Origin of the sequence: Clostridium oceanicum (assembly GCF_039521385.1) — a bacterium.
Classification (GTDB): Bacteria; Bacillota; Clostridia; order Clostridiales; family Clostridiaceae; genus Clostridium_F; species Clostridium_F oceanicum.
This window is the reverse complement of sequence record NZ_BAAACG010000013.1, coordinates 1-57,671: the sequence shown is the minus strand read 5'-3', so window position 1 is coordinate 57,671 and position 57,671 is coordinate 1. Positions and strand designations below refer to the sequence as shown.

General features: G+C 25.9%; 51 protein-coding genes, 1 tRNA gene, 1 pseudogene and 2 other annotated features (1 of these 55 running past the window's edge). Of the genes and pseudogenes, 8 read left to right on the top strand and 45 right to left on the bottom strand.

Features of this window, described 5'->3' with window-relative positions; genetic code table 11:
• From ABDZ71_RS14245 to ABDZ71_RS14205, 9 genes and pseudogenes are all read right to left on the bottom strand, one after another.
• Window positions 1-151, bottom strand: partial view of a radical SAM protein gene (locus tag ABDZ71_RS14245; protein WP_343762543.1) — the beginning only. It extends 1,235 nt beyond the left edge of the window; only the first 151 of its 1,386 coding nucleotides appear in the window; the start codon lies at window positions 149-151; the stop codon falls past the left edge of the window.
• Between the two features lie 203 nt (window positions 152-354).
• Window positions 355-1,101: a nickel pincer cofactor biosynthesis protein LarB gene (larB, locus tag ABDZ71_RS14240; RefSeq protein ID WP_343762541.1), complete on the bottom strand. Its 747-nt coding sequence runs from the start codon at window positions 1,099-1,101 to the stop codon at window positions 355-357.
• Window positions 1,102-1,141: 40 nt separating this feature from the next.
• Window positions 1,142-1,942, bottom strand: a complete 801-nt coding sequence (larE, locus tag ABDZ71_RS14235; protein WP_343762538.1) for an ATP-dependent sacrificial sulfur transferase LarE — start codon at window positions 1,940-1,942, stop codon at window positions 1,142-1,144.
• Between the two features lie 13 nt (window positions 1,943-1,955).
• Window positions 1,956-3,313, bottom strand: a pseudogene (gene larC / locus ABDZ71_RS14230) (nickel pincer cofactor biosynthesis protein LarC).
• Between the two features lie 211 nt (window positions 3,314-3,524).
• Window positions 3,525-4,592 carry a mannose-1-phosphate guanylyltransferase gene (locus ABDZ71_RS14225; RefSeq protein ID WP_343762536.1) on the bottom strand — a complete coding sequence of 356 codons (1,068 nt, stop codon included), beginning with the start codon at window positions 4,590-4,592 and terminating at the stop codon, window positions 3,525-3,527.
• Window positions 4,593-4,674: 82 nt separating this feature from the next.
• Complete coding sequence (locus ABDZ71_RS14220; protein ID WP_343762534.1) at window positions 4,675-8,748, bottom strand: AAA domain-containing protein; 4,074 nt, start codon at window positions 8,746-8,748, stop codon at window positions 4,675-4,677.
• A 241-nt stretch (window positions 8,749-8,989) separates the two neighbouring features.
• Window positions 8,990-9,991: a LacI family DNA-binding transcriptional regulator gene (locus ABDZ71_RS14215; RefSeq protein ID WP_343762532.1), complete on the bottom strand. Its 1,002-nt coding sequence runs from the start codon at window positions 9,989-9,991 to the stop codon at window positions 8,990-8,992.
• Between the two features lie 326 nt (window positions 9,992-10,317).
• Window positions 10,318-13,431 (bottom strand): isoleucine--tRNA ligase, encoded by a 3,114-nt coding sequence (ileS, locus tag ABDZ71_RS14210; RefSeq protein ID WP_343762530.1) that lies wholly within the window; start codon window positions 13,429-13,431, stop codon window positions 10,318-10,320.
• A 159-nt stretch (window positions 13,432-13,590) separates the two neighbouring features.
• Window positions 13,591-13,747, bottom strand: a binding site (T-box leader).
• A gap of 73 nt (window positions 13,748-13,820) precedes the next feature.
• Window positions 13,821-14,999 (bottom strand): N-acetylmuramoyl-L-alanine amidase, encoded by a 1,179-nt coding sequence (locus tag ABDZ71_RS14205; RefSeq protein WP_343762529.1) that lies wholly within the window; start codon window positions 14,997-14,999, stop codon window positions 13,821-13,823.
• 249 nt (window positions 15,000-15,248) lie between these two features.
• Between ABDZ71_RS14205 and ABDZ71_RS14200 the strand changes: the two genes are divergently transcribed.
• Window positions 15,249-15,887 (top strand): MBL fold metallo-hydrolase, encoded by a 639-nt coding sequence (locus ABDZ71_RS14200; RefSeq protein WP_343762527.1) that lies wholly within the window; start codon window positions 15,249-15,251, stop codon window positions 15,885-15,887.
• A gap of 51 nt (window positions 15,888-15,938) precedes the next feature.
• Here the strand turns inward: ABDZ71_RS14200 and nrdG are convergent, their stop codons facing one another.
• The 3 genes from nrdG to ABDZ71_RS14185 form a co-directional block, all read right to left on the bottom strand.
• Window positions 15,939-16,460 carry an anaerobic ribonucleoside-triphosphate reductase activating protein gene (gene nrdG / locus ABDZ71_RS14195; protein ID WP_343762525.1) on the bottom strand — a complete coding sequence of 174 codons (522 nt, stop codon included), beginning with the start codon at window positions 16,458-16,460 and terminating at the stop codon, window positions 15,939-15,941.
• Window positions 16,461-16,482: 22 nt separating this feature from the next.
• Entirely contained in the window at window positions 16,483-18,624 is a 2,142-nt protein-coding gene (locus tag ABDZ71_RS14190; protein WP_343762523.1) for an anaerobic ribonucleoside triphosphate reductase, read from the bottom strand.
• Between the two features lie 286 nt (window positions 18,625-18,910).
• A complete protein-coding gene (locus tag ABDZ71_RS14185) occupies window positions 18,911-19,615 on the bottom strand; it encodes an MgtC/SapB family protein (protein ID WP_343762521.1) in 705 nt (234 codons plus the stop codon).
• Between the two features lie 151 nt (window positions 19,616-19,766).
• Here ABDZ71_RS14185 and ABDZ71_RS14180 point away from each other — a divergent pair, with 151 nt between their 5' ends.
• Complete coding sequence (locus tag ABDZ71_RS14180; RefSeq protein ID WP_343762519.1) at window positions 19,767-19,943, top strand: hypothetical protein; 177 nt, start codon at window positions 19,767-19,769, stop codon at window positions 19,941-19,943.
• Between the two features lie 108 nt (window positions 19,944-20,051).
• On the opposite strand, the gene ABDZ71_RS14175 is transcribed toward ABDZ71_RS14180, so the two are convergent.
• The 13 genes from ABDZ71_RS14175 to ABDZ71_RS14115 form a co-directional block, all read right to left on the bottom strand.
• A complete protein-coding gene (locus tag ABDZ71_RS14175) occupies window positions 20,052-21,383 on the bottom strand; it encodes a chloride channel protein (protein ID WP_343762517.1) in 1,332 nt (443 codons plus the stop codon).
• Between the two features lie 68 nt (window positions 21,384-21,451).
• On the bottom strand, window positions 21,452-21,643 hold the full coding sequence (locus tag ABDZ71_RS14170) for a ferredoxin (RefSeq protein ID WP_343762515.1): 192 nt from the start codon (window positions 21,641-21,643) through the stop codon (window positions 21,452-21,454).
• Window positions 21,644-21,889: 246 nt separating this feature from the next.
• The gene (locus ABDZ71_RS14165) at window positions 21,890-22,741 is read right to left on the bottom strand and encodes an Mrp/NBP35 family ATP-binding protein (RefSeq protein WP_343762513.1); all 852 of its coding nucleotides are present in this window, start codon (window positions 22,739-22,741) and stop codon (window positions 21,890-21,892) included.
• A 148-nt stretch (window positions 22,742-22,889) separates the two neighbouring features.
• A complete protein-coding gene (locus ABDZ71_RS14160; RefSeq protein WP_425544721.1) occupies window positions 22,890-23,711 on the bottom strand; it encodes a YhfM domain-containing protein in 822 nt (273 codons plus the stop codon).
• Window positions 23,712-23,918: 207 nt separating this feature from the next.
• The gene (locus ABDZ71_RS14155) at window positions 23,919-24,482 is read right to left on the bottom strand and encodes a hypothetical protein (RefSeq protein WP_343762510.1); all 564 of its coding nucleotides are present in this window, start codon (window positions 24,480-24,482) and stop codon (window positions 23,919-23,921) included.
• A gap of 171 nt (window positions 24,483-24,653) precedes the next feature.
• Complete coding sequence (locus ABDZ71_RS14150) at window positions 24,654-25,970, bottom strand: hypothetical protein (RefSeq protein ID WP_343762509.1); 1,317 nt, start codon at window positions 25,968-25,970, stop codon at window positions 24,654-24,656.
• A gap of 84 nt (window positions 25,971-26,054) precedes the next feature.
• A complete protein-coding gene (rsmA, locus tag ABDZ71_RS14145) occupies window positions 26,055-26,891 on the bottom strand; it encodes a 16S rRNA (adenine(1518)-N(6)/adenine(1519)-N(6))-dimethyltransferase RsmA (RefSeq protein WP_343762507.1) in 837 nt (278 codons plus the stop codon).
• On the bottom strand, window positions 26,884-27,435 hold the full coding sequence (gene rnmV, locus ABDZ71_RS14140) for a ribonuclease M5 (protein ID WP_343762506.1): 552 nt from the start codon (window positions 27,433-27,435) through the stop codon (window positions 26,884-26,886). The genes rsmA and rnmV overlap by 8 nt, the downstream gene beginning before the upstream one ends.
• Window positions 27,436-27,496: 61 nt before the next feature.
• The gene (locus ABDZ71_RS14135; protein WP_343762505.1) at window positions 27,497-28,540 is read right to left on the bottom strand and encodes a resuscitation-promoting factor; all 1,044 of its coding nucleotides are present in this window, start codon (window positions 28,538-28,540) and stop codon (window positions 27,497-27,499) included.
• 236 nt (window positions 28,541-28,776) lie between these two features.
• The gene (locus ABDZ71_RS14130) at window positions 28,777-29,559 is read right to left on the bottom strand and encodes a TatD family hydrolase (protein WP_343762503.1); all 783 of its coding nucleotides are present in this window, start codon (window positions 29,557-29,559) and stop codon (window positions 28,777-28,779) included.
• A gap of 114 nt (window positions 29,560-29,673) precedes the next feature.
• Window positions 29,674-31,182, bottom strand: coding sequence for a DUF445 family protein (locus tag ABDZ71_RS14125; protein ID WP_343762502.1), 1,509 nt, complete (start codon window positions 31,180-31,182; stop codon window positions 29,674-29,676).
• Between the two features lie 228 nt (window positions 31,183-31,410).
• A complete protein-coding gene (gene metG / locus ABDZ71_RS14120) occupies window positions 31,411-33,348 on the bottom strand; it encodes a methionine--tRNA ligase (protein ID WP_343762501.1) in 1,938 nt (645 codons plus the stop codon).
• 57 nt (window positions 33,349-33,405) lie between these two features.
• Window positions 33,406-33,643 (bottom strand) — a binding site (T-box leader).
• 109 nt (window positions 33,644-33,752) lie between these two features.
• Window positions 33,753-34,322 (bottom strand): uracil-DNA glycosylase, encoded by a 570-nt coding sequence (locus tag ABDZ71_RS14115; protein WP_343762499.1) that lies wholly within the window; start codon window positions 34,320-34,322, stop codon window positions 33,753-33,755.
• 134 nt (window positions 34,323-34,456) lie between these two features.
• On the opposite strand from ABDZ71_RS14115, the gene ABDZ71_RS14110 reads away from it, so the two are divergent.
• The gene (locus ABDZ71_RS14110; protein ID WP_343762497.1) at window positions 34,457-35,824 is read left to right on the top strand and encodes an MATE family efflux transporter; all 1,368 of its coding nucleotides are present in this window, start codon (window positions 34,457-34,459) and stop codon (window positions 35,822-35,824) included.
• Window positions 35,825-35,902: 78 nt separating this feature from the next.
• Here ABDZ71_RS14110 and ABDZ71_RS14105 read toward each other — a convergent pair whose 3' ends face one another.
• From ABDZ71_RS14105 to ABDZ71_RS14085, 5 genes are all read right to left on the bottom strand, one after another.
• Complete coding sequence (locus tag ABDZ71_RS14105; protein WP_343762495.1) at window positions 35,903-37,555, bottom strand: putative ABC transporter permease subunit; 1,653 nt, start codon at window positions 37,553-37,555, stop codon at window positions 35,903-35,905.
• The gene (locus ABDZ71_RS14100) at window positions 37,548-38,273 is read right to left on the bottom strand and encodes an ABC transporter ATP-binding protein (protein ID WP_343762493.1); all 726 of its coding nucleotides are present in this window, start codon (window positions 38,271-38,273) and stop codon (window positions 37,548-37,550) included. The genes ABDZ71_RS14105 and ABDZ71_RS14100 overlap by 8 nt, the downstream gene beginning before the upstream one ends.
• A gap of 153 nt (window positions 38,274-38,426) precedes the next feature.
• A complete protein-coding gene (locus ABDZ71_RS14095) occupies window positions 38,427-38,945 on the bottom strand; it encodes a spore maturation protein (RefSeq protein ID WP_343762490.1) in 519 nt (172 codons plus the stop codon).
• Window positions 38,946-38,977: 32 nt separating this feature from the next.
• Window positions 38,978-39,553: a nucleoside recognition domain-containing protein gene (locus tag ABDZ71_RS14090; RefSeq protein WP_343762488.1), complete on the bottom strand. Its 576-nt coding sequence runs from the start codon at window positions 39,551-39,553 to the stop codon at window positions 38,978-38,980.
• Between the two features lie 179 nt (window positions 39,554-39,732).
• Window positions 39,733-40,602 (bottom strand): polysaccharide deacetylase family protein, encoded by an 870-nt coding sequence (locus ABDZ71_RS14085; RefSeq protein WP_343762486.1) that lies wholly within the window; start codon window positions 40,600-40,602, stop codon window positions 39,733-39,735.
• 869 nt (window positions 40,603-41,471) lie between these two features.
• Here ABDZ71_RS14085 and ispF point away from each other — a divergent pair.
• The gene (gene ispF, locus ABDZ71_RS14080) at window positions 41,472-41,939 is read left to right on the top strand and encodes a 2-C-methyl-D-erythritol 2,4-cyclodiphosphate synthase (protein WP_343762485.1); all 468 of its coding nucleotides are present in this window, start codon (window positions 41,472-41,474) and stop codon (window positions 41,937-41,939) included.
• Window positions 41,940-42,072: 133 nt separating this feature from the next.
• Here the strand turns inward: ispF and ABDZ71_RS14075 are convergent, their stop codons facing one another.
• Window positions 42,073-42,681 (bottom strand): DUF1836 domain-containing protein, encoded by a 609-nt coding sequence (locus ABDZ71_RS14075; protein ID WP_343762483.1) that lies wholly within the window; start codon window positions 42,679-42,681, stop codon window positions 42,073-42,075.
• A gap of 936 nt (window positions 42,682-43,617) precedes the next feature.
• On the opposite strand from ABDZ71_RS14075, the gene ABDZ71_RS14070 reads away from it, so the two are divergent.
• The gene (locus ABDZ71_RS14070; protein ID WP_343762482.1) at window positions 43,618-43,863 is read left to right on the top strand and encodes an AbrB/MazE/SpoVT family DNA-binding domain-containing protein; all 246 of its coding nucleotides are present in this window, start codon (window positions 43,618-43,620) and stop codon (window positions 43,861-43,863) included.
• Window positions 43,864-43,906: 43 nt separating this feature from the next.
• Here ABDZ71_RS14070 and rsmI read toward each other — a convergent pair whose 3' ends face one another.
• From rsmI to ABDZ71_RS14020, 10 genes are all read right to left on the bottom strand, one after another.
• Window positions 43,907-44,761, bottom strand: coding sequence for a 16S rRNA (cytidine(1402)-2'-O)-methyltransferase (rsmI, locus tag ABDZ71_RS14065; protein ID WP_343762480.1), 855 nt, complete (start codon window positions 44,759-44,761; stop codon window positions 43,907-43,909).
• A 16-nt stretch (window positions 44,762-44,777) separates the two neighbouring features.
• On the bottom strand, window positions 44,778-45,527 hold the full coding sequence (locus ABDZ71_RS14060) for a tRNA1(Val) (adenine(37)-N6)-methyltransferase (RefSeq protein WP_425544717.1): 750 nt from the start codon (window positions 45,525-45,527) through the stop codon (window positions 44,778-44,780).
• 93 nt (window positions 45,528-45,620) lie between these two features.
• Window positions 45,621-45,791 carry a DUF362 domain-containing protein gene (locus ABDZ71_RS14055; RefSeq protein WP_343762478.1) on the bottom strand — a complete coding sequence of 57 codons (171 nt, stop codon included), beginning with the start codon at window positions 45,789-45,791 and terminating at the stop codon, window positions 45,621-45,623.
• A gap of 79 nt (window positions 45,792-45,870) precedes the next feature.
• Complete coding sequence (locus tag ABDZ71_RS14050; RefSeq protein ID WP_343762476.1) at window positions 45,871-46,074, bottom strand: heavy-metal-associated domain-containing protein; 204 nt, start codon at window positions 46,072-46,074, stop codon at window positions 45,871-45,873.
• Window positions 46,075-46,088: 14 nt separating this feature from the next.
• Window positions 46,089-47,000, bottom strand: coding sequence for a PSP1 domain-containing protein (locus ABDZ71_RS14045; RefSeq protein ID WP_343762475.1), 912 nt, complete (start codon window positions 46,998-47,000; stop codon window positions 46,089-46,091).
• Between the two features lies 1 nt (window position 47,001).
• A complete protein-coding gene (locus ABDZ71_RS14040) occupies window positions 47,002-47,952 on the bottom strand; it encodes a DNA polymerase III subunit delta' (protein WP_343762474.1) in 951 nt (316 codons plus the stop codon).
• Between the two features lie 18 nt (window positions 47,953-47,970).
• Complete coding sequence (locus ABDZ71_RS14035; protein ID WP_343762473.1) at window positions 47,971-48,300, bottom strand: cyclic-di-AMP receptor; 330 nt, start codon at window positions 48,298-48,300, stop codon at window positions 47,971-47,973.
• A 112-nt stretch (window positions 48,301-48,412) separates the two neighbouring features.
• Complete coding sequence (locus ABDZ71_RS14030; RefSeq protein WP_343762471.1) at window positions 48,413-49,090, bottom strand: dTMP kinase; 678 nt, start codon at window positions 49,088-49,090, stop codon at window positions 48,413-48,415.
• 19 nt (window positions 49,091-49,109) lie between these two features.
• Window positions 49,110-50,573, bottom strand: a complete 1,464-nt coding sequence (locus tag ABDZ71_RS14025; RefSeq protein ID WP_343762470.1) for an aminotransferase class I/II-fold pyridoxal phosphate-dependent enzyme — start codon at window positions 50,571-50,573, stop codon at window positions 49,110-49,112.
• Window positions 50,552-50,764: a sigma factor G inhibitor Gin gene (locus tag ABDZ71_RS14020; protein ID WP_343762469.1), complete on the bottom strand. Its 213-nt coding sequence runs from the start codon at window positions 50,762-50,764 to the stop codon at window positions 50,552-50,554. Before ABDZ71_RS14020 ends, ABDZ71_RS14025 begins: the two co-directional genes overlap by 22 nt.
• Before the next feature lie 190 nt (window positions 50,765-50,954).
• Here ABDZ71_RS14020 and ABDZ71_RS14015 point away from each other — a divergent pair, with 190 nt between their 5' ends.
• The gene (locus ABDZ71_RS14015; RefSeq protein WP_343762468.1) at window positions 50,955-52,124 is read left to right on the top strand and encodes a zinc-binding metallopeptidase family protein; all 1,170 of its coding nucleotides are present in this window, start codon (window positions 50,955-50,957) and stop codon (window positions 52,122-52,124) included.
• Here ABDZ71_RS14015 and ABDZ71_RS14010 read toward each other — a convergent pair.
• Window positions 52,121-52,630: a hypothetical protein gene (locus ABDZ71_RS14010; protein ID WP_343762466.1), complete on the bottom strand. Its 510-nt coding sequence runs from the start codon at window positions 52,628-52,630 to the stop codon at window positions 52,121-52,123. The two genes, ABDZ71_RS14015 and ABDZ71_RS14010, sit on opposite strands and share 4 nt — an antisense overlap.
• Window positions 52,631-52,906: 276 nt before the next feature.
• On the opposite strand from ABDZ71_RS14010, the gene ABDZ71_RS14005 reads away from it, so the two are divergent.
• Both ABDZ71_RS14005 and ABDZ71_RS14000 read left to right on the top strand, forming a co-directional pair.
• A complete protein-coding gene (locus tag ABDZ71_RS14005; protein WP_343762465.1) occupies window positions 52,907-53,848 on the top strand; it encodes a magnesium transporter CorA family protein in 942 nt (313 codons plus the stop codon).
• Between the two features lie 142 nt (window positions 53,849-53,990).
• Window positions 53,991-54,908, top strand: coding sequence for a S66 peptidase family protein (locus ABDZ71_RS14000; RefSeq protein WP_343762464.1), 918 nt, complete (start codon window positions 53,991-53,993; stop codon window positions 54,906-54,908).
• A gap of 196 nt (window positions 54,909-55,104) precedes the next feature.
• On the opposite strand, the gene ABDZ71_RS13995 is transcribed toward ABDZ71_RS14000, so the two are convergent.
• The 3 genes from ABDZ71_RS13995 to ABDZ71_RS13985 form a co-directional block, all read right to left on the bottom strand.
• A tRNA-Cys gene (locus tag ABDZ71_RS13995) sits at window positions 55,105-55,178 on the bottom strand.
• 100 nt (window positions 55,179-55,278) lie between these two features.
• On the bottom strand, window positions 55,279-56,007 hold the full coding sequence (locus tag ABDZ71_RS13990; protein WP_343762462.1) for an NAD-dependent protein deacylase: 729 nt from the start codon (window positions 56,005-56,007) through the stop codon (window positions 55,279-55,281).
• Between the two features lie 73 nt (window positions 56,008-56,080).
• The gene (locus tag ABDZ71_RS13985; protein ID WP_343762461.1) at window positions 56,081-57,451 is read right to left on the bottom strand and encodes a sodium-dependent transporter; all 1,371 of its coding nucleotides are present in this window, start codon (window positions 57,449-57,451) and stop codon (window positions 56,081-56,083) included.
• Window positions 57,452-57,671 lie beyond the last annotated feature (220 nt).

The following is a 57,671-nucleotide window of genomic DNA, read 5'->3' as shown; positions in this document are numbered from 1 at the left end:
TTGCTACATTTTCTTCATCCTTGCTGATAGTCTTTTTAATCATAGCAAACAATCTATCTATATTCTTTTCGGGGTTTTTATTTAACAAATCAGCTGCACTTTTTACCAATCTGTCTTTAGCAGACTTTTCTAACATTTGTACTACTTTCATTTATAACTCCTCCCGGTAAAATATAATAAATAATATATAATGAACCTTATTTACATTATATTCTTATTAGATTAATTGTCAATATATACCTAATATGGTTTACAAAGTATTTATCTGTATATTAATCTTAAATTTCCCATGATATATGTTTATTAAAAAAATGTTTTTTTATGCTAACAATAACTAAAAAAAACAGGCTTAAATTAAAGCCTGTTTATCATACTCCCTAAATACCCTGCTCCAAATCCATTGTCTATATTTACTACACTAACACCACTTGCACAACTATTAAGCATGGATAAAAGAGCTGAAAGTCCGCTAAAATTAGCTCCATATCCTACACTTGTTGGTACTGCTATAACTGGTTTATCTACAAGTCCCCCTACAACACTAGCAAGGGCGCCTTCCATTCCTGCAACAACAATTATTACTTTAGCACCTCTTATAAGATCTAATTTATCTAACAATCTATGTATTCCTGCAACACCTACATCATAAATTTTTTCTACTTTATTACCAAATATTTCAGCAGTAACTGCTGCTTCTTCTGATACTGGTATATCAGAAGTTCCTGCAGTAACTACAGCTATATATGAATCTTTAGGTTTAAAAGTCTTTTTCTTAACAATAATAGTTTTTGCAAGTTCATTATACTCAGCGTTACTACATATTTTTTTAACTTCTTTAAACATTTCTTTTGAAGCTCTTGTTGCTAATATATTATTTTCTTTAGTATCCATGAATTCTACAATGCCTTTAACTTGATCAATAGTCTTTCCTGCACAATAAATAACTTCTGGAAATCCTACTCTCATTTCTCTATGATTATCAATTTTAGCATATCCTAAATCTTTGAAAGGTAAATCTTCTAACATATTAGTTGCTTTTTCTACAGAAATTTTCTTATCTCTAACTTCATTAAGTAATTCTTTTAAGTTTTCTGTATCCATTCTATCACCTCTTGTCTATATACATATTTAAGCAGTTAAATTATTTTTGTTTTATTTCTTGATTTAAACTTCCCATCTTATACCCTTGTAAATCTAAAGTAACATATTTAAATCCTAATTCTTTTAACTTTAAATATATTTGGTCTAAAATATCTTCATTAAGTAATCTTTTTCTATCTTTTCTTGGAACTTCTATACGAGCTAAGTTTTTATGACTTCTAACTCTTACTGCTCTAAACCCTAAATTCATTAAATATTTTTCTGATTTCTCTATTCTTTCTAAGTCTTCAATATTTATAGTTTGATTATAAGGTATCCTTGATAAAAGACAAGCATATGCTGGTTTATCCCAAGTATTTAAACCTAATTCTTTAGAATATCTTCTAATATCTTCTTTTGTTATAGAATTTTCTAAAAGAGGGCTTTTTATATGGAGTTCTTTTAAAGCCACTAACCCTGGCCTATAATCTTTTATATCATCTGCATTAGTTCCATCTATTACATAATTTATATTTTTTTCTTTAGCAATTTCTTTTATCTTTTTAAATATACCTTTCTTACATAAATAACATCTGTTTTCTGGATTATCTTTTATTTCATCTATTATAGGCACTTCTAAAAAATAACTTTCAATTCCTAACTCTTCTATAAGTTCTTTTGCTTCTTTTACTTCCCATTTAGGTATATAAGGGGATACTACTGTTACGGATATAACATTTTTACCTAAGGCTTCTTTACATGCTTTTAAAAGAAATGTACTATCTACTCCTCCTGAAAAAGCTAAAACTACACTTTTTAAATCTTTTAAACTATTTATGAGATTCAAATATTTTTTTTCCATTTTACTACCTCTCTTATTCATTACTTCTTATATTTTTATAAACTTCATTATAAACTTCATTCATAAATATATTTTTATCTAAAGCAATATTTTTGCAGTCTTCATATTCAGGTTTACTTTTTATAATTTCACCATCATAATAAGCATTTTTAACTCTAACTTCTCCATATTTAGTTTGAATTTTTTGTATTTTCCTCTCTAGCATAACCTTATCAACACTATATTTTCTAATTCCTAATGTGGTAGTTTCTTTTAATATACATTCTTCTATCTTCTTTAATTTTTCACTTGAAGATAAAACTGTTAATTTTATAGCTGGCCTACTTTTTTTCATTATTATAGGAGTAAAATAAACATCTGAAGCTCCTAATTCAAATAATTTATTCATCATGTATCCATATAATTCAGGGTTCATATCATCTATATTGCATTCTAATATTTTAGGTTTTTTATCTTCTTTTAGTTTACTATTTTTTTTTTATCTTCTGCTAAAAATACCCTTAATACATTAGGTACATCACCTATATCTTTTCCACCTACTCCATAACCAGTTTTCAAAATATTAAATTTTTTAATATCTGTAAATTCATTTACCATAGTAGCTAATATTGCAGCTCCTGTTGGAGTAGTAGCCTCAAAAGGAACTGTTCCTGATATTATAGGAATATTATTTAAAATCTCTGTAGTTGCTGGAGCAGGTACTGGCATTGTTCCATGAGCACATTTAACAAATCCTGATCCTAGCTCTACTGTAGAACTTAAAATCTTATCTACATTTAAAAAATCTAAGCATATTGCAGCTCCAACTATATCAACTATAGAATCTGTAGCCCCTACTTCATGAAAATGTACTTCATTTAGAGGTTTATTATGTACTTTTCCTTCTGCTTTAGCCACTTTTAAAAATATATCTTTACTTATTTTCTTTACATTATCATTTAATTCACTGTTATCTATTATATTATTTATGTCTTGTAAGTTTCTATGACTGTGATGGTGACTATGACTATGAGTATTCTCACAGTTATCACTATGTCCATGACAATGCTCATGACAATCTGTGTTATGGTGGTTATCATCATGTACATGAGAATGTTCATGGGTATGTACTTCTTCATTATGATGATCTTCGAAATTATGTTTATGACTGTGATTACACTCTTCAATATTGTTTAATAATACATCTACTTTAGTACCATATATTCCTTTTCTATCATCAGTAGTTACTTTTATATCATATTCATCGCTTACTTTTAACTTTGAAAGTTCTTTTATTAAATAATCCTTATCTACACCTAAATCTATAAGTGCTCCTAAATTCATATCTCCACTTATTCCTGAAAAACATTCGTAATATAAAATTTTACTCATATTATTATCTCCTTTTTAAATCTTTACATATATTATAAAATACAGTTTTTAGCTAAATATTTTCATTTATAAATTATATTTATATTAATTCTAACATATAATGATAAAATTTTTAATAATCAAATAAAGGCATATTGTTGTATGAAAAAATTTATATAACAATATTTTTTTAATTTTAATAAAAAAATATAAGTCTGCATAAACTGCAAACTTATATATATTTTCTAAAATCTTCTTTGTTTTTTAGCTCTGATACTAAATGCTTTATATCTTGATCTTTGTTTTTGTCCATTATAAGTATTACATCTCCACCATCTACTACTACTAAATCTTTTAACCCAAATCCTAATATTAATTTTTCTTTTCCAAATACACAGCAGTTCTCACTATCTTTAAGATAGCTATTTCCTACAACATTATTAGTGTTGTATTCTTTTAAAAATCTAGATAGTGCTGTGAAACTTCCTATATCATCCCATTTAAAATCACATTTAATAACATACCCTTTTCTCGTCTTTTGCATTATTCCAAAATCAACAGATATTCCTTCTATAATATCATATTCTTCTCTTATAATATCTTCTTCTTCTAAGGTTCCTACTTTTTCATATATATTAATCATGCTTTTGTACATTATTGGAAGATATTTTTCCATTTCCCTTAAGAACACATCGGCTCTCCATACAAACATTCCACTGTTCCATAAATAATTACCTTTTAATAATAAATCTCTTGCTACCTCTGCATTAGGTTTTTCTAGAAATCTTTCTATTTTATAGGTGGAAACTTGACTATTTATCTTCCTTCCCATTTTTATATAACCATAACCAGTCTCTGGTCTTGTTGGCTGTACTCCTATAGTTACTAAACCTCTTCTTCTTTGAGCCACCTTTAAAGATTGTTTTAATGTATCTATAAATACTTTTTCATTCTCTATATAATGATCAGAAGGTAATACTATCATAGTAGCATCTTTATCTTTTTTTAATAATTTAACCGCAGATAGTCCTATACATGTAGCAGTATCTTTATTTTGTGGCTCTATAAATATATTATCTTTATTAATTTCTGGTAACTCTTCTTGTATTTTGGGAGCATAATCACTATTAGCAACAATATATATATTCTCTATATTTACTAAAGGTTTAATTCTATCTATAGTCATTCTTAAAAAGCTCTTATTCTTTATAACTTTTAAGAATTGTTTTGGGTTTTCAGATCTTGATAATGGATAAAGTCTTGTTCCTCTTCCACCTGCAAGTATTAAAGCATATAACACAAAATCCTCTCCAAATAAACAATGCTATATTTTTATAGTATGTACAAAATATAGCATTGGTGAGAAATATTTAGTTTTTACTTTAAACTACATGAAGCCCATCTTTTATAGATTGTCTACAATTTAAATTATCTATTCCTATATTATTTAATACGTCACATAACCTTCCTATTTCTTTATCAGGATCTCTATAGAATTCACAACCTCTTATCTTATAAAAATGCCATCCTAATTTACTCATACTTATTTGGAATTTTAATAAATCCTCTAAAGTATTATATTTTAATAAATTTCCATCATCACATATTATTCCTACTCTTGTTCTATCTCCTTCTATTACAAAATCTATTTTATGCTTTCCTATTTTGATTTGAGGTTTTATACAATATCCTAATTTTTTTATCAATCCATATACATCTCTTTGTAATTTAGATTGAGCTACATATTCTATGCTTGGCAAGTTAGTTTTATAGTTTTTATAGTTCTTACAATAATTTAATAATTTATATCTTACACAGTTAGAACTTAAACTTTCTATATCTACAGAATAAAATATAAACATTTGATTTCTTGCCCTACTAGAGGCAACATTAAATCTTCTTATATCAGATTCCTTAGTTAAAGCTGTATATTTAACATTATCTGCTACAACCATAGATAAAAACATAATGTCTCTCTCATCACCTTGGAAAGAATAAGCATCACCACATATTAATCTTCTATTTATAAGCTCTTCCTCTGTAAGTGATTCTCTTAATAAATCCTCTATATATTGACTTTGAGTTTCTCCAAGTAAAGAAATAACTCCCATAGTCATATTATTATATTTTGGATTTTTACAACATTCTATAACTCTATTTGCTATTGCCTCAGCTTCATTTACATTTAATTGTTTGGTCTTATCTCTGTACCCATCAGATACATGTATTAAGTTTATAGCAGGATTAAACATTTCATTTGACCTTACATATCTTAATGGCACAACTATATCAGAATAACATTCTTTATTGCTAAACCCTATTATTTCTGGAACAGATCTAAAATGTTCTTTTAACATTATTCTATTTGGAAATACTCTAAGGGCTGTGTCATATAAGCTTGTCTGTAAATCAAGCCACTGATTATGAGGTATATCCTTTAAATATTTATCTATAAGGTTATTAACTGTTTTTTGATCTACTCCAACATTTTCTGGACTTATTTGCTTATCGTCACCAACAATTATTGCTTTTTTTCCTCTCATTAGTGCACATATAGAAAATATATTGCTTTGACTGCTCTCATCAAATATAACTACATCAAATAAATCTCTTGATACTTTCATATTCTCTATAATTCTATTTAATGGCATAATCCAAACTGGTATAGCAGATTTACATTTTTCTAATTCTTCTTGGGCTAATTTACTATATTGCAAAGTAAATTTACCTCTTCCTTTTCCTATTCTTTTAACAGCTTGTACCCAAGAAAACAAACTTCTTTTCTCTTTTTCTGTAATATTTAATACTAAGTTATACCAAGATTTTTTAGCAACCATTTCTCTTACAAGTAAATTTTCCATATGCATTTGCTCTTTTAACTGTCTTAAAAGTTTTTTCTCATCTAAGTTATCTATAAAATTAAACAAACTATTATATTGAGCCCATTTCCATGATTTAGACCAATTTGTGAATTTACTTATATCCCTACTACTTGTTATATATTTTAAAGTCTTAGGACAACAATTTACTAATTTATCATATATACGATTCATATTTTTTATATGATCTTTAGAATCTTTTATCTTATTTATGTAAGAATATGATTCTTCTATTTTAAGTAAATTTCTTTTATCTATTGCCTCTATTAAATCTTCTAGTTCACTTACATCATCAATTTGTTTTTTCAAAATATCAATATAAGCTTTTAAGTCATTATATTCTTCAACACGCTCTATACATTTAATACTTTTTTCTAAGTAGTCATAAGTACTAGATTTATACCAATCAATATCTGGTGGTATTCTTATTTTTGCTAAAATAGAAATTATTTTATCTCTATAGTTTCTATTCCACCCTGTTATAATACTTATCTTTTTTAATATACTTTCTAATTCAATAGGATTAGTAATTTTTCTATAGTTTTTAACTCCTATATATTTAGATATAACGTTTTCCCATAATGTGTTTATTATTTTGAAAATTCTTTCTTGTTCTATATAGTCTTTCATTATTTTAGCTTCTGATAAATTTTTTATGCTTTTCCCATCTATAGTACATTCTTTAAATATATAATCATATTTATTATTAAATATCTTAAAAAGTTTAGTAATCTTACCTTTTGAACTTATACTATGATACATTTTTCTATAATCTTCTGATAAATTATCTATTTGTACATATCTAGATATTTTAACAACATGACTATCTATATTTTTTCTTATTTCTTTTATCCTTTTTATATAACTATTAAAACTTAAAACTAAGCTATTTATAGCTTCTTTAAATATATCACTGCTGTAATACAAACTTAATATAGATTTAAATACTTCATCCTTCTCTATAGTAACAATTTCTTTTTTACAACCATCTAAAAATTCCACTAAGTTATTATAATTACATCTATTTTCAGCTGGTATGTACCATCCTTTTAATTGATTATTATACTTTTCTATATTAACTTGTAATTTGTCTAATCTTTCTATATTCCTTTTTAATTCTTTAAAATCAGGCAATCTATCTACTATAGAAATTAAATTATTTATGCTTACAATGTAATTTGTATTATTATTTTTAAGTAATGATACAAACTGATTAAATTGCCTATCTGTAACTGGTTGTATATCATCATATCTTATCTCATCTTTTATCCAATCACAGTCTTTTTTATTTTCTTTAAGCATTTTTCCTATTTCTATAAGTTTATAATATTTTCCATTATCATTTATCTTTCTATTTTCTATTTCATCTATTTCTTTTAATTTACTAAGTATTTTTTTCTGTTTATTTTTACATTTAGTCATCTCTATTTCAAGTAAACTTATATCTTCTTTTAATCCTTTAGTTCCTTGACATAAATTTTTTGATATATCTTTTATAGAATTTTCAAAATCTTCTATGGACTTTTTATCGTTATCTAAAAGACTTACACATAAAGATTTAATTTGATTTGGAAGCTTATTAGAAAGAACTCTTAAAGCTTTTCCTCTCTCACTAGTTACTAAAACTCTTTTACCATGGGCTAGAAAATGACATATTAAATTAGCTATGGTTTGACTTTTCCCAGTTCCTGGAGGCCCTTGTACTACAACTCCATAATTTTCAGCTATTCTTTTTGCAACTTCCTTTTGCTCATCATTAGATGGAAGTGGAAATAGAATCTGCCTTTTTGTATTCTCCCACTGCTTGAAGTATTCCTCATCCTGGGTTAATTTCTTTTCTTCTACTATAGCTTTAACTACTTTAGGTACAGGATATCCTTTGTCTAACTCTTCTATCATAGAATTAAGCTCAAAAGTCCATAAACTAGTATTCTTCTTTCTTATTATTATAAGGGGACAATCATAAACTGAAATTTTATCTGTTACATCTATTAAATCTAAAGAGTCTGTTTGTTTGTATTGATATTCTTTTAAACATTCTATTTTGTCCATAACAGCATCTACTATAGATTTAACTTGATTTCTGTCTCTTATGTTAACTTCATGTTTCAATATATACTCTTTTAGTTTTAATAACTCATTAAATTTATCATTAGATAAAAAATCATACATACTTATTTCTAAGTTGCATTTCTTACTTGGAATTATAGAAAAAGTTTTACTACTTATATCAAACTCTACGTTTAAAGTAGTAGTTATCATAGGATGAAGTATATTAGCCTCCTTATTACAAGCTAAAATAGCTTGTCCTAATACTAATTCCCACCTATCTCCTTTTTCTTTTACATCCATATAATATTTTAATAAATCATTATAAACCTCACCTAAATCCTTAGTTATATTAATTACCCATCCTTTATCTTTAACATTACTAATACTACATTGTTTATTTTTTATAATCTCTTTTTCTGTATATACTTTTTCATAGTCTTTTACGTGAGTTATGCGTTTATCATTAATCTTTCTTACTTCTGAAAGATAACGGAATATATTTTTTATCTTTTCAGTATAATCCATATTCATACCTCCGCAAAACCAAAATATTATTATATTACTTTTCTGTTAAATTATACCATTTAATTTTACGGTCTTCAAAATAAATCGTAGAACATATTATCTTAAAAATTGATTACATTATCCTTAATTTTTATAGGTAATAAGTTTTTTGATAAAATAAAAAAAGATGTGCCACGTAACTACACATCTTTTTTTATCTTAACTACACATCTCTTTAATTTTTACCTTTTATTTTTATATTTTATTTTTTACATGAATCTCTTTCAACTATTTCATAGTCAAGAACATAATTTTGTTTTTCTAGTTCTTCTTTATTTATAGATTTTATAAGCATTCTCATACCTACTGAACCCATATCATACATAGGTTGAGCTACTGTAGTTAGTTTAGGATAGAATATGTCTGCTGAATATATATTATTAAATCCCATAACATCAATATCTTCTGGAACTTTTATTCCTTTATCTCTAAGTGCATTTATAGCTCCCATTGCGATTTCATCTGAAGCACAGAATATAGCATCTATATCTTTTTTATTTGACAAGATATTATGTATAGCGTTATATCCATCTTTAGCTTTCATTCCTCCAAAAGAAACTAATCCTTCATCAAGTTCTATATTATTTTCTTCTAAAGCCTTTTTGTATCCTTGATACCTTAATGAAGCAGCATTTGCCATATCTTCATGAGTTCCTATGTATACTATATTTTTATTGTCCTTATTTATTAAATATTGAACTCCTTCTTTGGCAGCTTTTAAGTTATCTATTGTTACACTATGAAGTTTTTTGTCTTTATCTCTTGTTTCTACTAAAACTATAGGGAATCCTAATTTGTCAATAAGTTCTAATATATTAGGCTCTAAAGAATTACTCATATATAAAACTCCATCAGCCATCTTTTCTCTTAATACTCTTAAATATTCCATTTCTTTTTCTGGATCTAAATCTGTATTACATAACATTATATTATAATTGTATATGTTAGCTACATCTTCTGCTCCACGAACTATTTCAGGATAAAACTCATTTGATATATCTGGTATTATTATACCTAATGTTCTAGATCTTTGAGTTTTTAAACTTCTAGCTACAATATTAGGTCTATATCCTAATTTGTCTATTGCATCTAAAACTTTCTTTTTAGTATCCTCATTTACCACATCTATATTATTTAGTACTCTAGACACTGTGGCTATAGATACTTGTGCCTCCTTAGCAACATCTTTAATTGATACTGGCATTATACTATCACTCCCTATTTACTATTATATTAACCATATTTTTTACAAATTAAACAATAAGTATTCCCCTACTTATATCTTAAGACACATTTAAATAAATAACTAGTCATTATAATAGTGTTTTTTGTAAACTACTTTTCCTTAAAAACTACTTATAGAAAAACTTTAGAAAATCTAAGTTACTTTATTTATCAAAATACCACTGTCATCTTTAACTTATTATTTATTTTCATATGCTTAATACAAATTATAATAAGAAATATGCATAGAATAAAGTTTTTTTATCCTATGCATATAAAAATTTTATTTTAAAGACAAAAACTTAGTTATTTAATAACTTCAACAGCAATTTTATATTCTTCTCCATTTATTTTAAATAGATTATATTCTTTATTTTCGTCATAATATACATTTTCTGATAAAGTTTCATGTTTAATATTTTCTTCAAACTTTTTAACTACACTGTTAAGCACTTCACTGCCTGTTACATATAAATTAATTTTATCTGCAACATCAAATCCACTTTCTTTTCTCATATTTTGAACTTTACTTAATATTTCTCTTAAGTATCCTTCTTCTTTTAATTCTTCAGTAATGTTTGTATCTAAAACAACACCTATATGAGCTTCACTTGCAAAAGCAAATCCATCTAATCCATCCATTGTAATAAGAAGATTTTCAGATGTAAGTTTTATTTGATCTTCACATCCATCTACATTTATGAAAATTTCTTTCCCATTTTTTATATTTTGAGCTAATTCCATTTGATCCATTTCATTTATAGCTTTTCTTATAGCTGGTATAAATCTTCCATAAGCTCTTCCAAGTACAGGTAAGTTAGGTTTAACTTGAAAATTAACATAGGAAGAAAGGTCAGCTCCAAATGCAACTTCTTTTACATTAAGCTCTTCTTTAACTATATCTCCATAATATTCTGGTAAAGATTTAGTACTAACACTCATTTTTGATAATGGCTGCCTGTTCTTTATGTTAACAGAGTTTCTAGCACTACGCCCTAATTTAACTATTTTATATGCTAAATCCATTTTTTCTTCTAATTCTGAGTCTATAGTATTTTCATCATATTTAGGCCAAGAGCATAAATGAACACTTTCTGTTGCATCTTTATCTAAATTAACTACTAAGTTTTGATATATTTCTTCTGCTACAAAAGGAACAAAAGGAGATATAACTTTAACTAATCTTGTTAATACTCTATATAATGTTGTATATGCTCCTATTTTATCATCATTAAGTTCTGTAGTCCAGAATCTTGATCTATTACGTCTTACATACCAATTTGAAAGTTCATCTACAAAATCTTGTATCTCAAGGGCTGCTTGAGTAATTTTGTACTGATCTAAATATTGTTCAACATTTTTATTTAAAGTATTAAGTTTAGACATTATCCACTTATCCATAACATGTTCTGATACAAATTCTTTATATTTAAGTGGATTAAATTTATCTATATCTGCATATAAAACATAGAATGAATATACATTCCATAATGTACTTAAGAATTTTCTTTGAGTATCTTTTACATCATCTTCTGAAAATCTTGTTGGTAGCCATGGAGCACTTGAAGTATAAAAATGCCATCTTGTAGCATCTGCACCTTCATTTTCAAGTACGATAAATGGATCAACTACATTTCCTTTAGATTTTGACATTTTAAGTCCATGTTTATCAAGAACATGACCTAAGACTATACAATTTTCATAAGAACTTTTTCCAAATAATGATGTTGATACAGCAAGTAATGTGTAAAACCATCCTCTAGTTTGGTCTACTGCTTCTGATATAAACTGTGCTGGGAAATTATTTTCAAATAGTTCTTTATTCTCAAATGGATAATGATGTTGAGCAAATGGCATTGATCCTGAATCAAACCAACAGTCAATAACTTCTCCTGTTCTTTTCATTTCTTTTCCACAATGAGGACAAGTTAAAGTAACTCTGTCTATATATGGTTTATGAAGTTCTATATCTTCTGGTACATTATTTCCTTTTTGTCTAAGTTCTTCTCTGCTTCCTATGCATTCTTTGTGACCACATTCACATTCCCATATAGGAAGTGGTGTTCCCCAATATCTATCTCTTGAAATACCCCAATCTATAACATTTTCTACAAATTTACCAAATCTTCCAGTTCTTATATTGTCTGGGTACCAATTTATTTTATTGTTATTTTCAACAAGTTTATCTCTAAGAGATGTCATTCTTACAAACCAACTATCTTTTGGATAGTAAAGAAGTGGTGTTTTACATCTCCAACAATGTGGATATGAATGTGTAAACTTCTCTGATTTATAAAGCATTCCATTTTCTTTTAAATATTCAAGAATTTTAGGATCTGCTTTTTTAACAAACATACCTTTCCAAGGCTCTACTGAATCCACAAAATTTCCTTCTGCATCAACTAAATTTATAAGTGGAAGATCATATTTTTTACCAGTTTTACTATCATCATCACCATAAGCTGGTGCTGTGTGTACAATTCCTGTACCATCTGTAAGAGTTACATAGTCTGCATGAACAATATAAAATGCTTTTTTCTCTGGAACTTCAAATTTAAATAATTGTTCATACTCTACTCCTTCTATTTCTGATCCCTTAAACTCTTTAACTATTTCATATTCTCCTTCTATTACTTGATCTAGAAGGTCTTTAGCTAATATTAAGTGTTCTTCATTATTTATAACTTCTACATAAGTATAAGATCTGTTTATAGCTAGTGCTACGTTACTTGGTAATGTCCAAGGAGTTGTTGTCCATGCAAGGAAATATTTATTTTCCCCTTTAATTTTAAACTTACAAAAAGCTGTAGCTTCTTTAACATCTTTATATCCTTGTGCAACTTCATGAGATGATAAAGCTGTTCCACATCTTGGGCAATATGGTGTTACTCTATGACCTTTATATAAAAGTTCTTTATTCCACATTTCTTTTAGTGCCCACCATACTGATTCTATGTAATTATTGTCGTATGTTATATATGGATCATCCATATCAACCCAGAATCCTATTTTCTCAGACATTTTTTTCCAAAGAGAAGTATATTTAAATACACTTTCTTTACATTCTGTAACAAATTTTTCTATTCCGTATTCTTCTATTTGTGGTTTACCTGATATTCCAAGTTTTTTCTCTATTTCAAGTTCTACTGGAAGACCATGAGTATCCCATCCTGCTTTTCTTATAACTTTATACCCTTTCATAACTTTATATCTAGGTATTAAATCTTTCATAACTCTTGTAAGTATATGACCTACATGTGGTTTTCCATTAGCTGTAGGAGGTCCATCATAGAAGGTAAAATACTCACCATCTTGGTTTAAATCAAAACTTTTTTCAATAATACTATTTTCTTTCCATAAATCTAATATATTTTTTTCTCTGTCTACAAAACTTTTAGAAGAATCAATTTTTTTATACATAGCTTTTCCTCCTTACTATACATTACTTACTATATAATTAAAAAAACTTCATCCATAATAGGACGAAGTTTAAAATTCGTTTATACCACCCATAAGGTACTAAAGTTTCAGATACCATAAAAAGTTACTTTAAAATACAACAAGACTAATAACTTTATTATATCCTATTCTTTAACGCAGAATTACGAGAATACTTACTAAAATTTCAGTTTCCAGCTCCTAGGCGATTTTCTTTAAATCTATTCTACAGGATTACACCACTCCCTGCTCTCTTTAAGAAATCAATTTAAATACTCTTCCTAATCACAGCTTTTAAGTTATTATAGTATACTTACTTTTCATTGTCAATTACTTTTATTGTTATTTTTTTTAATTTATACAATCAGAAGCTACATACCTAAAACTTCAAATACACCTTTTGCTATAGCATTAGCATATCTATTTTGATAGCTATCACTCTTAAGCATATTTTCTTCTCTAGGATTACTTATAAATCCAAGCTCTGTAAGAACAGTTGTAGAACTAGTATGTCTTGCAATATATAACCATGAACCATCCTTTATACCTCTATTATAAGTTCCTAAATCCTCTACTATATGTCTTTGTATAGCAGCTGCTAATCTTTGTCCTTCCCTATCACCAGGCTTATAAAAAGTTTCCGTTCCATGAGCACTAGATGCATCAAAAGAATTACAATGTATACTTATCATATATTTTGCATTAGCATTATTAGTTATATCACATCTTTTTTGTAAATCCGCTGTTTCTGTTGGTCCTAATCTTTTGTCTGTAGTTCTAGTATAAACTACATTTATTCCTCTTTGTTTTAATATATTACCTACTTTTAAACCTACTTTTAATGTTATATCTTTTTCTCTAATTCCATTAGGTCCTACAGCTCCTGAGTCACTTCCACCATGACCTGGATCTATACATATAACTGGTTTATTAGTCTTTACATTTAAATTCAGTTTAACTTTACTACTATATCCTAGAACTGTTCCTAAATAAATATGTAATCCTGCTGTAGAAGTATCTGCATTTTTAGGATTCCAACTAACTGGAACTGACTTTACAGATCCATCTTTAAATACAGCTTTTACTGTAGTTGGTAATTTATAAGCTTGTCCTTTATCTACAGTTATGTTTATGTTATTTATTGATTTTATCTCTTTAGATGGATCTTCTTTTACTATAAATCTCATATGTACCTTTTGAGATAAATCCTCACCGCATACACATTTTACATTTTCTACATTAATGTCATAAGCTTCTTTATACTTATAAGGTTTTATTGGACTTATCTTTACAGTTTTCCCATCAGATACTAAGTTTACAGCTACTTCTTTTCCTAAAGAATCTTTAACTTTTATAGTTTTATTATTAACTGTACTTTTTTCTACATTTCTATTAAATCTTACAGTCCAGCTATAATTAGCTGAAACATTAGTTTTTATTCCTAAATCCTTTGTCACAGCTTCTGCATTTACAGTATTATAAGAAAAAATACACATAAATAACATTAAAAATAATACTATAAAACTCTTCTTTTTTATATTATTATTCATAGATAATAATACACCTCCTATTCTAGTTTGCTTCCCTTGTATTATCGAGCATAAAATTTAATATTTTATAAAAGCTGTTTACTTTTTACAACTATATTACAATAAAATAACTATTTAATCTCTCTTAAACTTAGTTATTATAAAAGTTTTTATATATACTATTTTTTTAAACTTAAATGGAGAAATTATAAATATATAATATAAATTTTGCACATATTATATATAAATAAAATTTAAGGATTGATTTAAATGAAACTATCATGGTTAGGTCATTCTTCCTTTTTAATGGAAAGTAGTAATGGTACGAAAATAGTTACAGATCCTTTTCCACCTAATATAGGATATCCTTCAAATAAGATCTCCACAGATTTAGTAACAATAAGTCATCATCATTTTGATCATAATTATAAGAATAAATTAAACAAAAATTGTAATATAATAGATACTGCTGGTGTTTTTAATTATAAAGATATAAAAATATTAGGTATAAAAAGCTATCACGATAAATTAAAGGGTATGAAACGTGGTGAAAACATTATATTTAAATTTAATATAGATGGATATAATATATGCCACTTAGGAGATTTAGGACATATTCTAGATGATAATTATTTAGATATACTAAAAAACATAAATATATTACTTATACCTGTAGGAGGAAATTTCACTTTAAATGGTAAAGAAGCTGCTTTTTTATGTAAAAAAATAAATAGTAATATAATAATACCTATGCATTTTAAAACAGATAATGTAACAATGAAATTAGATGGAATTGAAAAATTTTTATACCATACAAAAAATAACATAAAGGTATCTAAAAATTTTATAAATATAGACAAAAACATTTCAGGTAAAAAAAATCTAGTCTATATCTTAAAATTAAAATAGGTTAAATTAAGACTTACAAAATCTTAATTTAACCTATAATTTTTATAGCTATTAGAAATATTTAAGACAAACTACTTTACCTTTTTCTAAAGTTTCTTTTACATCTATTATTCTTTGATTAGAAGAACCTCTATATTTTAAGCCTTTAATATTATTTTTTTCTTCATACTTTCCATCAATTAAAACATCAATGGATTGAATTAAATCTTTCCATCCTTTTTTATTATGCATGTTATCTTTTATATATTCAAAAGTATATCCGCTATAACACCATAAATCTAAATTTAACTTTTTTAATTTTCCACCTAAAAGAGCTAAATTTTCAGCTTGTTCAAAAGGTTCTCCTCCGCTAAAAGTAACTCCTTTAATTAATGGGAGATTATTTTTTATTCTATTTAATACATCATCAACATTTACTTTGTCACCATAATAAATAGATTGCATTTCTTTATTTTGACAATTTTTACAGTTATGATAACATCCTGATACAAATAAAACAGATCTAAGTCCTTTTCCATTTACCAATGAGTTATCTAAAAATCCTGCAACTTGTAAATAACTATGCCTATTCATAATAAACACTTCCAATTAATTATTATATATTATAAATTCTTTTATGCTTTGAGTTATTAGCTGTTCTATCTTTTCTTTCTGCTACTTTTCCAGCTCCAAATCTTTCATCTAAGCTTAAATAACCAGTTACTCTAGATATACCTTGTATATTAGTACTTCCACAACTACTACATGTATTTTCTTCAACAGCTAAATATGTTCCACATTCTCTACAATATTTTATATGAAAGTTTATTCCCATATATGATATATTAGTATCTGTATAAGCATATTTTACTATGTCTTCAACTACACCTTCATCTGGGTAATCGTCTAATTCTATATAAGTTATATGCCCACCATTACACATTTTATGATATGGAGCTTCTATATCTATTTTTTTCTTAATAGATATATTAAAACCTACAGGTATATGATAACTATTTGTATAGTATTCTTTGTCTGTAACTCCTTTTATTTCTCCAAATCTAGCTTTATCTTGAAGAATAAATTTACCACTTAACCCTTCAGCTGGTGTTGCATAACAACTCCAATTTAATTTATCTATTTCTTTATATTTATCACAAAATCCTCTTATATAAGATATTATCTTCATTCCTAACTCTTTAGATTCCTCTGTTTCACCATGATGATGACCTGTAAGAGCAATCAAAGTCTCAGCTAGACCTATGAATCCTATAGCCCAACTACCTTGTTTTAAAATAGGTTCTATAGAGTCATCCGGCTTTAAGTTTTCAGATCCTTTCATTAGTTTCTCTCCTGCAACAAAAGGTAAATCCTTAACTTTTAGCTTCTTTAAAATATCATATCTATGAAGCAATGCTTCTCTTGAAAGATCCAATTTACTATCAAGTAATTTGAAAAACTTATCTATATTACCTTTAGCAATTATACCAAGGCGAGGTAAATTTATAGTAGTAGGGGCTATGTTTCCTCTACCAGCTGGTCCTTCCTCTCCATTTATATTAGAACACACATAAGTTCTACATCCCATAGTTGCTGGTATTATTCCTTTATCAAAATACATTTTATTAAAATCTGCATCCATATTCATAAATGTAGGATTCATTCTTTTTCCAGCTACTTTACATGCAAGTTTAAATAAATAGTAATAAGGATCCTTGGCTTCTCTATTAACCCCTTCTTTAACTCTAAATATTATATTAGGAAATATTGGTTGTTCTCCTTTTCCTAATCCTTTTTCATATTCTTCTAAGAATACTTGACATACTAAAGCTGCATCTTTGCTTTCTGGTATACCAAGATTTAAAGAACTAAAAGGTACTTGTGAACCAGCTCTACTATGCATAGTGTTTAAATTATAAACAATTCCTTGCATAGCTTGATGTACACGTTCTTTTAATTTTGACTCAACTAATTTATCTACTTGTTCTTTATGTATGCTTTCTTTATCAAATCCTAGGTTATTTAGGTTGTCCAATATTTGGCTTCTTATTTCTTCTCTTGTAGGTTGTACAAATAAAGCCATATCGTTATCAAAGTTCACATGACTTTGTCCACCAAACATATCATTTTGTGTTGATTGAAGTAATATACATGAAAGTTCTGCTGCACTTTCTATTCTTTTTGGTGGTTTTATAGTACCATATCCTGTATTAAAGCCTCTTTTTAATACTTTTCCAGTATCTATGTTTAAACAATTAGTTGTAAGATTATAACTATCTAAGTCATGATAATATATATCGCCATTTTCATGTGCTTTAGCCATTTCTTTAGGCATAACAGCTAGATTATGCCATTTATTTGATTCACTAGCTATTCTTAAAAGTTTAGAACTAAAATTGTTTCCAACATTAGCATTATCTCTATCTGTTTCTACTCCTATTTTTTCAATAGCATTCATTAAATTTGATTTTGTTTCTCTTATGGTAGTTCTTTCTTTTCTATAGTTTGAATAAGCTTTACCAATTTCTTTAAAATCGTTATCCATTAATATTTTTTCTACCAAATTTTGTATTTCTTCTACTGATGTTTTTTCGTTATAATCATTTTCAACTTCTTTTGTAACCTTTTGTGTTAAATCTATATATTCGCTTTCTTTCATATCAAATCCTATTTCTTCTGCTGAACTTTTTATAGCATTAGAAATTTTAATAGGATTAAACGCTACTTTTCTTCCGTCTCTTTTCACAACATATAGCATACACTTTTCCTCCCTACTACAATATATTGTGTAACCACGTTGAACATTATACTATTTAAAATTTTTTTAATCAATTTTATTATTAATTAAATTTAATGATTAACATAAGATACTAACTTATATCTAATTATTATTTAAATTTTTATATATAATTCCTACTTGATATTTATTACTTTTCAATATTAATTAGTAATGTCAATATTTTCATATGCTTTTACCTATAAGTTACTATGTATATAAATTATAGAAATTTATTTCATTAAAAAAGAAGGCATTTATTGCCTTCTCAGTTTTTTAAAATTCTTAACATGCATATATTATCATTACTTTGAATATATTGCAAAATGTAATTTATAGAAATTCCCCTAGGTAATTGCATATAAATATTTATTTTATTAGTATTTCTCTTATTATTGCCATGATAGCATACTTCAAATTTTTTTATTTTTACTTTCATTTTTACTAAATCAAATAAAATTTTCTCTATAAAATTTTCTTTATCAGTATATTCAATTTGTAAAACATATACTTTATATCTATCTATAATCTTCTGCTCTAATTTTTTTAATATAAGCAAAACTATAATTACCATAATAAATGCTACTATACTTAAAAAATAATATCCTAAACCTATAGTCATTCCTATACACGCAACTACCCATATGCTAGCAGCTGTTGTAAGGCCTTTTACTGATCCTTTATCTCTTATTATGGTACCTGCTCCTAAAAATCCTATACCTGTTATAACTTGAGCTGATATTCTAGTTACATCGGTTTTTAATACCTCTTTAATACCAGGATTTAAAATGGCAAGTGCTATAGCCTCACTTGTACAATATTGTTGTATCATAACTGATATACATGCACCTATACAAACTAATATATGTGTTCTAAATCCTGCTGGCCTATTTCTAGCTTCTCTTTCATACCCTATAAGTCCTCCAATTAAAACACATAAAATTAATCTTATAATCACTTGTTTTTCATTCATATGATCACTCCAAGCACAAAAGCGCTATATATGTAACTATATGAAACAAATCAAAACTGGTTACTAAATCTATTATTCTTATTATAAAAAAATTAATTATAACAAGAATAATATCTGTATTAAATGTAAAAATAATACTGAGGTGGTATTCATGATAGGTAAAATATTAGATACAAATTCTAACTATATTTTAGTTAAATTTAATAATGGCATGATAACAAATATAGATAAAAACTCAATACCTTCTAATTGTAAGATTGGAGATAAAATAAATATATCTCCCTGTTCCACAAAAGAAAGCGAAAAAGATTCTATCCAATTTCTATAAAAATATACCCTTTAAAGTAGATATATCATATTTACATAATATCTTTTTATCATATCTGCTTTAAAGGGAATATTTAATTTAATATTAATTTTAATAGATAAAGAATAACTAAAATTTAATAAATTTACTTAACAATTTATTTTTTATGTGTATATCTTTTACATCTGAAATCTCACAATCTGTATTCATATCTAAAGATGGAGTTTTACTAAGAGAAACAACCTGAGTTGGATAAATACTCTTATGTCCTACTATTAAATAACTTATAATACAAGCAATTGATGCATACATCCCTACATCTGCTCCAAATAACTCCATAGATATAACTACTGCTGCTATAGGAGTATTAGCACAGGCTCCTAAAAAAGCTACCATTCCTAAAGCAGAATAAAAAGCTATGCTTCCATTTACTATATTAGCCCAAGCATTTCCTGCTGTAGCCCCTATATAAAACATAGGTGTAAGTATACCGCCGCTTCCACCAGAGCCTAATGTTACACTAGTAGCTATCATTTTATTTAAAAAGGTAAATCCAAATAAATCTTGTCCATTCATAGCACTGTTTATAACATTGTCTCCTATTCCTAAAAACTCAGTACTACCACTTACAAAAACTAAAATTAATATTATTATTCCACCTATTAAGCCTTTTAATGGTTTATATATTTTTAAAGATTTAAATATATTTTCTGTAACTTTTACTAGTTCTATAAATAGAACTGCTAATATACCTATAAATATTCCAAATAAAACCAATTTAAAGAACCTGTCCACTACATTTATTTGTTTCATGTTAATAAAATAATAAATTAAAGGTTTTGTTCCCATAAACCTTCCCACATAATAACTAACAAAACATGATATTAAAGATGGAAACAATGCTAAATATGAAATATTACCTATAAATAATACCTCTGATGAAAAAATAGCCGCTCCTACAGGAGATCCAAAAACGCCTACAAATCCTGCACCTATTCCACAAACAACTAACCTTCTTCCATCTACTTTTTTAAGATTAAACATTCTACAAAAAAAAGAAGCTATTCCTGCACCTATTTGAGTAGCGGGCCCTTCTTCTCCTACAGATCCTCCAAAAATTATAGTTACAAAAGTTGATATAAGTTTTACTGGTATAACCTTCATATCTATATTATTAGGATTTTTATGAACTGCTTGTATAGCTTTTTCTGTTCCATGTCCTTCTGCATCTGGTGCAAGCTTGTATACAACATAGCTACTTAAAAATAATGCTATTGGTAAAAACAAATAATAATTATGTATTGTTCTTACATTATCAGAACCTATTTGTACAGCTTTTATAAATAATGAAGTTATAGCTCCTACACTTAACCCTACTATAGCTGATAAAAAGGTCCATTTAACCAAACTTGCTAAAAGTACATATTCTTCTAGCCAATCCTTTTTAAAGTAGTTTTTCATTTTTTTTAATCACCTCGTATTATATTTTAACAAGTTGGTAACAAAAAATCAAAACATTGTACATTATTTTATATAATTACTTTTATGGCATCTACAGGGCATGCATATTCTGCTTCTTTAGCATATTGCTCTTTAATAGGTGGTATAGGGTTAAAAGCTACTTTAGCTTTACCATCTTCGTCCATAACAAATACATCTTCTGATAACTCTACACATAATTTGCAACCTATACATTTACATTTATCTACTTCTGCTTTCATTTAACTACCTCCTAATAAAATACAGTTAAATATTATTTATTTTTATCCATCTAAACTAAAATTACTATTATAATTATGTTTAGCTTTATTTGTATTTTTATACTAGGTTTTAGGATAAAATGTAGAACTTATAAATTATATTTTTCTACATTTTATTCTAAAAATTTTAGGCATATGAAAATAAATAAAACCCCATGATTGATATTTAAATCAACCATGAGGTTTTATCATATATTATATATACTATTATTTTTTTTCTATAGCTTTTGAAAAGTTTTCATATAAAGTTTTATGTTCTTCTTTAGTTTCTATATATTCTTCTATAGTACCTTTTTCCATATTATCTACTAAATCTAAATCTATAGGCATTTCTGCTAATAGATCTACACCTAAATAATCTGCTTGTTCTTTAGCAGACTTTTTACTAAATACTCTAAGTTTTTCTCCACACTTATTACATTGTATGTAGGACATATTTTCTACTACGCCTAAAACGTTTATATCCATTTTTTCAGCCATTACTACCACTTTTTTAACTATCATAGATACCATGTCTTGTGGTGTAGAAACAACTACCATACCTGTTACTGGAACTGTTTGCATTATAGTCAAAGCTACATCTCCAGTTCCTGGTGGCATATCTATTAGTAAATAATCAAGTTCTCCCCATTTAGTATCTGTATACATTTGAGTTAATACCCCAGTAATTAAAGGACCTCTCCATATAACTGGTTGATCTTCTTCATCTGTTAAAAGATTTAAAGACATAACATTTATTCCTGATTCAGTTTGAACAGGTGCAAATTGTATATCTTCTTGACTGTCTCCCATTTGATACATTTCAGCTCTTTTTTCGTTTATTCCAAAAAATCTAGGCATAGAGGGACCTGTTATATCTGCATCTAAAACTCCTACTTTGTAACCTGCTTTTCTTAATTTAGTAGCTAGTACTCCTGTAATAGTAGATTTTCCTACTCCGCCTTTTCCACTTATTACACCAATTATGTTTTTTATTTTTCCGTATTTTGGTAATTGTTTAGAACATTCTTGATCCCCACTACAACTACCTTTACTTGGGCAACTATCACAACTGCTCATAAATTTACCTCCTAGATAATTAATTTAGTCTTCATTGTAATTATATCATTTATAATGTTATTATCAAATGCCAAAAACCATTTTTATTATTACCTATAAAAAAATACATGTAGATTATAATCTACATGTATTTTAGAAATATTCTTTATTAAAATTCTTCTGGTTTTTCATCATAAATTTTTAAGTCCCAGCTTCCATTTTTATATTCATTTATAACATAATATTTTTTCTCTGTATTCTTTTTTTTATCATTAAAACTTATTAAAGCTTTATATCTAGTAGATTTATATCCTTCTGTTTTTATGTCAACAACTTTATCATATTTTTTATTAACATCTTTTATTAATTCTATGTTATTAAAACTATTTTTTAAATTTGATTTAAATTCTTCTAAATCTGTAGACAAAATAAACTTAGCAACATCAATATCATCTTGTATATTTATTCCTATATTACTTTTATTACTTTTAGAAATACCCTGTTTTTTTAAAGTTTCTATTATTGAAGAATAATATACATCTTTAAAGTTTTTAGGTTTTCTTATAGTCCAAAAACTTTTTATTATATCGTTATCTATTCTCTTTGATACAGCATAAACCTTGTTTTTGCTATATAAATTTCCTTCATCTTTTTTATTTAATCCTGCTATGTAATTAAATTTATGAGTCTTTCCATTACCTTCATCCATTTCAAAAACATAATCTGGTTCTAAATTAGATTTCTTTTGTATTTCTTTAGCAGAAGACATTATATCATATAACTCTCCAATAACTTTTTTATCTGAAACTATAAATCTAAAACCTTTATCTCTAGTATTTTGTATTATGATTTTTTTAACTTTATTTTCCTTTATGTATTCAAAATCTTCATTTTTTAATCCAAACTTAACCTTGAGCTTCTCAATTCTATTACATCCACTTAAGGAAAAAGTAACAAAAAAGAGAATTAAAACTGTTATAGTTTTAAATATATATTTATAATTATTACGCTGATTACTAACCAATTATATTACCTCCAAATTTAATACATAATTTAATATATGTTATACTATTTAAAATATAAAATTTCATATAGTAAAATGTAAATATAGAGTCATTATAACATAATTTTTGTACATATAAAAAACTAAAGTATTTATATTTTATAAACAAATAAAAAATCTAACTATGAAAAATTTTTAATCATAATTAGATTCTTTATATTGAAGCGTTTTAACTATAAATTCTAATACAGTTTCAGTACTTTCCTCAAAGTTTTCATCTTTTATAAAAAATGAAAATCTAAAAATTTTATCTTTATATCCTATAAAATATTCGTAGGCTATAAACTTACCAGCTTTACTTTGATAACTATATTTAACCAAATACCCTTTTTTGTTGTTTAAATTTATTGGGATCATTTTATAATTTTTATAGTCTATTTTACTATAATCTGATATTTTTTTACTGTTCGTTAAAAATTCTTTCAAATCTTCTTCTAGATTCCATACTTGAACAAAGCCATGTATTCCTTGTTCTTTATTTTCAAATTCATTATTATATAAGATATCCTCTCCAGAAAAAGTATATTGTTTTGTATTCCAACTTTCAGGCAACTTATAAGTTAACTTATAATCTAAACCCTTATATTCTTTTAAAGAAGATATCTTGTTTCTAACTAAAGATGTCATTTTGAGCCTATCATCAAATTTTTTTTCAAATCCAAAAAGTATAACCATAAGTCCCAATATTATTAAACACAAACCTAACTTTCTTTTATTTACAAATATAAATTTCATAATCTTTACTTTGTATATTAAAAATTATATTTATATACAAAATAAAATATTCACCCCTAGTTATATTGGTTACACATAATTATATGATACTAATTTTTAAATTATTACAAATAAGAGGTATTTCATAAATACCTCTTATTTATTTGTTGGTATTATCACTTTAGAAGTTTTATAATCATAAAACATTAACCAATACCCATCTTCTTCATTTTCCTTTGAAATCCAAGTTACAAAACCTGATTTACCTTCAAAAGGTTGATCCTTCTTAGCCTTCTTACCAGGTATACCATAAACTAAATACTTCATTTCTCCTTCTTTATCACATTTATATCCCATAACATAATGTTTATGTTTTTCTATATAAGGATAATAACTAATCATAGGGTGATATACTACCATATATTTATCATAATTACAGGTATCTTTCATATCATCTTTATTTTCTATAGGAATATTATACCATTTGCATCTTTTAATTTCTTCATTAAAGTTTTCTATATTTTTAAAGTCTTTAACTAAACTATTAAAGAAATTTCCTACTACGCCTCTAGGATAATCCTCTTTATCTCTATAATCTTCTGATTTTACATCTATGGTATTATCTATAAATATATGTTTATTTTCATCATTATTTTTAAAACTATCTACATCTGATTCATTATTCTTTACAGTAGTTGTATCTTCTTTTGAATCATCTATGTCTTCTTTTGATTCACATTCTTTTTCATGATCTTCTATATTTCTGTTATCTGATAAATCCTTTTTAATTGGATTTTTATTTTCTTTAATATTTTTATCATTAACTTCTTTATCTATATTTTCTTCAATATTTTTCTCTTTTACAGTAGTAATTTCATCTTTATTATTTTCTTCTTTTACTTCTGTATCTTTTATCTTTTCAATGTTATCTTCATATTTATCAAATATACTTTTATCTTCTATTTTTTGTTCTGTCTTAGTTTTCTTATCTACCTTTTTATGTGATTTAGACTTCTCTTCTTTTTCTTCATTTCTTACTTTAGAAGGTTCTATCATGTTAAAGTTTTTCCATCTTGGTGTATCTGTAGTTGAAAATCCACTCATTACAGAAATTATATTAGAATCTATGAATTTTACTATTGCAGCTCCAGAAACTTTATCAGCAGATATGTTAGAATTTGCTATGTTATCTTCTCCATACTCATAGCATATGTCCGCTCTCCCATACTCGTCTATATTCATTTCACCAACTTTTATTATTTTACTAGTATCTTTCTTATCACAAATTAAAACCATATAGTAAGGAGCTGATTCTTTTTTTATGTTCTGAACATAGTAAGATATTTTACACTTACCATTTTTTATCTCCATCTTCACATATCCAGAAGCAGACTTATCTACCCCTAAAGAGTATCCTTTTTCATCTTCTTGTAATATTATAAAATATCTACTATAAGCTTTTTTTTGTGCCAACTCTTTTACCTCCATATATATTATTCATTATAATATATGAGAGATAATTGAAAAAGTGAACACAATAATTAGAACTTAAGAAAATTATAATCTATTATATATACAATTAGATAAAGTACAAAACTCCTCTAAAGATAGAGTTTCTCCTCTTCTTTGAGGGTCAATTTCACTTTCTAAAAAGCATTCTTCCATAATTTTTTTATCTAATCCTAATACTTTTAAAGCATTTCTTAAAGTTTTTCTTCTCATATTGAAAGAACTTCTTATTATTCTAAAAAACAGTTTTTTATCTTTAACATCTACTCTAGGCTTTTCTAATTTATCTAATCTTATAACAATTGATTCTACTTTAGGCCTTGGTATAAAACAATTTGGAGATACTTTCCTTAATAATTTAGTATCACAATAGTATTTAACCAAGGTAGTTAATGATCCATATTCCTTACAGTTTGGATCTGCATTCATTCTTTCAGCTACTTCCTTTTGTATCATTACTGTTAAAGACTTAAAATTATAATCTTCATTTAAAACTTTAGTTATTATAGGAGTAGTAACATAATAAGGTAAATTAGCAACAAGCTTAACTGATTCTTTATCTCCTATAATCTCCTTTAAATCTGCTTTCATAGCATCTTTATGTATTAATGTGAAATTATCAAATTCTTTTAATTCTTCTTCTAAAATAGGAATTAAATTATTATCTAATTCTATAGAATATACATGCTTCGCTCTTTTTAAAAGCTCTTTTGTTAAAGTTCCAACTCCAGGTCCTATCTCTATAACATAATCTTCTGGTCCAATTTCTGCTCCTTCTACAATGTCTATTAATACAGTATCATCTACTAAAAAATTTTGTCCTAAGTTTTTGTTAAACTTAAAATTATATTTTTTAACTATGTCCTTTGTATCAAAATTATTCATAACTATTCTCCTCATCTATGAATTTTATAGCTTTTGTAAATTCATCTTTAGTTATACCATAATTGTTTAATCTCATTAAAAATTGTGTAGTATTACAATATCCTATGCCTAACTTCATTCCTAATTTATCTCTTCTTGATTTTGAGTCTGAACCTCCAGTAAGCTTAAAAAATATCATATCACCCATATTAAATTCTTTTCTTAAAGTTTTAGTTTCACACTTAACTGAATTTAAAGCTCTTATTATAACTTCTGGAGAAGCATTTTCAACACCTATATCATCCTCTTTTGTTCCTTCTTCTCTTGATATATATGCATGCTTTATTCCTTTAACTCTACTTGAAATATAATTTCTTATCTTTTGTCCTGCATAATCTGGATCTGTAAGCACTATTACTCCCTGTCTTTTTTGTGCTTCTCTTATTTTTTGTATAACTTTTTTATTTATTCCAAATCCACCTACTGCTATCATTTCAGCATCTACTGCTCTTTTTACAGCAGTAATATCATCTCTACCTTCAACTACAATAACTTCCTTAATCATAAATTTCCTCCAATAATATGTTTTACTAAATAGAAAAAATAGGAGCTATCGCTCCTAATTTCTAATTCATAATATACAAGTTTACCCATCTTGAACCCCAGTTATCAACTTCTGAACTGGAATTAAAGTATAAGTCTATAACATTACCTTTTATAGCTCCACCAGTATCTTCTGCTATAGCATATCCATAACCTTCAACATACACTTTAGTACCTAAAGGTATTATTCTTGGATCTACAGCTATTGAACTGTATCCATTAGGATTTCTTTTTGCAGCAGTTCCTGTAGCTGTTACTCCATAATCTGCATCTCCAGGATTTTTACCTGTATCTTCATAGGATGAACAATAAGCTGTGGCTCTCATTCTCATACATCTTCCATTTGATATACTACCACCTCTAGAAAATGTAGGACTTGAATTCGTTCCCATAGCTATTATTTTAGAAACTGGCTGTTTCTTTATTGCTTGAGCAACAATTTTTCTACTGGCCTCTTTTCCATTTTCATACACTATCTTTGTAGTGAATTCTTTTTCTCCATTTTGTCCTTCTTTGATTGTCCTTTTGCTTCCTTTGAAAAGAGACTTATCTTTTTTTGTTACCACTTCATAAGGTATATGTTTTGTTGTCTTAACCAACTTAGTTTCCACTCTTATAACGGAAACGTTTAATCCTTTTTTTAACTTAGTGTCTTTAGAAGGTAATACTTTATCTATATCTCTTAAGCTTATACCTTCTTTTTTCAGCATCTTCCCTACATTTTCTTCTGCAGATTTAAAAGCTATGTCCTTCCCATCTACATTCACTTTTACATCTACAGCTTTTTTTATAGAGATTTTACTCCCGTGCTTTATATTTTCATTTAAGCTGGGTGTAACTTTATCCTTTGGCCCTATGGTTATGTTATTTGCTTTTAAAACATCACCATATGTCTTTTTAAATGTTGTTATATTTTTTACATTCTTTCCGTCTATAGAAACTGTTACTCTTTTTCTCTCTTTGCTAATAACTACCCCTGTTGTCATTAATATCAATACAACAATAAAAATTGCCTTAGGACCATTGGAAAAATATTTTTTAAACTGTCTAGCTAATCTTTCCACCATTGAAACCTCCTTCGGGCAAAATCAACATTGATATTATATTCTGTATATTAATTTCTGTCAAATTGCCCAGTTTTTTTATCCCTAATGCAATCATTTGCATAAATCTATATATAAATTGATTGCTAACATAAAATTTTTGGTGGAATCCTTTTGTTAAGCTAAAATTTATTATTAATATATGCTAAAAAATCTATTTTAATTATAAAAATAAATTTTAAGCTAACTAAATTACAAAACTAAACACTTATATTAAATAAATTCTCAATATTTTTTAGTATTTGATCGCTTACAGTTTCTGAATCTAATTCTTTTATTTCTGCTATTTTATCTATCATATATTTTATATATTCAGATCTATTTCTCTTTCCTCTTAAAGGCACAGGAGCCATATAAGGACAATCTGTTTCCACTAATATTCTATCTAAAGGTATATCTTTTACTACTTCAATTACTTTTTTTGCATTTTTAAAAGTTATAACACCAGTAACACCTATATAATACCCTAAATCTATACATTGTCTAGCAAATTCTACACTACCTGAAAAACAATGAACTTCACCTTTAACTTTAGGAAATTCTTTTATAATATTTAGAGTATCTAAATGGGCATCTCTATCATGTATAACTACTGGTAAATCTAATTTTTGGGCTAATGCCATTTGCTTTCTAAAGCCATCTATTTGAATATTTTTATCTGGATTTTCTTTATAGTAATAATCTAATCCTATTTCCCCTATAGCTTTTACTTTTTTATTTTTTGTAAGAGATTCTATTTTTTCTAATGTTTCTTCATTTACTTCCATTGAATTTTCAGGATGCACACCTACTGCTGCATAGAAGAAATCATAGATATTAGCCAGTTCTACTGACTGTACTGATGATTTTAGGGATGCTCCACAATTTATTACTCCTAAAATTTTATTCTTTTTTAAATCTTTTATAACACTATCTCTATCCTTTGAAAACTCATCATCATCATAATGAGCATGTGCATCAAATATTTTATACTTCTCCTTCATAATCATCCCCCTTAAAATTTAAACATAATTTTAAACTTTATAAAAATTAAATCTTTCAATCTTAAAATCATAATAACTTTTATATAAAAAATCAAATAACTTAAATTTATATAATTAATATATATTATTAAGTATTGGAGATAAAATTCCTATTATTGCTCCAAGAACTGCACCAAGCCAAGTTATAGCCTTTAATTCTTTATGAGAAATTTTTAATATAATATCCTCTGCTGTATAAACATCAAACTCTTTTATTCTTTCCTCTACAATTTGGGATATATTTAAAAACCCTATAATCTCTTCTCCTTTTTCCTTTATAAATCCTTTATACACATCCATAAAAGTATGAGAAATCTCTTTTGATATATTTTTATTTTCAGTTCCAATTATATTTTTAACAGAAATTTTCATGTTGTTATCTATAAAATAACTTACTAGTTCTTTTACTAAACTATTAAAATCGCTGCTATTTACAAATCTATCTATATAGTCATTTACTATAGCATATAAATCTACATTTAAATCTTTTGCTATATCTTTTATAGAATTTTTATTCTCTATATAATTATTCAATTCACTAAACAATAAACTTACTGTATCTATATTTTTTATTTCTTCAAGTATATAAGTTCTAAGTTTTTCTATAATATCATTTTTCTTATCTTTAGGAATATTTTTAATTATTTCTTTAATCTCAATTTGCATTATTTTATCTATAATCTTATTTATATAAACCGCTATATCTTCTCTAGTTTCGTCTTTATCTAAATAATCGTTTATGTGTATAGTTAGTTTATCTAAAATAGAATCTAAATCTAAAAACATAGATACTAATGATCCAAAATTATTAGTTATTGCTTCTTTTATTATTATTCTAAACTTATCAGAATTTTCCTTTTCTCTCAAAGTATCTTTAATATAACTACTTATAGCATCTCTGTTTTTATAAACATATATCTTAAGTTCTTCATTAAGTCCATCAGTTAATAGATCTATTAATCTTTTATCACTAGATTCTAAATGTTCAATTTTCATAGCCATTAATGAATTAATTTTATTTTTTAATCTATCAGAACTTAAATATCCTTCTAAAGTGTTTTTCAAGCTTAATTCTATATTTTTATAAACTTCAGTATTAAGTATTTTTTCTGGGTTATTTTCTAAAACAGATTCTAATTTTTCATTTATACTGTTTTTTATTTTTGTTATATTTTTTTCTCGTTTTGATACACAAATAATACTATTTTCTATATATCCTTTTAACTTTTTAGATACTGTATCATATTTAGACTTTAAAATTCCCTTTAAATTTTCCTCTAAGGTTTTATCACTATACAAAAAACCTTCAATTTTATATTTAACCCAATTACTTATTTTGTTATTTACTTTTTCACTAGAAATATATTGAACTATAGTTTTACTAGATAAAAGCTCTGTTCCTACTGCTTCACCTACACTTTTAGCAATTCTATTTTTTTCTTTAGGAATAAGACCTGGTGTAAAAGGTAACTTTATTCCTAAAAACCTTTTTTCAGTATAAGGCCTAAAAAGCATCTTTATAGCTATCCAATTAGTTGTATATCCTATAAGGGCACCTATGATAGCTGCTATCAAAAATTTCATATGTAAAACTCCTCTTGTTATAATATTTATTTTTATTCTAAACTACAAATAGATTATAAAATGTAATTTCATTAAATTCAATATAATGACAAAATAAACACATATATTACTAGAAAATTCTTGTATTTATTAAGAAATTATCACTATAATCAATTTATCCTATCTATATATAATTAAATAGAAGCTGATTTGTACCAGCTTCTATTTTATAAAATAAATATATATAACTTATCTAACTATATTACCACTTTCAAGATCTCCATCTATAGTACCTACAAATAACTCACTATCATCATTTGTTGATCCTGCAAGAATCATACCTTGAGACAGCTCTCCTCTTAATTTAACAGGCTTTAAGTTAGCTACTAATATAACTTTTTTACCTATTAATTCTTCTGGTTTATAATATTTAGATATCCCTGATACTACCTGTCTTTCTTCTCCACCTAAATCTACTTTTAATTTTAAAAGCTTTTTAGCACCTTTTACCGGTTCACAATCTAAAACTTTTACTACTCTTAAATCTATTTTTTCAAAATCATCTATTGTTATTTCTTCTTTTATAGGTTTCATTTCTTTCTTTTTTAAAGCCTTTTGTTGTTCTTCTTTTAGCTTATTTAATTCTTCTAATTTTTTATCTACATCTATTCTTGGAAATATAGCTTCTCCTTTTTTAACTTTAGCTCCAGCTTTTGTTCCATCAAAAGAAGCTACACTATCCCAAGATACTAAGTCTGTATTTAATTGAAGGTTCATTTTTTCACTAGTCTCAGGTAAAAATGCTGATATACATACAGATACTATTCTTAAGCTTTCACATAAATTATATAGTACTGTTCCTAATCTTTCTTTTTTACTTTCATCTTTAGCAAGTATCCAAGGTGTAGTTTCATCTATATATTTGTTAGCTCTTCTAATTAAATTCCAAACCTCATCTAAAGCTTCTGGTATTTTAAGTTCACTTATATGATCTTCTAATTTTTTAGGAGTTTCTAATGCTAAACTTATTAATTCTTCATCTATATCTTCTTTACAAGTAGGAGCCTGAATAGTTCCATCAAAATATTTCTCTACCATAGCCACTGTTCTAGATAAAAGATTTCCTAAATCATTAGCTAAATCTGAATTTATTCTCTTTATAAAAATCTCATTATTAAACATTCCATCTGCACCAAAAGGTATTTCATGAAGTAAATAATATCTTACTGGATCACATCCAAATTTATCTACTAAAACTACAGGGTCTACAACATTACCTTTTGATTTAGACATTTTTCCACCATCTACTAATAACCATCCATGTCCAAATACTTGCTTAGGTAGTGGTAAATCTAAAGCCATAAGTATTATTGGCCAATATATAGTATGGAATCTAAGTATATCTTTTCCAACTAAATGTACATCTGCTGGCCAATATTTTTTATATAATTCATCATTTGAAGTTCCATATCCTAAAGCTGTTATATAGTTTGCTAATGCATCTATCCAAACATATATTACATGTTTTTCATCAAAAGTTACTGGAATTCCCCAGTCAAATGAAGTTCTAGATATACATAAATCTTGAAGTCCTGGTTTTAAGAAATTATTTAACATTTCATTTTTTCTTGATTCTGGTTGTATAAATTCTGGATGAGATTCTATATACTCTATAAGTTTTGGAGCATATTTAGACATTTTAAAGAAATAAGCTTCTTCTTTTGCTTTTTCCACAGGTCTTCCACAATCTGGACATTTACCATCAACTAATTGATTTTCTGTCCAAAATGATTCACAAGGAGTACAGTAAGAACCTTCATAATGTCCTTTGTATATGTCTCCTTTTTCATATAAAGTCTTAAATATTTTTTGAACTACTTCTATATGATAATCATCAGTAGTTCTTATAAATTTATCATAACTTATATTCATCATTTTCCATAAATCTTTTATTCCTGCTACTATTTCATCTACATACTCTTTTGGAGTTACCCCTTTTTTCTCCGCTAATCTTTGTATCTTTTGGCCATGTTCATCTGTTCCAGTTAAAAACATAACATCATAGCCTGATAATCTTTTAAATCTAGATATAGCATCTGCTGCTACTGTAGTATAAGTGTTACCTATATGTAATTTAGCTGAAGGGTAATATATAGGTGTTGTTATATAAAAATTTCCTTTTGTCATTTATTTCTCCTCCTCTTTATTTTCATATAAAAAAGCCTCTATATAAAGATATCTTTATATAGAGGCGCATTATTCGCTGTACCACTCTAATTCACTTTTATCTCTCAACAAAAGCCTTAATAAGTAACAATATTTATTACTTTTCAATATAACGGTTGATACCGAACTATCCTACTTTAAATTTCAAATAGCCTGCTCTGGAGCCATATTCTTAAGCTTCAATGTTATTGGCTTTCACCTAACCCAACTCTCTTTTAACAAATCTACTTAATACTCTTTCCTTCTTAGCATTTAGATTAATTTAATCATAATATATAAATTTTTCAATGTCAACTATCTGTATTTTCTATTATTAACTAATTAGTTTATTTTATGTATATTAAAAATTTTTTATTTAAATTATTTTATTCTTCCTCTTTTTTTAATTCATCATATTTATTTTTTATACTTTTTAAATCTTCCCAAAAAACTCTTTTTTTATTTTCATCTCTAAGTATTGCTGCTGGATGAAAAGTAGCTGTCATATAACATCCTTTTCTTTCTATCCAAGTTCCTCTATCTCTAGTTATCCTATAATTGTTTCCCATTATGTATCTTAAAGAAACTGCTCCTAAACAAACTATTATTTTAGGTTTTACTAAAGCAAATTGATTTCTTAAATAAGGGATACAAGCTTTTGCTTCTTCTTCAAATGGATTTCTATTATTTGCAGGTCTACATTTACATATATTGCATACATAATAATCTTTTTCTCTTGTAAGCTCTAGTGCAGTTAAAGCTTTAGTTAAAAGTTTTCCTGCTCGTCCTACAAAAGGTCTTCCTGTTCTATCCTCATCTGCTCCAGGTGCTTCTCCAATAAACATTATAGGAGATTTTAGATTTCCTTCTCCAAAAACCATATTTGTTCTATTTTTCGAAAGATCACATTTATTACAATTTACACATTCAGAATATAATTCTTTCCAATTTAACATAAAGTTCACCTCATAATAAAACTAAAAATATTCTATATTTATATTTTACATTATTTATAAGTATTCTCAATAATTAAAAAATAGTGTATATATATAAGTATAGCTTATTATTATAGTCAGGAGGACAAAATAACATGTTTAATAAAAAAATTATAAAAGAAGTTTTAGCCTTAGCCCTACCTGCAGTTTTTGAAATGATACTTTATATGCTTATATGGGTTCTAGACACAATGATGGTAGGTAAATATGGTGGTCAAGTAGCAGTAAGTACTGTTGGACTGAGTTCAGAAATCATGTACACACTATCAAATGTTTTTGTAGCTATGGGTTTATCTATCGGAACAATATCTTTAGTATCAAGAAAACTAGGAAATAAAGATAAAATCAAAGCTGAACACTATGCCTCTTTAGGCTGTTTTGCTACCTTTGTAATAGGGCTTTTGATATGCACAAATACTTTAATTTTTGCCCCTAAGATTCTATACTTTGCAGGAGCTAGAGATACTGTACTTTCTTTAGGCATAATTTATATGAGAATAACTTCCGTTGGAATCTTTTTTAATATGTTAATGAATATTTTAAACGCTGTATTAAAAGGTAGCAAGAATACAAAGACTCCTTTAATTGCTTCTATTATAATCAATATAATAAATTTATTTTTAGATTGGGTTTTAATATTTGGTAAATTAGGTTTCCCAGAACTTGGAGTAAAAGGTGCAGCTATAGCAACTGCTACAGCTCAAATAAGCGGATTCATATTTATACTTATATATACTTTTAAGTTTTCTGAAATAAAATTACGCTTTAAATATATAAAGAAAATTAATAAAGGTAAATTAAAAAAGCTAATAAAGCTATCTACTCCAGCTTCTATGCAGCAAGCTGCTATAGAGTTAATAAGATTAATAGGTACTGTATTAATAATGTATCTTGGACAAATATCTTTTGCTGCAAATCAAATAACTACCACTATAGAATCTGTATCTTTTATGCCTGCAACAGGTTTTTCTATAGCAGCAACTACTTTAGTAGGACATAAAATAGGGAATAAAGAATACAGAGAAGCTAAACACTATGCTTATATTTGTACTATTATAGGTATAACTTTTATGCTTATATGCTCTATTATGTTTTTGATTGTACCAAAATTTCTTATTTCTTTATTTATAAAAAAAACAGAGCTAGATGTAATTAAATTAGGAACAACTTGTCTTATGATAGCTTCTATTGAACAAGTTCCTATGGGAATATCTATGATTTTAGGAGGAGCATTAAAAGGATCTGGAGATACTAAAACACCATTTTTTATTTCTTTAATCTCTAGCTGGTTTATAAGACTACCATTATTAGTATACTTAATATATTATCTAAAACTGCCAGTAACTTTTGTTTGGTGGATAAGCTCAATTCAATGGATTTTTGAAGGTTTAGCTATTTTTATAGCATTTAAACGTAAATTTAGTAAAATAAAACTTAATTCTAATTTAGATAAAAGTATATAAAAACAAAGTGTACCTTAAAATATTTATCTTAAGGCACACTTTTTTTACTTTAACATAGTTTTAATAGTAAAAACTAAATTATTTAATGCTTTCAAATAATTTTTGTCCTTTAGTTTTTAATAGAAAATAAACTACTATATCTAAAATTAATATTATAGAAAAAATATAAATGAAAGTATATAAACTATCTAAATTAAATTTATAAGAAGAGTATATAATAATACCACCTATTATAATACTTAAAAATAAATTTATAAATGGATTTAAGTTTTTCTTTATAGCTTCCTGCTCATTATCCCAATTTAACTTAGGAAAATTTAAATCTATAACTGTTCCTATAAGATTAGAAAAAATAATAGTAACTATTGATATTAGTAATATAGATAAAGAAATAGTTATTGGTAACTTTAACACTATAAACACAGGTATAATCCATATCAAAGTAGTTATTCCTTCTATTATAAAGGATGATATTACTTTTGACATTAATATAGTTTCATAATTTACAGGCATATATTTATTTAGATATATGCTACTTCCTTCTCTAGATACTCCTGTAGAACTTAAAGGATTCATAGCTCCTAAAAACAAGAATATCCCTAAAGATATAATAAATATAAAACTTACCATACCACTATCATAAAGGTTACCAGATATACTTGGTATTATATCTTTCATATCTCCTCCAAAAATCATAGAACCTATGAAAATTACAGGAAGTATAACACCACTTATAACACCATTTAATACATATGGAGGCGTTCTAAATATTAATTTAATTTCTTTTTCTACATAAGCTCTTAACTTAGATTTTTTTAAAGATAACTTTTCTATCTCTTTTTTATTCAATCTTTTTCTTTTAGATGATACTGCTGATATTCCTATAACTCCCTTAAAATATAGTTTTTCTCCTACCCATGTAAATAACGCTATAAATAATAAATTTATAAGTATAAACACAGCTAAATTTAATATGCCAGATATATTTTTACTGTTAATTAAACTTAAAGAAGCAAATTTAGAAGACAAAAACAAATTAGAAATAACATCTAAATTAAAACCACTGCTTCCTTTAACTAAGTTTTGAAATTCCTTTGGACTAATACCTTTTTGAGCAAGTTTTTGAATATACATTGTTAATGGAAGGATTATAATAAAAAGTAATATTCCACTAAATGTTTTTATTCTATCTTTATTTTTAAATGTATTTGAAAACTTCATTATAAACATTACTATTATAGAAGCTATAACTAAAGGCACTATAGGATTTATTAAAAATATTATTAAAGAATATATATAATAAATAATTCCTTCATTTGCTTTTATTCCATACACAATAATTAAAGGAAGGGCAAATACTCCTTGAATAATATATTGATATATTACTACTAAAGTAAATTTAGCTCCTAATATTTGAGATTGCTTAAGTGGTAAATACAAAATACTTTCTATACTTTCTGAAAAATAAAAAGAATTAAGTATATAAAATGATCCAAAGAAAAATATCATTACAGATACAAAGGATAAACCTAATGAAACTATAATTCCTTGTTGATTTATCAAGGAAAGGGCATCATAGCCTTTATTTATAATATCTATAATATTTTTTACTAGAGGAAGCATTCCTATAATTAATAATACTACTAAAGAAATTAGGCTTTTTTTATTTTTATTTTTCATAGTTTCTGTAGATTTTAAAAATACTTTTAATAAACTTATATATTTACTCATTTTTTGTCACCTCTAAGAATATGTCTTCTAGTGACTCATTTGTTTTAAAGTGTTCTTTTATTTCATCAATAGTTCCACATCTTAATATTTTACCTTTATTTATTATTGCAATTCTATCACATAATTTTTCTGCTACTTCTAAAACATGAGTAGAGAAAAAAACACTTTTACCTTTTCTTGCATGCTCTCTCATCATTTCTTTTAACATAAAAGAAGATTTAGGATCTAATCCTGTCATAGGTTCATCTAATATCCATACATTAGGATTGTGTATAAGAACACCCATTATAACTATCTTTTGTCTCATACCATGAGAATAACTTTGGATTTTATCACCAAGAGCATGATCCATATTAAGTCTTTTAGATAAATCTTCTATCTTACTTTTTCTTTCTTTCATTGGAACTTCATATATATCACTTATAAAATTTAAATATTCTATTCCTTTTAATTTTAAAAACATGTCAGGACTATCTGGAACAAATCCAAACTGTTTCTTTGCTCTTATAGGATTATCTTTTATATCAATACCATCTATTTTTATATTTCCGCTATCTGAATTAATAATGCCTGTTATCATTTTTATAGTTGTAGTTTTTCCTGCTCCATTAGGACCTAAAAATCCTAATATTTCACCATCTCTTACAGTTAAGTTTAAATTATCTACAGCCTTAATTTTTCCATTATAGGATTTATTAACGTTTAATAACTCTATCATCTTTTCCCCTCCACTTTATATCTTTATTAAGTTTCCCAATCTATAGTATTATCTTTTGATTTTCTTTATAATAGTATACACAATTACCTATTGTGTATAGTGTATATATTATATATATACTATATACACTCAGTTTCTATATGTCAATACAAATTAATAAAAAATATTATTTATAACTATAATAGCTGTTATAATAGCTGTTATATCTGCTATAATAGCTGCCCATAATGTGTGTCTTATTTTTTTAATTCCAACAGCACCAAAATATACCGTTAATGTATAAAAGATAGTTTCTGTAGAACCCATTATTACTGAAGCAATTCTTCCTATATATCCATCTGCTCCATAGTTTTTTATAATATCAGTAAATGTACCTAATGCTCCACTACCAGATAAGGGTTTTATAAGAACTAAAGGTACAACTTCTCCTGGAAGACCTATATATTTTACAAAAGGATTTACAATCTTTATTATATAATCTAAACCTTTAGACTCTCTTAATATTGTTATAGCAAATATCATAGCTAAAAGATATGGAAATATTCTAAGACATATACTTATTCCATCCTTTGCCCCTTCTATAAAACATTCATAAACTTTTACACCTTTTACAGCTCCATAGGTTATTATAAGTAATATTATTAAAGGTATTATTAAACTTTCTATATTCATATACTCCTCCTATTTTAAAATTAACTTTACTTTTAAAAATATCTTTGTAGTAATTTACAAACTAGCACTCCAACAACAGCTGCTGTTCCTGTAGTTATTATTGCAGGAACTATTATCTCTGCAGGATTATTAGATCCAACTGCAGCTCTAATTGATATTATTGTTGTAGGAAATATCTGAATACAGGCTGCATTTAGTACTAAAAATATAGCCATATCATCTGATGCTGTATCTTTTTTATCATTTAATCTTTGCAAATTTTCCATAGCTTTAATTCCAAAAGGAGTAGCAGCATTTGAAAGTCCCATCATATTTGCAGTTATATTCATAATAATGGCACCTAAAGTTTCTTCATCTCTCCCTGCCTTTTTAAATACCTTCTTTAGTATAGGTCTTAAAAGTTTAGATAGCTTATCTGTTAACCCACTTTTTTGAGCAATTTTCATAACACCGCACCATAAACACATAACCCCTAAAAGTTTTATCATCAAATCTACAGTACTATTTGCAGATTCCATTATTGATTTAGATAAAATATCTGCTCTTCCTGTAAATATACCTACACATATCCCTATAAATATAATAAAAAACCAAATATAATTTACCATTTTATCCCCCATATATATTAATGTTAATGAGTATTTTCTTTATATAATACTTAATGTAAATGTAAAATATAACTATGCTTTATATAAACTATAAATAAAAGTATAAAAAACTAGCTATCTAAAATAAATTTAGATAGCTAGTTTATAAATTTTTCTTCATTAATATATTAAATTTTATATTAGTTTTTATTATAATCTGGGTTAGTTATTCTCCTTATAAATTCATCCATACTATAAAGAGAACTTACATAGACTCTATTTAAAGTATATATTCCATTGTCTTTTGAAGTCCATCCACCTTCAGTGGTAACTGCCATAGTATATCCTAATTTTTTCACTGCTTTTATTGTATCTTCATTCCATTTTCCATAAGGATATGCAATATATTTAGAATCTTTATTTAATAAATTTTCTAGAGTCTCTTTAGATTTTTTAAGTGTATCTAATTGTTTTTCATAGGATAGCTTATCTAATTGATCGTGTTTTACTGTATGACTAAAACACATAACTCCATTCTTTGCCATCTCTTTTATTTGTTTTGAATTTACGGTCCTCTTATCTTTATCTATATTTCCTGTTATAACAAATATAGATGCTTTTAAACCATATTTTTTTAATATAGGATATGCATTATTATAGTTATCCACATATCCATCATCTAAAGTAATAACTATAGATTTTTTAGGTATTGGAGAATTATTAACTAAAAAATCATAAAATTCATCTAAGGTTAAAGTAGTATATCCATTATCTTTTAGATATTTCATTTGTTTTTCAAATTTTTCCTTAGGCATTCTAAGACCATTATCTTTTTCATAATCTACAGAATGATACATTAAAACTGGAATACTTTTATCATTATATATAAGAGGTTCCTTTGTAAATTTTCTAAGCTCTTCATTAGATTTTTTAACCTTTTCAGTTTGTTTTTTTACTACTTTTTTAGAATCATCATTTTTCTTACTTACTTTCTTTTGGCACCCAGAAAATAATACTACAACTACTATAATCATTATAGAAAGTAGTTTTAATTTATTATTACGAAACATCTTATTCTCCTTTATGTAAGGTATATTCAAATAAACAACTAGTCACCCTATTCCAGTATTTTTGCAAACTATTTATTACTTTTAGTCTTTTTATAATAAAACTATTATAATAACCTAAGTTTTTATTTTTTACAAAATATCTACAGAATACTTGATTTATTATTTATCTTAATATTCCTAAAGTAAATTTTATAATATTATACCACATATACTATAGTATTAAAATTATATACAATGTGGATATTATTTATTATTATTGTGTACAAAAAAATTTTTAGAATAATATATATCTATTTTGAATATACTTTTAAGTTAGTTATCAACATTATCCACAATTCACCTGTTAATAACTTGTGGTATATCTGTTAATTGATCAATTTCAACTACATTTTTTTTATACTTACCACAATAATACAACTTATACTTTTTTGCTACAGATTCACTAATTTATATACATTTAGCATTTATAAACATTATCCACAGAACTGTGCATAAATTGTGGACAACTTAGCATTAATTGAATACACTAATAATATAAAGAAATAAATTATTTAAATTGTTTAAATTTTCTTAACTTTATTTCAAATTTATGGTATCATTATCATATAGAATATATTATGAAAGGTCGTGATTATATGAATAAAAAAATAGTATATGTTAATTTTAAAAAGAAATCTGTATGTAAAAGTAACAAAAGACCTTTCTTATTATTTTTATTAAACTTTCTTAAAAATAAGTTAGTTTCCCAGAATAATCACGATAAATCAATTAAATTAATTCATTACAATAAACACATTTCTTAGTGCAACTTATACTTGCACTTTTTTTTATATTTGTATATAGTTTATACTATATTGGAGGTATTACATATGAAAATTGGATTAGGATATGATGTACATAAATTAGTTAAAAATAGAGATTTAATTCTAGGTGGCGTAAAAATTAATCATGAAAAAGGACTTTTAGGTCACTCTGATGCTGATGTATTATTACATTCTATTATGGATGCACTACTAGGCGCTGCTTCTCTAGGAGATATAGGAAGGCATTTTCCAGATACTGATATTCAATATAAAAATATTTCTAGCTTAACTTTACTAAAAAAAGTAAATGATTTAATTAATAAAAAAGAATATAAAATAATAAATATTGATTGCTGTATAATTGCTCAAAGACCAAAAATATTTCCTTACATTAATGAAATGAAAAATAATATATGTAGTTCATTAAATATAACTCTTGATCAACTTAACATAAAAGCTACCACTGAAGAAGGATTAGGTTTTACTGGAAAAGAAGAAGGCATTTCTTGTCAAAGTATATGTTTATTAAATTAAATACTTTGTAAGTATAACAAAAAGTTATTAATAATAATCTAACTAGATTATTATTAATAACTTTTTACCTTATAGAAACATAATTTTATTTTATATAATAAAATTATACTGTTAATACTCTTATAATCATAAACTACTCTTCTTTACTTCCTTCTATATGTTCATATACTATTCTCTTAACTAATTTTTTTATTGCACTAGCTTGACATATTAAAGTCATAACTATTAAAAATTCACTTATCCTGCTTTCTTCTTCCTCTTTCAAATTCATTTCTTTTATCATAGACTTTAACTTTTCATCATTAAAATGTTGTTTTGAAACAAAATCTTGGAAACTTTCCTTTTGTATATCAGAAAACATTTTATATGCCATTTCCCAAGATATTATATCATCGCTTCTATCATTTATTTCATTAAAAGCTAAAGTAAAAACTTTTTTTATTTCTTCAGTAGTAAGTAGTGGTCTCATATAACTAAGAAGAACTAATTGAGCTAAATGCAATTTAGTATAACCTCTTTTTTTACCATCTTGAGGTTTAGATATAACTTCATTCTTTATATAATTTTGTACTATATTGTTAGTATAATCTTCTTCTTCAAACTTATCATTCAAATAATCGATTACCTGAGATAAAAACAAATCATATTTAGGAAGTTCTTCGTAACCAACAATAGTATTATTTGATATCTCCTTAGCTAATTTGTCTATGTATTCTATGGTACTGAGTTTAGTGTCCTTCACTTTAAAAACCTCCAAAATAGTATACTTTTTAATACTTACATATATTATTATATACTAAAATCCCTATAATAGTTTAACATTTTTTTTGAAAAAATATCTTAATTATATGTTTTTTCTTTAAATTGATATAATTATATATTCTACATTCAAAAAACACATAAAAATTCATTTTAAAATACTTATCCACATTTTCAAGGTAGTTGTCCACAAAAATTGTGGATAACTAAAATCTAATGTTATCAATATGTTAAGCCTTATATTTTATATGTTATTCACACCTATGTTATGAAATTATCAACATATATATACATTAAATGAAATATATCTGTTTAAAACTTTAAAAATTAGATATTAATTTTCTATTTTGACAATATATATATTAAATTAATTACTATTTTTTACATAATATCATATTTATAAATAAATAGAAGTATTTATAAAGACTTTTTACCATAATAAACTAATATATCTATATTACTATAATCGTCCTTATATTGTAGATATATAGTATCTTCTTAGTGTAAATACAGCATAATTTACACTATTCATTACATACAAAAATTTTAAATATTTACTTTTCTTATATTTTTATTTATAATATCATTATCAACAAATTTCGACATTAGTCTTTATTTATCCATTTTATTACTATTTTCTAAGATATAATTGCTTTTAATTTATATATTAGTAAATAAATTAAAACAAGGTTTCAATTAGGTTCAAAACGTTGGTATATCTGACATGAATATGTGTATTTACAGTTATTTTTTGTAAAAAAACATATTGACTTTTATCGTTTTTGGTAGTATATTAACTTTAGATGGAAATACATAAGAATTTTGTAAACTTATTTTGAATTACATTGATTTTTAATGTCACATTTGCTATTATTTAATTAAACTTATGTCGAAAATTGAAAATTGAGGAGGAAAATTAATGAAATCAACAGGTGTAGTTAGAAGAGTAGATGAGTTAGGAAGAATAGTTATCCCAATAGAACTTAGAAGAACATTAGATATTGCTGAAAAAGATGCTTTAGAAATATATGTTGATGGGGAACAAATTATATTAAAGAAATATGAACCTGCATGTATATTCTGTGGTAATGCTAGAGATGTTATAAACTATAAAGGAAAAAACATATGTCAAAAATGTCTTAGCGAAATAAGAGATAACAAATAAATATACAATAATAAAAGAGTCTCATATAAATGAGACTCTTTTATTATATATCTATAGAATATTTATACACTTCTGATTTAGGAATTTTTCTTTCTTTTGCAACTAATTTTACTGATTCTTTTTTACTGTTACCTTTTTTTATATAAAGTCTTATATGGTCTTCTATAGAGATATCCTTCCATTTAGCTATCTCTTCTTCTTCTATTTCCTTTAGGCTCTTTCCTTCTAATATTAATACATACTCACCTTTAGGAGAATTACTACTATAATAATCTATAGCTTTAGATAAACTTTCTCTCATAATATTTTCATGGATTTTTGTAAGTTCTTTACATACTGCTACCGTTCTATCTCCTAATTTATCTTTAAGTAAATTTAATGTAGATATCAATCTATGAGGAGCTTCATAAAAAACTAATGTTTCTGTTCTATTTTCAATATCTTTTATTAAGCTATCTCTCTTCTTTTTATCTCTAGGTATAAATCCTCTAAATAGAAATTTAGTAGTATCTAATCCTGAATAAACAAGTGCAGTTATCACAGCTGTTGCTCCTGGAAGTACTTCTAATTTTATATTTTTTTCTATGCATTTTGAAATAAGTACACTTCCTGGGTCTGATATTCCTGGCATTCCAGCATCTGATACAAGTGCTATATTCTTACCTTCATAAAGATTATATATTATACTATCACTTTTATTTTCTTCATTAAATTTATGGTAACTTATTAATGTTTTTTTTATTTCAAAGTGATTTAACAATTTAAGAGTTTGCCTAGTATCTTCTGCAGCTATTAGATCCACGTCCTTTAAAACATTTAGGGCTCTTAATGTTATATCCTGTAAATTTCCTATAGGGGTAGGTACTACATATAGTTTCCCTATTTTTTTTTCTTCCATTTTATAACCACCTTTATCATTCAATTCCGTAAATATCCTTTACTTCTCTTGTATACTGGTTATTTTCATCATACACATACAATGGTTTATCCCATTTTAAAAATTTTCCTGCATTTTTTTGTCCTTCTATCAAAACCATAGTTGGTTTTTTATTATAAGATGGATATACCATTTTAATTAGCTTAGGTTCTATTTTAAATTTTCTCATAGAACACATGATATCTGCTATTCTTTCTGGTCTATGTACCATAAAAAATTTGCCCTTATCTTTTAAAAGTATTTTAGAAGCTTCCATAACATTATCTAAATTACAACATATTTCATGTCTAGCTATAGTATTTTTATCATTTTTATTAATAATTCCTGTACCGCTTACTTTATATGGAGGATTAACAGTTACTACATCTACTTTATCTAAGCTCTTTATAAACTTTATATCTTTTAAATCTTTATTTATAAACTCCACTCTTTCTTGAAGTTCATTATAAGAAACTGTTCTATTAGCCATTTCTACCATATCTTCTTGTATCTCAATCCCTTTTATGTATTCTGCTTTAGTTTTTCCTGCTATTATAAAAGGAATTATTCCTGTTCCAGTACATAAATCAATAACCTTATTTCCATTTTTAACTTTAGAAAAATTAGAAAGCAAAACAGCATCTATACCAAATCTAAAGGATTTTTTTTTCTGTATTACTTTTATTCCTTTAAGCTGAAGATCATCTATTGTTTCATCTATTTTCACAAAATTATCTATTGATTTCATATTTTTTCACCTTTATGTAAAATATTTATTATATATTATTAACCATTAAAGTAAAAGACCGCCAAATGACGGTCTTTTCCTTAATAACAATTATTATTCTTGAACTGGTGCTCCTACTGGACAAACATTAGCACAATTTCCGCAATCAATACAAGTGTCTGCATCTATAACAAAAAGAGCATCTCCTTGACTTATAGCGTTAACTGGACATTCTGAAGCACATGCTCCGCAGCTTACGCAAGCATCTGTAATTTTATATGCCATATGTAACACACCTCCTTAAAAATCAAACCTTTATACGTCTTATATTTTACCACGTTTCATTTGATTTTTAAAGCTATTTTTAGATAACTATATATCCCGTATCTTCTATAGATTCAATTATCTTATCAACATTTAAAAAATAGTTATCATAAATAATATTTACTTCTCTTTTATCTTTATTTATTTCGCATGCTACTATTCCTTGATTGTTAGCTAGTGCATTTTTTACTTTATTTATATCTTTAGAAGTTTTCATATCACATACTTTAAGTACTGCTTTCATTGCTGTTGTACCTCCTAGTCCTCTTTAAGCAATTCTCTTATTACATCCTTATCTTCGTTATCTACTTCTATTTCATTCTTATCTACACTATCAACATTACCTTCATAGCTACCAGATATAATCTTAACTTCTTTTATAGGTACTTCTTTTATGAAATCTTCATTACTATCTTTACTTTTTATTTTAACTTTAACTTGCTCTTTTACTACACTATTACTTATAACTTCTCCGCTTCCATATTCTGTATCTACTATACAACCTACCTTAGGAAGATTTTTTCTTATTTTCTCGTAAGTATTTTGTTCGTAATTTAAGCAACACATAAGTCTTCCACATATTCCTGATATTTTAGTAGGGTTTAAAGATAAATTTTGTTCTTTAGCCATTTTAATTGATACTGGAGCAAAATCACCTAAAAAAGTAGAACAACACATAGGTCTGCCACAAGGTCCAAGTCCACCTACCATTTTAGCCTCATCTCTTACTCCTATTTGTCTCAATTCTATTCTAGTTCTAAATATAGATGCTAAATCCTTAACTAATTCTCTAAAATCTACTCTTCCATCTGCTGTAAAATAGAATATAACCTTATTATTATCAAAAGTATACTCTACATCTATAAGTTTCATATCTAAATCATGTTCTTTTACTTTTTCTAAGCATACTTCTAAAGCTTTTTCTTCTTTTTCTTTGTTTTCTTCATGTTTTTTTATATCTTGCTCAGTAGCTTTTCTTATAACTTTTTTAAGAGGAGATACTATATCTTCTTCTTTTATTTTTTTTCTGCCTATAACGCATCTTCCAAATTCTACTCCTCTTACTGTTTCCACTATAGCAAAATCAGTATCTTTTATATCTAAAGTTCCTGGATCAAAATAATATATTTTCCCAGCTTTTTTAAAACGAATCCCTACAACTTCTACCATACTAAACCTCCTGCATTTTTATAAGCATAGAATCACAAACTAATGTAAAATTAACATTAGTATTTGATTTATTCTTAGCACTGTTTACTATATCTATTATCTTACTTAATTTTATAAAAGAAAATTTTTCTGAAATATCTCTTATAATAGATAACTTATCTATATTTAATAATAATTCTTTTCTACCGGTTTCCTTGTATACTAAAGCATCTCTAACGTAAGACAAAATACAAGTAAATAATTCATCAAAATCATTTTTATATTTTAACAATAAATTTTCATACTTATAGATATAATTATATCTATCTAACTTATTTAAGTTAACTATAATATCTAAGCTAATATCTCTTATTTCTTTCATTAACTTATCTTCTATAAATTTCTCTGCTCTTCCAGGTATGCCATCACTAAATGCAATAGCTGAATTTAATTTACTTTCATCTAGATTAAATTCTTTTTTGTTTAAAATAAAATTTTTTATTTCTTCTACATTTAGCTTATTAAGTTTATAAACTTCACATCTAGATTTTACCGTATCTAAAAGCTTATTTATATTCTCACACAAAAGTATTATGAAAACGCCTTTAGGAGGCTCCTCAATGGTTTTTAAGAAAGCATTTTGAGCTACTTCTGTAATTAAATGACTATTATATATTATAACAACCTTTGTATCCCCTTCTATAGGCTTTTTATTTATTTCTTCTATTAAACTTCTTATTTCATCTATACCTATAGATTTCTTATTATTTTTAACTCTATACTGTATTATATCTCCATATTCACGTACTATAGTTTTGCCAATTAACCTTACCGCTATTTCTCTAGCAATTAAGCTTTTTCCTATTCCGTCTTCTCCTACAATAATACTCCCATGAGAGAATCTATTATTTTTTATAGAATTATTTATTTGTTTTTTTATATTCTCATGTCCTATTATTGCATCTAAACTCACCTTTATCACTCCAATTAATTATACTCTAACAAATTTATCTACATCTACTACAAATATTGTGGCCCCTCCAACATTTACTTCCATAGGATAAGGTATATACATACCTGTTGAACTATTCATTGGAGATGCAGATGATATAACTTGTTTTCTTGTTTTACATATATCTTCTATCTTAGATATTACCTTATCTACTTCTTTTTCTTCAACACCTATCATAAGGGTAGTATTCCCTACTTTAAGAAATCCTCCAGTAGTAGCTAACTTTGTAATTCTATATCCTGATTCTGTTAAATCATCTATTAAATCTGAAACATCATCATCTTGTACTATAGCTATAACTAATTTCATAATATCTCCTCCTTAAAGCAAATTTGTTTAGTAAGTGTTTCTTATATTTAAACTAAAAGATTTATTAAAAAACTTATATTTTATTTAATAATAAAAGTTTAAATATATTTTATTATAAAAGATCTAATATTTCTTTATTTATCTCTTCTATATCTTTTACCCTATTATCCTTTATACAATTTATAATATGCCAATCATATTTTTTAGCAACATCCTTAGCATTATTATAGGATTTTTCTATATACTCTAAATTTTTTTCATGTATATCTTTTTCCTTTTCTCCAGTAAATTTATTTTTCCTAGAAGACATAAGATTCTCACTATATTTTGGAGGCATATCTAAAAATATAACTGAATCTGGTACAGGTAAACCCATTTTTTCAAATTCTAAATCCCATAACCATTTTAAAAATTTTTCTCTTTCTTCTTTTTCTTCTATTTTAACTGCCTGATGTATTATATTAGATGTAGTATATCTATCTGCTAAAACTATTCCTCCATCATTATAAAATTCTTCCCATTCCTTTTTATAAGATGCAAATCTATCTACTGCATAAAAGGTAGATGCAGCATAAGCATTAACACTTTCAGGATCATTTCCAAACTCTCCGCTTAAATACATCTTAATTAATTCAGAAGATTTGCTTTCATAGTTTGGAAATTCTATTTTTTTTATTTTTTCATTTCTAGCTAATAACTTCTCATAAAGTCTTTTAGATTGAGTAGCTTTTCCACTTCCATCTGTTCCTTCTATAACTATTAATTTACCTTTATTTGATTTTTCATTCATAATTAACATGTCCTCCAAATTATTCCTCTGATACTACTCTTATTTTTCCTTTTTTTAGTCCTAATATGTCTGTTCCTTCATCCTTATAATAACATATAGAATCTATTATTTCTTTATTAATTATTTCTCCTGGCATAATTATAGGAACTCCTGGAGGATAAAAAACTATACTATCATAAGCTATTTTACCTTCTGATTCCTTGAAATTTTTCCAGATATACTTTCTATCCATTACCTCATAAGGTAAAAGATTAGCTTGTACATTAATTTCTTTATATTTAAAACTCTTATTATTAGAATCTCTTAACACTTCTTTATCACAGTTTTTTAAAACCTTGTATAACTTATCTAATTGTTTCTCCCCTTGAAATGTTGACAATATACATATAACATTAAAACTATCGCTCATTTCACATTGTATTCCTTTTTCTTTTAAATAATCATAAAGCTTATTACCACTAAATCCTTCTTCTACATTTATAACATACCTAGTTAAATCTATATCATTTAAATCATCTCTAGAGCCATAATACTTATTTAAAATACCTATATCTTCTTTTCCTATAACATGAAATATATCTAGCTTGTTTATCTTTTCTCTGTATATATCTGCAATTTGTATTAATTTATTATAGTGGTTTTCTCCCCACTTTTCTAAATAAAATCTGCTGTAATCCATGGAACATAAAAATAAATAAGATGGACTAGTACTTAAAAAAGCACTTACATAAAAATCAACCTTATCCATGTTAACAGTAGATTCTTTTCCTATATGTAAAAAGGCAGTTTGAGTAAGACTTGGTAAAGTCTTATGAGCACTCATAACTACCATATCTGCCCCTATGTCTAATGGATTTTCAGGCAAATTTTCAGAAATTCCAAAATGTGCTCCATGAGCTGAATCTACTAACACTTTCATATTATATTTTTTAGCTTCACTTACTATTTCTTTTAAATTGCTACAAATCCCATAATAATTAGGATAAGTTAGTACTATACCTTTTGCATCTTTATTTTCTCTTATAAGCTTTAAACAATTTTCTGTATCTAGTGCTAATGGAGCATTATATCTTTCATATACTATATCTTTTATATATAAAGGTTTTAATTTTCTTAAAATTATTCCATTAAATATGGATCTATGGCAATTTCTTTCTACTAGTATTTTATCTCCTTCATTAAAAGCTGCAAATATCATAGATAGATTTCCACTAGTACTTCCATTAACTAAAAAATATGATTTCTTAGAATTATATAACCTGCTTAACATATTACAGGATTCATTTATTATTCCACTAGAGTGGTGTAAATTATCTAAACCTTCTACTTCTGTTAGATCAAATTCAATCATATTTTTTATAAATTCATTACCTTCATAGGTAAATAAAAAACCTAATCCACCTTTATGTCCTGGCATACAAAATAATGTGTTTTTTTCTTTTATATATTTTAAAACACCGTTTAAAATTGGTAACTCTGACATCTAAACTCCTCTTCCTTTATGATAGTAGGAACTATATTCTTCTTTATACATTCCCTATAAAACTCATAAAAATCTGTATCCATTTTAATATTTATAATTCTTTTCTCGCAACAACTGCAAATCCCTTTTCTATTTATCATTATACCACTTGAAAGAGGCTTACCACATATAATACAACGTTGTTTTTTCATTCATATCCTCCTTATTCATACCTTAATTAACTTAATTATCGCCCCCTCTTATATATTTTATTCATTACATAGCCAAATCTTATTTTGTCCACTAAAAAAAATTTAAAAAAATTAAAATTTTTTTATAATTTTTTTACTTCTATAAGGAAATACTATTATTATATTCTCTAATATAAGTGGAGGTTATTATATGAAACAAAGAATTGTATCTTATTTAGATACTATAAAAAATGAATTATTTAATATATCAAAATATTTATATGAAAACCCAGAAGAAAGTTTTAAAGAATTTAAAGCTTGTGATTATTTATCAAATTTATTAGAAAAACATGATTTTAAAGTTAAAAAAAACTATCTTGATATACCTACATCCTTTTGTGGAACTTATGGATCAGGATATCCTAAGATTTGCTTCTTTTGTGAATATGACACACCAAATAAAGAAAATCATATATCAGGACATAATTTAATATCTGAAATGTCAATTGGAGCTGCTTTATCTTTATCTAAAGTCATAGATAATTTTAGTGGAACAATAATAGTAATTGGATGTCCTGGAGAATTTTTAAGTGGATCAAAAGTAACTTTAGCTAAACAAGGAGCTTTTAAAGATATAGATGTAGGTCTTATGGCTCATCCTGATGTAATTACTTGTGAAAGCGACAAATCTATGGCTATAATACCTATGAAAATGACCTTCAAAGGTGAAAATACTATAAGCTATGAAAATCCAAATATATTTTCTTCTTTAAACGGATTTCTCTATACATTTAACTCTATAAATTTACTAAAAAAATGTTATAAAGATGAATTTCATATAGATAAACTAAATATAAAAAGTGGAGAAAATCCATATAATCTATCTAACACTACAAAAGTATCTTTTTATATAAGAGCAAAAAATATAAATCTAGCAACAAAAATAGAAAATAAAATAAGAAAAATTGTAAAACATACTGAAGAAATTTTAGATTTAGATTGTAATATATGTTTTTATGAGCTACCTTATAGAGAACTTATAACTAATAAAACTTTATCTAGAATATTTTCTCACAACTTAAAAGAAAGTGGAATAATTGACCTATGTGGAAGTAAAAACACTGTATCTGGATTAAGCTTAGGAACTGTAAGTCACTATATTCCTTGTATACATCCCTATATATCTATAGTAGATAAAACTAATAATATAGATTATTTCTCAAAGGAATTTGCAAGTAATACTCTATCTAATTATGCACAAAATAGAACTTTAAAAGCAACTCAAGCTTTAGCTTTAACAGCACTAGATTTGATAGAAAATAGAGAATTATTAAATGATGTTAAAAATGAATTTTTTAATAAAATAAAAACAAGAGACTAACTTGCTAGTCTCTTGTTTTTGTTATATAAATGACTTAATTTCGTTATTAGGTTTCTACTAGGTTCAAAATAAAATTTCTTTATTTTAGTTCCTTCTCTATATATACAACAATATACATCTACATTAACTATAGAACATGTATAGTTTTTTAATCTATTCATTATAAATTTAGATTTCACTTTTCCTATTTTACCAAAATATTCGATGTCACTTAATTTTATATTTTCAACTACTTTATCACTGCTACCATTTATTTTATGAATTATAAATTGATCTGCTATTATAAAATACGTGTATCTTACTTTACACTTTACCAGTTGAATAAAGCTAGCTAAAATTATTAATGATATTAAAGATATACTTGTAACATCATTTAAACTATAATTATTCAATTTTATATTTTTTACAACTTCTGTTAAGAATAAAGCTCCTACCAAAAGAATAAGCATAAAAAACAGAATTGTAACCCTTCTTCTAGTTACTGTTTCTTTGTACATATTCCCCATAGCAAACCCTCCATAATAGTCTTTAATATTCCCTCTACGATAGAGATTATACTAAGCTTTTAAATATTATTCCAACCTTATTTTCACCATTTTAGGCCTTATTTTAGCTTTAATTAAATTTATATACTTCTCTCTTATGTGTTTTAATATTTTTCTCCGTTTTCCTATCATATTCATAAAATTCTGTTAAAAATTATACAATTATATAATTATATCAACATTACATAGTATGATGTATAATAGTTATTGTACTTATTAATATTTGAGGTGATTATAATGATTTCAATATACAAGAATACCATGCTAGATAGTGAAATTAAACAATTAGACAATATCGAAGAAGGCGCTTGGATAAACATAGTTGCTCCATCTGAACAAGAACTTTTATTTATTTCAAAAAAAACCGGTGTATCTTTAGAATTTTTAAGATCACCTTTAGATGAAGAAGAAACTTCAAGAATAGATATAGAAGATAACAACATGTTAGTAATCGTTGATATCCCTTTTACTGAGATGGAAGACAACTCATTAACATATGATACATACCCTCTAGCTATAATTCATACAGAAACAAATTTGATAACAGTTTGTTTAAAAAATAGCAAAATTTTAACAGATTTTATTAATAGAAAATTTAAATCTTTTTATACATTTAAAAGATCTAGGTTTATATTACAAATTTTGTATAGAGTAGCTAGTTATTATTTAATATATTTAAGACAAATAGATAAAAAAAGTGTAATGATAGAAAAAAGACTTCATAAATCTATGAAAAATAAAGAATTGATATTATTATTATCCCTTGAAAAATCTCTAGTTTATTTCTCAACTTCTTTAAAATCAAATGAAATAACCTTAGAAAAAATGCTTAAATTAGAATTAATACAAAAATACCCAGAAGATCAAGATGTTTTAGAAGATGTAATAATAGAAAATAAGCAAGCAATAGAAATGGCCACTATCTACAGTAATATATTAAGTGGGACTATGGATGCTTTTGCTTCAGTTATCTCTAATAATCTAAATATAGTTATGAAATTACTTGCCTCTATAACTATAGTTATGTCCATTCCTAATATTATTTTTGGATCCTTTGGTATGAATGTTAATGGAATACCCTTTAATAACTCTCAGCAGGCTTTCTGGCTTGTATACGGAGTAACTGCTATACTTTGTGTAGTCTGCATTATAATACTTAAAAGAAGGGATTTACTGTAATATAACACATATATATCCTCACCTTTTTTTATTTATATATTATGTTTTTATTAACTTACTCATATAAATGAAATAAAGGAGGTGAAAAACTATCAAGATAAAAAATAGATTATTAAATTGTTGTATTTCTTGATAGTAATTTATGATTGCTAATAAATTAAATTCTAATAGTACTATAGGTATAATAAGTCCTGCTAGCCCTTGTGATTTAGATAAGTTAGAATCTAGTATAAGATATATTGAAAATCTAGGCTTTAATATAAAAAAAGGAAAACATATTTATGATAAATGGGGATATTTATGCGGAAGTGATATAGATAGAGCCTCTGATTTAATAAATATGTTTTTAGACGATTCAGTAGACATGATATTGTGTATAAGGGGAGGGTACGGAACTATGCGTATTCTCCCTTATATAGATTTTGATTTAATAAAGTCTCATCCTAAAATTTTTGCAGGGTTTAGCGATATAACAACTCTATTAAATTATATAAGTTTAAAATGTAATCTAACTACTTTTCATTCCCCGATGTTAACTTCAAACTTTAATGATAAATATACTTTTAAAAGTTTTTTTAATACATTAAAATTTGGTAATAGTCCTTATATAATAGAAAATCCTCCTAATATAAAAGTAAAAGCCTTAACTGATAAAAAAATAGAAGGACAACTTGTAGGAGGTAATTTATCTTTAATTTGTAGCACTATAGGCACAGCCTATGAAATAGATACTAAGGATAAAATACTATTTATAGAAGAAGTAGGAGAGCCTTGTTATAAAATTGATCGTATGCTTACTCAATTAGATTTAAGTGGTAAATTAAACTGCTGCAAAGGATTTATTCTAGGCCAGTTTACTAATTGCATCTATTCTAAAGGCGAAAATAAAATAATACTAAAAGATATTATAAAAGATAAGATCTTAAAATTTAAAAAACCTACTTTAATAAATTTTATGACAGGTCACTCCTATCCTAACTTAACTTTACCAATAGGTGCTAAAATAAAATTAAATTGCCCTAAAAAATATATAAAAGTAATTGAACCTGTAGTAAAATAATAAACTTATATTAATTAATAAGATTATAAATCTAAAAAATAATATTCTTATTTCTTAGGTAATACTATGTCAAAATCACTTTAAGCCCATTGAAATAAATAACTATCATTAGCTATTTATTTCAATGGGCTTTATATAATAAAAAATATCTATATAAATAAAAAAACATTCTAAATAAATTAGAATGTTTTTCCTTTGGAGGCGCCACCCAGATTTGAACTGGGGATAAAGGCTTTGCAGGCCTCTGCCTTACCACTTGGCTATAGCGCCATCAACAAGATATATTATATTATAGAGACAATCTTTTGTCAAGAAAAATAATGTAGTGATACTAATAAAATGTATATTATTAAAATCACTACATTAAAATTTAATCTATTACCTGTTTTAAGACTTTACCTATACTATCATGTAAACATAAGTGAGCCTTGTTATCATAAGATGTTACTCCCTTATTTATAAGAACTAGTTTATTACCTTTATAATAATTAACAAGGCCTGCCGCTGGATAAACCACTAAAGAAGTTCCTCCTACTATAAATGTATCTGCGTTTTTAACATAATCTACAGATTTATTTATTACATCCATATCTAAACCTTCTTCATATAATACTACATCTGGTTTAACTACTCCTCCACATTTTAAGCATTTAGGAACAACATCCTTACTATCTAAAATATATTTTAAATCATACTTAGCTCCACAATTCATACAAGTATTTCTATAAACACTACCATGTAATTCTAAAACATTATTAGATCCTGCTAACTGATGTAATCCATCAATATTTTGAGTTATAATAGCCTTAAGTTTCCCCATATCTTCTAATTCTTTTAATACTTTATGAGCATCATTTGGTTTTGCTTCTTTAAATATCATTTTATCTTTATAAAATTTAAAAAATTCTTCTGTATGCTCCATAAAAAAACTATGACTTAACATAACTTCCGGTGGATACTTATATTTACTTTTACCATTATAAAGCCCTGAATTTGATCTAAAATCTGGTATATTGCTTTCTGTAGATACTCCAGCTCCTCCAAAAAATACTATGTTATTACTATTTTCTATAATACTTTTAAATTTTTCTAAAAGCATATGATCATCTCCTATAATATAGTCCTATTACAATTATATACTATATTAAAAAATTATTTTATCTATGGCCATATTAAAATTTAATTATACCTATAGAATTTAAAAAGACTACTAAAAGAATTATAGGAGTTATGTATCTTATTATAAAGTAATATATAGATACCATTTTTTCTACTTTTAAAGTTCCTTTGTTAGAAAGCTCATATAATATGTCTTCTTTTTTATTCTTATATCCTACAAATACAGCTATTAATAATCCTCCTAAAGGTAGTAATACATTAGAGGATGTTTTATCAAATATATCAAAAAAGGTAAAACCTAATATTTTCACATTATATAATATACTTGAAGGATCTGCTGATAAAGTAGCTAAACTACCTACTAAAGCTACTAATATAAAATTAAATATAACTGCTTTTTTTCTTGTAATATTCATTTCTTCTGTATAATATGCTATTTGAACTTGAATCATTGATAATATTGACATAGTTGATGCCATAGCAGTTAATAAGAAAAAAATCACCAATAATACCTTTCCTAAAGGTATTTTAGAAAATACAAGAGGAATGCTCATAAATAACAATCCTGGTCCCTCTGTTGGTTTAATATTAAAAGAAAATACTACAGGGAATATAGCAATTCCTGCAAGTAGTGAAACTAAGGTATCTGAAAAAGCAACTTTTATAGAATTAGATATCATATTAGTATCTTCCGTAAAATAACTACTATAAGTAACCATAGCTCCTAATCCTACCGCTAATTTAAAGAAAGCTAGTCCTAAAGCAATTAATATTCCTGTAGCTGTAAGTTTAGAAAAATCTGGATTAAGTAAGAAATTAAGACCTTCTCTAGCTCCAGGTAAGGTTAAGGCTCTTACTCCACAAATTATTATAAGAATAAATAGTAGTGGCATAAGTGTCTTTGTGACTTTCTCTATTCCCTTTTGTACTCCTAATAATATTATTGAGGAAACAACTATAAGTACAATTATCTGCCAAAATACAGGAGATATATTACTAGCTACAGTAGAAGAAAACACATCCTTAGCAGAATTTAAGTCTATATTATTAAATTTACCTGTTAAAGATTTAAAAAAATAAGAATACACCCATCCTGCTACTGCAGTATAAAAAAACATTATAAAATATGAAGTTATTATACCCATATATCCTATTATTTTCCATTTACTGTTAGGATTTAATTTTTCTATAGCGCCAATTACATTTTTTTTAGTTTTTCTTCCAATATAAAATTCACTTATCATTACAGGAATACCTAAAAAGAACACACATATTAAATAGACTAATAAAAAAGCTCCTCCTCCATTTTCTCCAACAAGATAAGGAAACTTCCATATATTACCCAAACCTACTGCTGCAGCTAAAGTAGCAAAAAATATACCAATTTTAGAAGAAAACTTTTCTCTTCCTTTCTCTTTTGCCAAAACTTTCACCCCTTTTTTCTTATATAAAATAAATTCTTTTTTTAATTTATAAATAACTTATTTTTAAAAAAATCATATATAAATTATTTATAATAAAATTTTATATTTTTATATAAAAAAAGAAGTACTAAATTATTTATTAGTACTTCTTTAATATTTCACCTGGCAACGACCTACTCTTCCACCGGGCTTCCCCTGCAGTACCATCGGCGCTTTGAAG

Bases quoted from the DNA above. Each gene is read 5' to 3' on its own strand.
- larB (WP_343762541.1), bottom strand. From the start codon at position 1,101: ATGGATACAGAAAACTTAAAAGAATTACTTAATGAAGTTAGAGATAAG.
- larE (WP_343762538.1), bottom strand. From the start codon at position 1,942: ATGGAAAAAAAATATTTGAATCTCATAAATAGTTTAAAAGATTTAAAA.
- ABDZ71_RS14220 (WP_343762534.1), bottom strand. From the start codon at position 8,748: ATGGATTATACTGAAAAGATAAAAAATATATTCCGTTATCTTTCAGAA.
- ABDZ71_RS14215 (WP_343762532.1), bottom strand. From the start codon at position 9,991: ATGCCAGTATCAATTAAAGATGTTGCTAAGGAGGCACAAGTATCTATA.
- ileS (WP_343762530.1), bottom strand. From the start codon at position 13,431: ATGTATAAAAAAATTGATTCTTCTAAAAGTTTTGTAGACAGAGAAAAA.
- ABDZ71_RS14205 (WP_343762529.1), bottom strand. From the start codon at position 14,999: ATGAATAATAATATAAAAAAGAAGAGTTTTATAGTATTATTTTTAATG.
- ABDZ71_RS14200 (WP_343762527.1), top strand. From the start codon at position 15,249: ATGAAACTATCATGGTTAGGTCATTCTTCCTTTTTAATGGAAAGTAGT.
- nrdG (WP_343762525.1), bottom strand. From the start codon at position 16,460: ATGAATAGGCATAGTTATTTACAAGTTGCAGGATTTTTAGATAACTCA.
- ABDZ71_RS14190 (WP_343762523.1), bottom strand. From the start codon at position 18,624: ATGCTATATGTTGTGAAAAGAGACGGAAGAAAAGTAGCGTTTAATCCT.
- ABDZ71_RS14185 (WP_343762521.1), bottom strand. From the start codon at position 19,615: ATGAATGAAAAACAAGTGATTATAAGATTAATTTTATGTGTTTTAATT.
- ABDZ71_RS14180 (WP_343762519.1), top strand. From the start codon at position 19,767: ATGATAGGTAAAATATTAGATACAAATTCTAACTATATTTTAGTTAAA.
- ABDZ71_RS14175 (WP_343762517.1), bottom strand. From the start codon at position 21,383: ATGAAAAACTACTTTAAAAAGGATTGGCTAGAAGAATATGTACTTTTA.
- ABDZ71_RS14170 (WP_343762515.1), bottom strand. From the start codon at position 21,643: ATGAAAGCAGAAGTAGATAAATGTAAATGTATAGGTTGCAAATTATGT.
- ABDZ71_RS14165 (WP_343762513.1), bottom strand. From the start codon at position 22,741: ATGAGCAGTTGTGATAGTTGCCCAAGTAAAGGTAGTTGTAGTGGGGAT.
- rsmA (WP_343762507.1), bottom strand. From the start codon at position 26,891: ATGAATAATTTTGATACAAAGGACATAGTTAAAAAATATAATTTTAAG.
- rnmV (WP_343762506.1), bottom strand. From the start codon at position 27,435: ATGATTAAGGAAGTTATTGTAGTTGAAGGTAGAGATGATATTACTGCT.
- ABDZ71_RS14135 (WP_343762505.1), bottom strand. From the start codon at position 28,540: ATGGTGGAAAGATTAGCTAGACAGTTTAAAAAATATTTTTCCAATGGT.
- ABDZ71_RS14130 (WP_343762503.1), bottom strand. From the start codon at position 29,559: ATGAAGGAGAAGTATAAAATATTTGATGCACATGCTCATTATGATGAT.
- ABDZ71_RS14125 (WP_343762502.1), bottom strand. From the start codon at position 31,182: ATGAAATTTTTGATAGCAGCTATCATAGGTGCCCTTATAGGATATACA.
- metG (WP_343762501.1), bottom strand. From the start codon at position 33,348: ATGACAAAAGGAAATTTTTATATAACAACACCTATATATTACCCTTCA.
- ABDZ71_RS14115 (WP_343762499.1), bottom strand. From the start codon at position 34,322: ATGTTAAATTGGAAAGAATTATATTCTGAATGTGTAAATTGTAATAAA.
- ABDZ71_RS14110 (WP_343762497.1), top strand. From the start codon at position 34,457: ATGTTTAATAAAAAAATTATAAAAGAAGTTTTAGCCTTAGCCCTACCT.
- ABDZ71_RS14105 (WP_343762495.1), bottom strand. From the start codon at position 37,555: ATGAGTAAATATATAAGTTTATTAAAAGTATTTTTAAAATCTACAGAA.
- ABDZ71_RS14100 (WP_343762493.1), bottom strand. From the start codon at position 38,273: ATGATAGAGTTATTAAACGTTAATAAATCCTATAATGGAAAAATTAAG.
- ABDZ71_RS14095 (WP_343762490.1), bottom strand. From the start codon at position 38,945: ATGAATATAGAAAGTTTAATAATACCTTTAATAATATTACTTATAATA.
- ABDZ71_RS14090 (WP_343762488.1), bottom strand. From the start codon at position 39,553: ATGGTAAATTATATTTGGTTTTTTATTATATTTATAGGGATATGTGTA.
- ABDZ71_RS14085 (WP_343762486.1), bottom strand. From the start codon at position 40,602: ATGTTTCGTAATAATAAATTAAAACTACTTTCTATAATGATTATAGTA.
- ispF (WP_343762485.1), top strand. From the start codon at position 41,472: ATGAAAATTGGATTAGGATATGATGTACATAAATTAGTTAAAAATAGA.
- ABDZ71_RS14070 (WP_343762482.1), top strand. From the start codon at position 43,618: ATGAAATCAACAGGTGTAGTTAGAAGAGTAGATGAGTTAGGAAGAATA.
- rsmI (WP_343762480.1), bottom strand. From the start codon at position 44,761: ATGGAAGAAAAAAAAATAGGGAAACTATATGTAGTACCTACCCCTATA.
- ABDZ71_RS14060 (WP_425544717.1), bottom strand. From the start codon at position 45,527: ATGAAATCAATAGATAATTTTGTGAAAATAGATGAAACAATAGATGAT.
- ABDZ71_RS14055 (WP_343762478.1), bottom strand. From the start codon at position 45,791: ATGGCATATAAAATTACAGATGCTTGCGTAAGCTGCGGAGCATGTGCT.
- ABDZ71_RS14050 (WP_343762476.1), bottom strand. From the start codon at position 46,074: ATGAAAGCAGTACTTAAAGTATGTGATATGAAAACTTCTAAAGATATA.
- ABDZ71_RS14045 (WP_343762475.1), bottom strand. From the start codon at position 47,000: ATGGTAGAAGTTGTAGGGATTCGTTTTAAAAAAGCTGGGAAAATATAT.
- ABDZ71_RS14035 (WP_343762473.1), bottom strand. From the start codon at position 48,300: ATGAAATTAGTTATAGCTATAGTACAAGATGATGATGTTTCAGATTTA.
- ABDZ71_RS14030 (WP_343762471.1), bottom strand. From the start codon at position 49,090: ATGAATGAAAAATCAAATAAAGGTAAATTAATAGTTATAGAAGGAACA.
- ABDZ71_RS14025 (WP_343762470.1), bottom strand. From the start codon at position 50,573: ATGTCAGAGTTACCAATTTTAAACGGTGTTTTAAAATATATAAAAGAA.
- ABDZ71_RS14020 (WP_343762469.1), bottom strand. From the start codon at position 50,764: ATGAAAAAACAACGTTGTATTATATGTGGTAAGCCTCTTTCAAGTGGT.
- ABDZ71_RS14015 (WP_343762468.1), top strand. From the start codon at position 50,955: ATGAAACAAAGAATTGTATCTTATTTAGATACTATAAAAAATGAATTA.
- ABDZ71_RS14010 (WP_343762466.1), bottom strand. From the start codon at position 52,630: ATGGGGAATATGTACAAAGAAACAGTAACTAGAAGAAGGGTTACAATT.
- ABDZ71_RS14005 (WP_343762465.1), top strand. From the start codon at position 52,907: ATGATTTCAATATACAAGAATACCATGCTAGATAGTGAAATTAAACAA.
- ABDZ71_RS14000 (WP_343762464.1), top strand. From the start codon at position 53,991: ATGATTGCTAATAAATTAAATTCTAATAGTACTATAGGTATAATAAGT.
- ABDZ71_RS13990 (WP_343762462.1), bottom strand. From the start codon at position 56,007: ATGCTTTTAGAAAAATTTAAAAGTATTATAGAAAATAGTAATAACATA.